The sequence below is a fragment of the Pedobacter sp. Leaf170 genome, from assembly GCF_920984665.1.
Classification (GTDB): Bacteria; Bacteroidota; Bacteroidia; order Sphingobacteriales; family Sphingobacteriaceae; genus Pedobacter.
The window spans coordinates 115,343-162,356 of record NZ_CAKLBP010000008.1 but is presented as its reverse complement, the minus strand read 5'-3'; the positions used below and the strand labels follow the sequence as shown (position 1 = coordinate 162,356).

Annotated in this window: 38 protein-coding genes; 20 read left to right on the top strand and 18 right to left on the bottom strand. The window is 35.5% G+C overall.

Annotation, left to right across the window (positions count from 1 at the left end; translation table 11 throughout):
- The first annotated feature begins 920 nt into the window (after window positions 1-920).
- The 11 genes from LUA90_RS17845 (at window position 921) to LUA90_RS17795 (ending at window position 13,420) form a co-directional block, all read left to right on the top strand.
- Window positions 921-1,868, top strand: a complete 948-nt coding sequence (locus LUA90_RS17845) for an outer membrane protein assembly factor BamD (RefSeq protein ID WP_231463126.1) — start codon at window positions 921-923, stop codon at window positions 1,866-1,868.
- 3 nt (window positions 1,869-1,871) lie between these two features.
- Window positions 1,872-2,198, top strand: coding sequence for a DNA-directed RNA polymerase subunit omega (locus tag LUA90_RS17840; RefSeq protein ID WP_231463127.1), 327 nt, complete (start codon window positions 1,872-1,874; stop codon window positions 2,196-2,198).
- Between the two features lie 76 nt (window positions 2,199-2,274).
- Complete coding sequence (gene coaBC, locus LUA90_RS17835) at window positions 2,275-3,471, top strand: bifunctional phosphopantothenoylcysteine decarboxylase/phosphopantothenate--cysteine ligase CoaBC (RefSeq protein WP_231491944.1); 1,197 nt, start codon at window positions 2,275-2,277, stop codon at window positions 3,469-3,471.
- Complete coding sequence (locus tag LUA90_RS17830) at window positions 3,468-4,361, top strand: DUF4835 family protein (protein WP_231491943.1); 894 nt, start codon at window positions 3,468-3,470, stop codon at window positions 4,359-4,361. Before coaBC ends, LUA90_RS17830 begins: the two co-directional genes overlap by 4 nt.
- Before the next feature lie 285 nt (window positions 4,362-4,646).
- Window positions 4,647-5,018 (top strand): BlaI/MecI/CopY family transcriptional regulator, encoded by a 372-nt coding sequence (locus tag LUA90_RS17825; protein ID WP_231491942.1) that lies wholly within the window; start codon window positions 4,647-4,649, stop codon window positions 5,016-5,018.
- Between the two features lie 99 nt (window positions 5,019-5,117).
- A complete protein-coding gene (locus LUA90_RS17820) occupies window positions 5,118-7,016 on the top strand; it encodes a M56 family metallopeptidase (protein ID WP_231491941.1) in 1,899 nt (632 codons plus the stop codon).
- Between the two features lie 99 nt (window positions 7,017-7,115).
- The gene (gene recN / locus LUA90_RS17815) at window positions 7,116-8,768 is read left to right on the top strand and encodes a DNA repair protein RecN (RefSeq protein WP_231491940.1); all 1,653 of its coding nucleotides are present in this window, start codon (window positions 7,116-7,118) and stop codon (window positions 8,766-8,768) included.
- Window positions 8,769-8,827: 59 nt separating this feature from the next.
- Window positions 8,828-10,063 (top strand): carboxypeptidase-like regulatory domain-containing protein, encoded by a 1,236-nt coding sequence (locus LUA90_RS17810; RefSeq protein ID WP_231491939.1) that lies wholly within the window; start codon window positions 8,828-8,830, stop codon window positions 10,061-10,063.
- 79 nt (window positions 10,064-10,142) lie between these two features.
- The gene (locus LUA90_RS17805; protein ID WP_231491937.1) at window positions 10,143-11,378 is read left to right on the top strand and encodes a carboxypeptidase-like regulatory domain-containing protein; all 1,236 of its coding nucleotides are present in this window, start codon (window positions 10,143-10,145) and stop codon (window positions 11,376-11,378) included.
- A 60-nt stretch (window positions 11,379-11,438) separates the two neighbouring features.
- Window positions 11,439-12,506 (top strand): PA0069 family radical SAM protein, encoded by a 1,068-nt coding sequence (locus LUA90_RS17800; protein WP_231491936.1) that lies wholly within the window; start codon window positions 11,439-11,441, stop codon window positions 12,504-12,506.
- Between the two features lie 41 nt (window positions 12,507-12,547).
- Entirely contained in the window at window positions 12,548-13,420 is an 873-nt protein-coding gene (locus LUA90_RS17795; RefSeq protein WP_231491935.1) for a RimK family alpha-L-glutamate ligase, read from the top strand.
- A gap of 44 nt (window positions 13,421-13,464) precedes the next feature.
- Here LUA90_RS17795 and LUA90_RS17790 read toward each other — a convergent pair whose 3' ends face one another.
- The 3 genes from LUA90_RS17790 to LUA90_RS17780 all read right to left on the bottom strand — a co-directional run bounded on the left by LUA90_RS17790 (window position 13,465) and on the right by LUA90_RS17780 (window position 18,141).
- Window positions 13,465-13,983: a CAP domain-containing protein gene (locus tag LUA90_RS17790; RefSeq protein WP_231491934.1), complete on the bottom strand. Its 519-nt coding sequence runs from the start codon at window positions 13,981-13,983 to the stop codon at window positions 13,465-13,467.
- Window positions 13,984-14,108: 125 nt separating this feature from the next.
- The gene (locus LUA90_RS17785; protein ID WP_231491933.1) at window positions 14,109-16,655 is read right to left on the bottom strand and encodes an ATP-dependent Clp protease ATP-binding subunit; all 2,547 of its coding nucleotides are present in this window, start codon (window positions 16,653-16,655) and stop codon (window positions 14,109-14,111) included.
- Window positions 16,656-17,265: 610 nt separating this feature from the next.
- A complete protein-coding gene (locus tag LUA90_RS17780; RefSeq protein ID WP_231491932.1) occupies window positions 17,266-18,141 on the bottom strand; it encodes a DMT family transporter in 876 nt (291 codons plus the stop codon).
- A 116-nt stretch (window positions 18,142-18,257) separates the two neighbouring features.
- On the opposite strand from LUA90_RS17780, the gene LUA90_RS17775 reads away from it, so the two are divergent.
- Window positions 18,258-18,419, top strand: coding sequence for a hypothetical protein (locus LUA90_RS17775; protein ID WP_231491931.1), 162 nt, complete (start codon window positions 18,258-18,260; stop codon window positions 18,417-18,419).
- A gap of 3 nt (window positions 18,420-18,422) precedes the next feature.
- Here LUA90_RS17775 and LUA90_RS17770 read toward each other — a convergent pair whose 3' ends face one another.
- Window positions 18,423-21,071, bottom strand: coding sequence for a glycoside hydrolase family 78 protein (locus LUA90_RS17770; protein WP_231491930.1), 2,649 nt, complete (start codon window positions 21,069-21,071; stop codon window positions 18,423-18,425).
- A 422-nt stretch (window positions 21,072-21,493) separates the two neighbouring features.
- Here LUA90_RS17770 and ettA point away from each other — a divergent pair, with 422 nt between their 5' ends.
- The gene (gene ettA, locus LUA90_RS17765; protein WP_231463161.1) at window positions 21,494-23,173 is read left to right on the top strand and encodes an energy-dependent translational throttle protein EttA; all 1,680 of its coding nucleotides are present in this window, start codon (window positions 21,494-21,496) and stop codon (window positions 23,171-23,173) included.
- Window positions 23,174-23,210: 37 nt separating this feature from the next.
- Here the strand turns inward: ettA and LUA90_RS17760 are convergent, their stop codons facing one another.
- The 4 genes from LUA90_RS17760 to LUA90_RS17745 form a co-directional block, all read right to left on the bottom strand.
- Window positions 23,211-23,915: a GDSL-type esterase/lipase family protein gene (locus LUA90_RS17760; protein WP_231491929.1), complete on the bottom strand. Its 705-nt coding sequence runs from the start codon at window positions 23,913-23,915 to the stop codon at window positions 23,211-23,213.
- Between the two features lie 24 nt (window positions 23,916-23,939).
- Window positions 23,940-24,170 carry a DUF1456 family protein gene (locus LUA90_RS17755; RefSeq protein WP_123205800.1) on the bottom strand — a complete coding sequence of 77 codons (231 nt, stop codon included), beginning with the start codon at window positions 24,168-24,170 and terminating at the stop codon, window positions 23,940-23,942.
- Between the two features lie 169 nt (window positions 24,171-24,339).
- The gene (locus LUA90_RS17750; RefSeq protein WP_231491927.1) at window positions 24,340-25,662 is read right to left on the bottom strand and encodes a DEAD/DEAH box helicase; all 1,323 of its coding nucleotides are present in this window, start codon (window positions 25,660-25,662) and stop codon (window positions 24,340-24,342) included.
- A gap of 30 nt (window positions 25,663-25,692) precedes the next feature.
- Window positions 25,693-25,902 carry a hypothetical protein gene (locus LUA90_RS17745; RefSeq protein WP_231491925.1) on the bottom strand — a complete coding sequence of 70 codons (210 nt, stop codon included), beginning with the start codon at window positions 25,900-25,902 and terminating at the stop codon, window positions 25,693-25,695.
- A gap of 239 nt (window positions 25,903-26,141) precedes the next feature.
- Between LUA90_RS17745 and LUA90_RS17740 the strand changes: the two genes are divergently transcribed.
- Together LUA90_RS17740 and LUA90_RS17735 are read left to right on the top strand one after the other, a co-directional pair.
- Entirely contained in the window at window positions 26,142-26,615 is a 474-nt protein-coding gene (locus tag LUA90_RS17740) for a ribonuclease H-like YkuK family protein (RefSeq protein ID WP_231463169.1), read from the top strand.
- 70 nt (window positions 26,616-26,685) lie between these two features.
- The gene (locus LUA90_RS17735) at window positions 26,686-27,153 is read left to right on the top strand and encodes an SRPBCC family protein (protein WP_231491923.1); all 468 of its coding nucleotides are present in this window, start codon (window positions 26,686-26,688) and stop codon (window positions 27,151-27,153) included.
- Between the two features lie 4 nt (window positions 27,154-27,157).
- On the opposite strand, the gene LUA90_RS17730 is transcribed toward LUA90_RS17735, so the two are convergent.
- The 5 genes from LUA90_RS17730 to LUA90_RS17710 all read right to left on the bottom strand — a co-directional run bounded on the left by LUA90_RS17730 (window position 27,158) and on the right by LUA90_RS17710 (window position 33,407).
- Entirely contained in the window at window positions 27,158-27,730 is a 573-nt protein-coding gene (locus LUA90_RS17730; RefSeq protein ID WP_231491921.1) for a DUF4468 domain-containing protein, read from the bottom strand.
- Window positions 27,731-27,801: 71 nt separating this feature from the next.
- Entirely contained in the window at window positions 27,802-28,818 is a 1,017-nt protein-coding gene (locus tag LUA90_RS17725) for a porin (RefSeq protein WP_231491920.1), read from the bottom strand.
- Window positions 28,819-28,858: 40 nt separating this feature from the next.
- Window positions 28,859-30,262 (bottom strand): ammonium transporter, encoded by a 1,404-nt coding sequence (locus LUA90_RS17720; protein WP_231463178.1) that lies wholly within the window; start codon window positions 30,260-30,262, stop codon window positions 28,859-28,861.
- Between the two features lie 337 nt (window positions 30,263-30,599).
- Window positions 30,600-31,553: a TIGR01212 family radical SAM protein gene (locus LUA90_RS17715; protein WP_231491919.1), complete on the bottom strand. Its 954-nt coding sequence runs from the start codon at window positions 31,551-31,553 to the stop codon at window positions 30,600-30,602.
- A gap of 417 nt (window positions 31,554-31,970) precedes the next feature.
- The gene (locus tag LUA90_RS17710; RefSeq protein WP_231491918.1) at window positions 31,971-33,407 is read right to left on the bottom strand and encodes an APC family permease; all 1,437 of its coding nucleotides are present in this window, start codon (window positions 33,405-33,407) and stop codon (window positions 31,971-31,973) included.
- Between the two features lie 256 nt (window positions 33,408-33,663).
- On the opposite strand from LUA90_RS17710, the gene LUA90_RS17705 reads away from it, so the two are divergent.
- From LUA90_RS17705 to LUA90_RS17690, 4 genes are all read left to right on the top strand, one after another.
- Window positions 33,664-35,922, top strand: coding sequence for a sodium-translocating pyrophosphatase (locus LUA90_RS17705; RefSeq protein ID WP_231491917.1), 2,259 nt, complete (start codon window positions 33,664-33,666; stop codon window positions 35,920-35,922).
- A 127-nt stretch (window positions 35,923-36,049) separates the two neighbouring features.
- Window positions 36,050-37,507 carry an amino acid permease gene (locus tag LUA90_RS17700; RefSeq protein ID WP_231491916.1) on the top strand — a complete coding sequence of 486 codons (1,458 nt, stop codon included), beginning with the start codon at window positions 36,050-36,052 and terminating at the stop codon, window positions 37,505-37,507.
- 98 nt (window positions 37,508-37,605) lie between these two features.
- Window positions 37,606-38,940, top strand: a complete 1,335-nt coding sequence (locus LUA90_RS17695; protein WP_231463189.1) for a porin — start codon at window positions 37,606-37,608, stop codon at window positions 38,938-38,940.
- A 69-nt stretch (window positions 38,941-39,009) separates the two neighbouring features.
- The gene (locus LUA90_RS17690; RefSeq protein WP_231463510.1) at window positions 39,010-39,576 is read left to right on the top strand and encodes a MarC family protein; all 567 of its coding nucleotides are present in this window, start codon (window positions 39,010-39,012) and stop codon (window positions 39,574-39,576) included.
- 193 nt (window positions 39,577-39,769) lie between these two features.
- Here the strand turns inward: LUA90_RS17690 and LUA90_RS17685 are convergent, their stop codons facing one another.
- The 5 genes from LUA90_RS17685 to LUA90_RS17665 form a co-directional block, all read right to left on the bottom strand.
- A complete protein-coding gene (locus tag LUA90_RS17685; protein ID WP_231463192.1) occupies window positions 39,770-40,939 on the bottom strand; it encodes an RsmB/NOP family class I SAM-dependent RNA methyltransferase in 1,170 nt (389 codons plus the stop codon).
- Window positions 40,940-40,958: 19 nt separating this feature from the next.
- Complete coding sequence (locus LUA90_RS17680) at window positions 40,959-42,179, bottom strand: amino acid ABC transporter substrate-binding protein (RefSeq protein WP_231463193.1); 1,221 nt, start codon at window positions 42,177-42,179, stop codon at window positions 40,959-40,961.
- 145 nt (window positions 42,180-42,324) lie between these two features.
- Window positions 42,325-43,857 carry a glutamine-hydrolyzing GMP synthase gene (gene guaA, locus LUA90_RS17675; RefSeq protein WP_231463196.1) on the bottom strand — a complete coding sequence of 511 codons (1,533 nt, stop codon included), beginning with the start codon at window positions 43,855-43,857 and terminating at the stop codon, window positions 42,325-42,327.
- Window positions 43,858-43,932: 75 nt separating this feature from the next.
- Window positions 43,933-44,391 (bottom strand): dCMP deaminase family protein, encoded by a 459-nt coding sequence (locus LUA90_RS17670; RefSeq protein ID WP_231463198.1) that lies wholly within the window; start codon window positions 44,389-44,391, stop codon window positions 43,933-43,935.
- A gap of 64 nt (window positions 44,392-44,455) precedes the next feature.
- Window positions 44,456-45,889 (bottom strand): MFS transporter, encoded by a 1,434-nt coding sequence (locus LUA90_RS17665; RefSeq protein WP_231463200.1) that lies wholly within the window; start codon window positions 45,887-45,889, stop codon window positions 44,456-44,458.
- Between the two features lie 144 nt (window positions 45,890-46,033).
- Here LUA90_RS17665 and LUA90_RS17660 point away from each other — a divergent pair, with 144 nt between their 5' ends.
- Entirely contained in the window at window positions 46,034-46,669 is a 636-nt protein-coding gene (locus LUA90_RS17660; protein WP_231463201.1) for a LysE family translocator, read from the top strand.
- Window positions 46,670-47,014 lie beyond the last annotated feature (345 nt).

The window sequence follows — 47,014 nt, the reverse complement described above, 5'->3', positions numbered from 1 at the left end:
TTTTTTCATCTTTTCAACCTTTTCCTCTTCCTCCGAAGCGGGATGCAAAAGTAGGAAAATTATCCGCTTGCGCAAAGCCAGGGCCGCTTTTATTTGGATGGACAGTGGTAACTGCATGGATTTCAGGAAGAAAAAAATGCTTCTGTAAGCAAACTTTTTCAGGATGTGGTTTGTTTAGGGTGGTTTTCTGCGGTAAATTGATTGTTCAGGGTTACCGGTGATTGCACAGGCGCCTATCGTTTCCCGCTGATGTTCGCAGATAAATAACGCAGATTGAAAAGGATTTTAAAGCTTAATGTAGAAGTTTTCACTACCTAAGGCAGCTAAGGTCACTTAAGTTATTTTAAAAATAGATTTTAAGGGAACAGTTTGTATATATGCCATATAAGTAATTAAAGTAAATTAAGTTATAAATCTGTTTAGCTTGAGGGTTGTGGGTGATTGCAAGGCGCCTATCTTTCCCGCTGATGTTCGCAGATAAAATAGCGCAGATTGAAAAGGATTTTTTTTGCAAGTTGACTATTATTAGTTCCGGGTTGCCAGTCTGAATGTGGATACCTTAAGAGTTATGGTTGAATCTCACCATATAAGGAATATAAGGTCATCCAAGTAGCGAGTGTAAGCTCCGTGTCTTGATACTCGATACTAAATACTAAATACTTTATACTAACTACTGATTGGAAAACGGACAGATGTAAAATAAACCCGGGCGGAATGGAAAACCCGCAGGGAAGCGCAGCGAACCGAGGATTTGAAATGCAGAACGGGACGAACGTTAATTGGAAAACAGGAACTTGCTTTACATATTATATAAGTATGTTAAAAATTGTTAACTATATATATGTACTGAATTGCAATAAGTAGCTTAGCGGCCAATTGTTTTATATTGATGTTATCGTATTATTAATTATCTTTGCAGAATGTTTAAAGTTAAACACTTATTTATTTTAGTATTTATTGCCGCTTTAGGTATGGCGGGTTGTAAGAGTCGTTTTGAAAAGCTACGTGCCAGTAACGATGTTGCAAAAAAATATCAAGAAGCTATTAGATTATATAACAAACGAGATTTTAGCAAAGCTTTGGTGCTTTTTGAAGATTTATCTCAAAAATACCGTGGACGTGAGCAAGCTGAAGGTTTGAATTTTTACTACGCTTATACATTATATAAATTGCAGGATTATACCACTGCAAGGTATCAATTTAAAAGTTTCGCAGATACTTATCCTGCCAGTAAAGATGCTGAAGAGGCTCGTTACATGGCCGCATATTGTTATTATCTAGAGTCTCCTGTTTTTTCTTTAGACCAGGAAAATACTTATAAAGCTATTGATGCATTACAGTTATTTATAAACTTATACCCTACCAGCGAACGTGCTGCTGCTGCTGCAAAGTATATTGGTGTATTAAGAACTAAATTGGAGGATAAAGTTTTTGAAAATGCAAAGCTTTACTTAACTACGGGCCCAAGCAATGTAGAAAATTATAGAGCAGCCGTTATTGCTTTAAAAAATGCGCAGCGAGACTACCCGGATATTAAATACGCTGAGGAAATGGATTTCTTGATGATTAGGGCACAGTATATGTATGCTAGAACAAGTATCCCAATTCGCCAGGAAGACAGATACAATGAGGCTACCTCATTATACGAAGAGTTTACTGAGAAATATCCTCAGAGTAAGTTTACCAACGATGCTAAGCAATTAAAATCGGATATTGAAACTGGAATAAAACAAAATAAAGCAGAATTAGCTATGTATGCTGCCGACCAGGCAAAGTACATGGAAATGATTAAGAAAACGAGTAAGGTGAAAGATACCGTTTCTCAAAAACCAACTAACGCAGATAATACGAATATTAAAAACAATTAATACATGAATACTAACAAACCTGCTATACCTAACACTACGGTTACCAGAAATGTACACGATTTAGACAGAACTACTGATAATCTTTATGAATCATTAGTTGTGATTGCTAAAAGAGCAAATCAGATTTCAAACAACATGAAAGAAGAATTGCACGGTAAATTAGCAGAATTTGCTTCGAGTAACGATAACCTTGAAGAGATTTTTGAAAACCGTGAGCAAATCGAAATCAGTAAGCATTATGAGCGTATGCCGAAACCAGTTTTAGTTGCTATGGATGAATTTTTGAACGAAAAAGTTTACCACAGAAACCCGGCAAAAGAACAAAAATAAAACGATTATAGCGCATAGAGTTTGGAGCTAAGCGTTTCGCTTGTGCGTTAATGCAACTGTTTTAACTCTTCGCTCGATGCTTAAAAATAAAAACATAATACTTGGCGTTTGCGGCAGTATTGCGGCTTACAAGTCGGCCATTTTGGTTAGACTTTTGGTAAAAGCTGGTGCAAACGTTAAGGTTATTTTAACTCCCGATGGTGCTAATTTCATTACACCGCTTACTTTAGCCACACTTTCTAAAAATCCAGTTTACACTCAATATTTTGAAGAAGAAACCGGCGTTTGGAGCAATCATGTTGAACTTGGTCTTTGGGCAGATTTAATTATCATTGCGCCTACCAGTGCAAATACGCTTGCCAAACTTGCTACCGGAATTTGTGATAACTTATTAACTGCAGTTTATTTATCGGCTAAATGCCCGGTGTACGTTGCGCCTGCAATGGACCTGGATATGTGGAAACACGAAACCACTCGAGGCAATATCTCGAAAATAAAAAGTTTTGGAAATACGATTATTGCACCACAAAGTGGAGAATTGGCCAGCGGATTATATGGTGAAGGAAGACTTGCCGAACCAGAAGAAATTGTTGCTTTTTTAGAAAGTTCGATTAAAAAAGGACTGCCTTTTTACGGGCAGAAAGTAATGGTAACTGCCGGACCAACTTATGAAGCAATAGATCCAGTTCGTTTTATTGGAAACCATTCATCTGGTAAAATGGGTTTTGCCATTGCTGATGAATTAAGCAGACTAGGAGCCGATGTAACTTTAATTGCCGGACCTACCGCTCAAAAAGCTACAGAACCATTAAAAAGAATAGACGTAGTAAGTGCAAAGGATATGTTTGAGGCATGTATATCTGTTTTCCAAGAAACCGACATTACCATTATGAGTGCGGCTGTTGCCGACTATAAGCCTAAAACAGTTTCAACTCAGAAAATTAAAAAAAACAATAGTGAATTTAATTTAGAACTGGAAAAAACTACCGATATTTTAGCATCGCTTGGCATGGTAAAAACCCAAAATCAAATTTTGGTTGGTTTTGCTTTAGAAACTAATGATGAAGAAAATTATGCCAAAGCAAAACTGGTGAAAAAAAATCTGGATTTGGTTATTCTAAATTCTCTAAACGATAAGGGCGCAGGATTTAAATCGGATACAAATAAAATTACTATTTTTAACAAAGCGCTTCAAAAGACAGCGTTTGATGTAAAGTCAAAAGCCGATGTTGCAAAAGATATCTGCAATGAAATTTTAAAACTTATTAAATGATAAAAAGACTTGTTTGTTTATTATTCATCCTTGGTTTTGGAAAATTATATGCGCAAGAGTTAAATGCTCGTGTGCAGTTATTAGCACCGCAGGTATCTAATATTAATAAACAACAGCTCGATGCACTCCAAAGAACTTTGAGAGATTTTTTAAACAATAACAAGTTTACCACCGAAACATATAAAGCGCAAGAAAGAATTGATTGCAATTTTGTAATCACCATAACATCATGGGATGGCGGTTCTGGTTACACAGCAGAAGCGCAAATACAAAGCAGCCGACCGGTTTTTAACTCAACATATAATAGCACTTTGCTAAATATGAGTGATAAGAATTTCGATTTTAGCTATAATGATGGTTCTACAATAGATTTTTCTGACCAGAATTACATATCAAACATCAGTGCGTTACTAACCTATTATGCATATACCATAATTGGTTTAGATAAAGACAGCTTCGGCAAAATGGGCGGCAGCTTTTATTTTAAAAAAGCGCAAAACATTATTAACCTTGCGCAGGTATCGGGCAATACGGGTTGGCGTGCCGCAGATGGTTTACGAAACCGTTTTTGGTTTAATGAAAATACATTAAATCCGGTTTTTAGCGAATTAAGAAACTTTATATACAATTACCATTTTAAGGGTTTAGACCAATTAACTAATGATGATAAAGGCTTAATGCCCGTTGTTTCGGCACTTACCGAACTGCAAAAAATGGATAAGCAAAAGTTGGGTTCTATATTTCCAAATGTTTACTTTGCTGCAAAAGCTGAAGAAATTACGAATGTGCTTTCTAAATTAAATACGCAAGAGCGTTTAAAGGCTTACAATTTACTATCGGAAATAGACCCCGCAAATATTGGTAAATACGAAGGATTAAAAACCAATTAGTTTTATAATTTCTTGTAAAGCAATTTCTTCAATTCATTTTGTTGTAAGTCCTGCTTTCCGCTTTATTCCGCTGCGCTCCATGTTCGCTACAATCAGGTTTAGATAGATAATTCAGCAAATAAAACATCCTTCCCTCCCACTCGAATTTTAAATAATGTGCAACGTTTTTGAATAAACTGCGTCAGTTAGTAAAATAGCTTATGTTAAAAATCTGTTAAATAATTTTGATAATACGAATATCTTCGTACATTTGATTACGAAATAATTCGTAGAACAGTAACATATATGAGTAATAGCAATATCAAACCAACTGAAGGTGAAATGGAAATTTTGCAGGTGCTCTGGCAAAAAGGTCTTTGCACGGTGAGAGCAGTACATGAAGCTTTAAATAAAAAAGATTCTGGCTACACCACAACTTTAAAGCTTATGCAAATAATGCATGAAAAAGGTATGGTTGAACGTGATACTAATCAGAAAACCCACATATATAAAGCCTTGGTAAGTCAAGATAAAACTGAAAAGCAATTGGTGAATAAAATGATAGATAACGTTTTTAATGGTTCGGCTGCAAGATTGGTTATGCAGGCTTTGGGTAATCATACTGCCAGTAGTGAAGAATTAGATGAGATTAAAAAATATTTAGATAGTCTTAAGTAGCTCGTTAGTCGTTAGTCGTTAGTCGTTAGTGAAAACAGATTAGCATTAAGAATAGTATCAGAAAAAAATAAAGTGATTTAAAAAATTAAAGCAATTAACATGGAGACTTTATTACCACAATTTATTAAAGCTTTTGGATGGAGTATTTTAAATTCGCTCTGGCAAAGTGCACTTATTTACGGTATCTTATTTATCGTTTTACTTAGCCTGCCAAAGCTAGCTGCTAAATATAGGCACAACCTGGCTTTTGGTTCTATCCTACTAATGTTCGGTTTTTTCATCTACAACCTAACCAGCATTTTACTCAAGAATATTGCTATCCAAAAAGCTAGTGGAAATGTAGAAAATCTTAATACACATCAATATTTAAATACCATACCCGAAAATCTAACTAGCAAAATTGAACAATATTTTCCCATTGTTGTGGTATTTTACATTATTGGCATTGCACTACAGCTTTTTGTAATAATTAAAGGCTATAATAAATTGGCACGGTTTAAAAAAGAGAAACTGAGTTTAGTACCTGATGCCTGGAATGCTATCTTTCAAAAAGTTACATCAAATCTAAAAATCAATAAAACTATAAAATTCCATTTATCATCCATTGTAAATGTGCCATTAGTTATTGGTTATCTAAAACCTATCGTTTTATTTCCAGTTGCATTGGTTAACGAATTAGATAGCGATCAGGTTGAAGCAATTTTAATACACGAACTTTCTCACATCAGAAGAAATGATTTTTTATTAAATCTGATAAAAACGGCAATAGAAACTTTCTTGTTCTTTAATCCATTTGTTTGGATGGCAGGCCGATTTATACATATAGAGCGTGAGCATGCTTGCGATGATTTGGTGCTAAAGCTAACCGGAAAACCACTGAATTATGCTCATGCTTTGTTAAAGCTAGAGTTGCTGAAAGATAAAGATAGTCCGGCTTATGCCTTAGCTGCCACCGGCAAAACTCAAAACTTATATCAAAGAATTAAAAGAATAACAAATATGAAGACCAATTATTTAAATGCAAAACAGCAAATGGCAGCCTTAACCTTAGGTATTGCATGTTTAGTTTCTATTGCCTGGATTAATCCGTCCAAAAAAGATATCAAAAAAACCACAAAAAAAACTGAATTACTATCGGTTGCAAACATTTCGAAAAATGCCATGGTTTTTATAGATACAACTAAGAAACATAAAATTAAAATTGTAACCATAGATGCTAGTGGCAAAAAAACCGAATACAATTCTTTAAAAGATGTGCCCGATAGTTTAAGGAGAGATTTATATGATGATGAACTTTTTGGAGGAAGAAAAACTTTTTTTATAGGAAGTGATTCGGCATTTAGATTTAAAGATTCTATATTTAGTGCAAAAATATACAGAGAATTTTCTTCACCGGCGGCACAATTAAAATGGAAAAAATACGGAGAAGATATCGAGAAAGAATTTAACACTCCAGAAGCCAAAGCTAAATGGAAAAAGATGGGTGAGCAGATGGCAAAAGAGTTTTCATCGCCAGAAGCGCAGGCTAAATGGAAAAAATTTGGTGAAGATGTTGCGAGAGAATATAACTCTCCAGAAGCCCAAGCTAAATGGAAAAAATTTGGCGAAGATATGGCTAAAGAATATAATTCTCCCGAAGCCCAAGCTAAATGGAAAAAAATGGCTGAAGATATGGCTGCAAAATTTAATAGCCAAGAATTTAAATCTCAAATTGATGCTGCAAGAGGTAACGTTATAGTATTAGATAGCAATCAACCATTATTTTCATCTAAGCTAAACAAAGATTCTTTATCTAAAATTTACTTTAATAAAACTCCAGGAGTAAATACTGGATACCTTTTCTTACGTGATAACAATTCTACTAAAAGAGTTTTAGAATCTGCTGAATACAAGAAACTAAAGCAAAAATTTGATGCAGAGGTTAAAGAACTGAGGGAGAAAATGGAAAAACAGGAAAAACCTGAAAAACCTGAACGTAGAGAAAAAGAAGAAAACTAAAAACCAAATAAATAATGTGCATTAGCAGCGAAGAAATATCTTCGCTGTTTTTATTTTAAGCCCTTTGTTGAGATAACTTTTTAGTATTTTCGCATAGCTATGCTACAAAAACTATCTATTCGTAATTACGCATTAATTGATAGCCTCGACATTGAATTTGATAAAGGCTTAAACATAATAACTGGTGAAACCGGAGCCGGAAAATCAATCATACTGGGTGCATTATCACTAATTTTAGGTCAGCGGGCCGAAAGCAAATACTTCTTTAATCAGGATAAAAAATGTGTTATAGAAGGTACATTTCTGCTAGCTGATGAACAGCTGAGGGATAGTTTTGAAGAAAACGACCTCGATTTTTTTTCAGAAAGTACACTTCGAAGAGAAATTTCAATTGATGGAAAATCGCGTTCCTTTATAAATGACACTCCTGTAAATTTATCTACCCTAAAACAAATTGGCGAAAAACTTATAGATATTCATTCTCAACATGCTACGCAGGAAATCAATAATGCTGACTTTCAACTTCTGATGGTTGATTCACTTGCAAACCATCAAGATTTGCTTACTCAATACAAAGGAGGTTTTAAGGAATTGAGAAAAGATTCTGCCTTATTAAAGAAATTAATTGATGAAGCCAACGAAGCAAGGAATAAGCAAGATTATGAGCAATTTCTATTTAATGAATTAGAACAGGCAAATTTATCAGAAACTGAACTGCCTGATTTAGAAGCGGAATTGGAGAAACTTACGCATGCTGAAACCATAAAACGAGCACTGCTAAATGCAAATGCATTGTTAAATGATGCAGAGCCTGCCGCCATTTTGCTTTTAAAAGAAGCTCAAACGCAGTTGCAATCTATTGAAAAATTTGATCCATCTGTAAACGTATTATATGAAAGGTTAAAATCGAGTATTATTGAAGTTAAAGATATTGCCGATGAGATTTCTATCATTGAGAACAGTACAATGCATAGTGCCGAAAGATTGGATACCATTAACCAACGTTTAGATTTATTATATTCTTTGCAACAGAAACACCGGGTTGATAGCAATACCGAACTAATTGCGATTCAAAATCAGCTAGAAAGAAATTTAAATCAGCTTTTATCTTCGGATGAGCAAATAGAAAAGCTAACAAAGAAAATCGACTTGCTAAAAAATAAACTCTTTGAGCAGGCCAATAAATTGAGTAAAAACAGAAAGGTTGCGATTAAATTGGTTGAAGAGCAAACTGCAGCCACCTTAAAACAAGTTGGTATGCCTAATGCAAAGCTTGTATTAGCTCAGAAAACTTTAGTAGATTTAACAAAAGATGGCTTAGATGAAATTACCCTGTTGTTTACCGCCAATGCTGGCCAGGCTCCTGCCCCGGTGAATAAAGTTGCGTCTGGCGGCGAACTTTCTAGATTAATGCTGTCTATCAAAGCATTATTGGCTAAGCATACATCCTTACCAACAATTATATTTGATGAGATTGATACCGGTATTTCGGGAGAAACAGCACTTAAGGTAGGTGAAGTTATAGCTGCACTTGGCAAAAATATGCAGGTAATTTCGATTACACATTTACCTCAAATTGCCGCAAAAGGTAAATCGCATTACTTTGTTTACAAAATTGACGATTCAGGAAAAACTACCACCGGAATTAAAAAATTGAAACAAGAAGAAAGAATTGAAGTAATTGCAGAAATGTTAAGCGGTAAAAATCCAGGCGCTTCTGCTATAGAAAATGCAAAGGAATTGTTAAACTAATAATTCATCGGCAGAGACAAATATTTTTTTAACTAAATAATTAGTTTATATTTGTTTTAATGAAACGATTATTTATTTTTTCTCTTTTCACTTTATCTTTTATAGCCACATTTGCTCAGAATGTAATGCTATCCGGTATAATAAAAGATAAGCGTGGTGAAGTTTTACCTGGTGCAGGCGTATACGTTAGTGGTTACAAAATAGCAACTGTTGCAAATAACAATGGTGTTTACAACCTTGGATTAAAACCCGGTAATTACGATTTACTATTTCAGGTGATTGGCTACAAAACTGTTACCAAAAATATCATTGTTGCAGATAAAGCCATAAAATTGGACGTGGTTTTGGAAGAAGATGCGATGCAATTGGATGAAGTAACCATCAAGCCTGACCCAAACCGTGCGGGTTACATCAGAATGTTTACTGATTATTTTATTGGTACAACGCCCAATGCCGCACAGTGTAAAATTATAAATCCTAACGTTTTAATAATTGATTACAGTAAAGATGATTCGAAGCTTACGGTAAAAACCACTCAGTTTCTCATCATAGAAAATAAAGCTTTAGGTTATCGGATAAAATACCAGATTAATCTTTTTGAATGGGATAATAAGACCAAAATCATTTATTATGAAGGTTACCCAACTTATGAAGATTTGAAAGGAAGCAAAGGACAAATTAAAAAGTGGGCTGCAAAACGCGATATTGCATACCGTGGTTCCAGCAATCATTTTTTAAGTAGTTTATATGCAGGAAAATCTAAAGAAGAAGGATTTATCATCAATAAATTAATTAGGCAGGCAGACAAAAACAGACCACCCGACAGCTTGATTAATGCTAAACTTAAGCAGTTTAGAACCGCAGCAATAAGTTCTTCAGGGAATTTAAAAATAACGCTTAATGGGAATGATTCTTTATCCTATTGGGCTAAACAAAAAAATAAGCCAAAGCAAATTGCCATTTTAAATCAACAAGAAGTTTTGCCCGATACCTTAGTCAAAACATTTAACGAAAGTATAAAAAGCTTAAATTTTACAAATGTTTTGTACGTAATCTATACGAAAGAAAAAGAAGACCCGGTTTATTTAAACCGAATCGGCTTGTCTATATCCCGACCATTAACAATGCCCGATTACCAAGTTTCACTTATAAATTTACTAGTATCTCCTGTATATTTTTATGCTAATGGCGGTGCTTATAATCCGCGTTCTATGTTATTTGAAGGATATTGGAGTTGGGAAAAAATTGCTGACAGCGTTCCGCTGGATTACGTACCACAAAAGCCAGGCAAATAATGTTTTTGTAAATGTTAAATTTGTTAAAAGAGAGCATTTAGTTTTATAAATACTCATCCATTTGGCTACATTAGCACTTATGTATAAAAGCGCCTGTACGTTATTTTTCATATTGATTTGCTCAATTCAAGCTTTTAGTCAGGGTACATTTTCTATTAGTGGAAAAGTAAAAGATAATCAAGGCGGATTGCCCGGCGCAGGCGTTTATTTAAGTGGTTATAAATTAGCTACCGTTGCCGATAATGATGGAAATTACCTTTTACCAAATTTAAAACCCGGTAGTTATAGCATTCTGGTTCAAATGGTAGGCTACCTACCCTATTCAAAATCTGTAATTATTGAAGATAAATCGGTTAAGGTAGACTTGATATTAAAAGAAAATACAGTTCTACTAAATGAAGTTACCATCCGGGCCGACCCGAACCGTGCTAAATATATTAAGCAATTTACAGAATATTTTATCGGCACAACACCAAATTCCAAGCAGTGCAAAATATTAAATCCGCAGGTCTTAAATGTAGATTTTGATGTTACTAAAAGTCTGCTTACGGTTAAAACAACCGAATTTCTTATCGTAGAAAATAAAGCTTTAGGATATCGCCTTAAATACATGCTCGATTACTTTGAATATAATAGCCGAACGCGGATTATTTACTTTTCAGGCCATCCGTTTTTTGAAGAGTTTAAAGCATCAGCAGCAAAAAAGAAGAAATATATTGATGCCAGAGAAACAGCCTATTACGGTTCTTCGCAACATTTTTTCCGCTCGCTATATCAAAACAAAAGCAAGGAAGAGGGTTTCATCATCAATAAAATTGTACAAACGCCAAACCCAAATCGCTACCCGGAAAATTATATCAACGAAAATTTAATAAAGATTAAAACTCTACCCGAAAAAACCGGGATTAGAAAAGAAGCAGGTAAAATTGACCCGGGGTTGCTGGAGTTTTGGACAAAACAAAAGGAAATGCCCCGCTTTATAGATAAATTTAGCAGAGCTGAAGTAAATCCAGATACTTTGGTTCATGATTTAAATGACAATTTAAAGTGGATAAATTATACTGATGCACTTTGTATTCAGTACACTCGTGAAAAAGAATCTTTAGCGTACTCAAATACTGGTTTTTGGGTTTACAGACCTTTAGATATACCTGAACATGAGCTTTCTATAGTAAAATTATCTCAAGGACCGGTTCGTTTTTATGCTAATGGAAGCATTTACGATTCCCGTTCTATGCTTTACGAAGGTTACTGGGCTTACGAGAAAATTGGTGATATGGTTCCTATGGATTATGTACCAATCTCTAAAAGATAATACTATTAACAACTTACTCACATCGATTTAAAATACTAATATTTTTAGTATTTTTATATTATGAATAATGAGGAAGAAGGACAGTATTTTAAAGGTAGAGGTGCGCAGTTTAATCCTCATAATAAATTCCTAAAAGATAGTTATGTAAAAGAGCATGATGAAGGAATTGATGATTGGGAAGAGAGCGACCGAAAAACATCTTTCATCTTTGAAAATTCAAAAACCATCGTTAACAAAGTTGATAGTCCGGATGTGGGCATGGCCTATTCCTTAAATCCCTATCAGGGTTGCGAGCATGGCTGTACGTATTGTTATGCGAGGAATGCGCATCAATATTGGGGCTACAGTGCGGGTTTGGATTTTGAACGAAAAATTATTGTAAAGAAGGATGCTCCTGCACTTTTCAAAAAATTTTTAGAGCGCAAAGGATGGGATGCCACCACAATTTCACTTTCTGGTAATACAGACTGTTATCAACCAGCTGAGCGAAAATTTCGACTAACCCGACAGCTTTTAGAAATTGCTTTGGCATATAAACAACCTATCGGGATGATTACCAAAAACGCTTTGATTTTGAGAGATATTGATATTCTTCAAGAAATGGCTAAGCTAAACCTTTGCATGGTTTATTCTTCTGTTAATAGTTTAAATGATAAACTTCGCCTTGCAATGGAACCAAGGACAGCAACGGCTAAACAGAGATTAAAGGTTGTAGAACAATTAAGTAATGCAGGCATTCCGGTTGGAGTTATGGTTGCACCGCTGGTTCCAGGTTTGAGTGACCATGAAATCCCCACAGTTTTAAAAGCCGTAGCAAATGCCGGTGCAATACGTGCGGGTTACACAATTGTTAGATTAAATGGCGCCATCGGGCAGATTTTTGAAGATTGGCTACGCAAAAATTTCCCTGATAGGTTTGATAAAGTTTGGCACATGATACAAAGTTGCCATGGCGGAAAAGTTAATGACAGCCGTTTTGGTGAGCGTATGAAAGGTGATGGAAATATTGCGCAGATGATTAGGGATAGTTTTAAATTACATTGCAGATTAAACGGACTTAATGTAAAAGAAGTTAAGTTAGACCATAGTATTTTCTGCGTTCCGGGTAGTCAAATATCATTATTCTAGTTTTTACTTGTCTGTTAGTTGATTTAAAGTTAGTTTTAAAAATGAATATTGCTTTAATAACATACGAAGATAAAGGTGCTTATGATAGTCCGACGGTTGAAAGTGAAGATGAAAAACTTCTACTATTCTTAAAAGGGAAAGGCTTAAATATTGAAATGGTAATTTGGAATGATAAAAATATTAACTGGGAGAATTATGAGCTTGCAATATTAAAATCGCCCTGGGATTATTTTGATTTATATGAAGAGTTTAAAACGTGGTTAAATCTTCTGGAAGAAAAAAACATCAGACTTCTAAATCCGATTGATGTTGTAAGATGGAATGCAGATAAGCATTATTTACGAGAAATTGAGTCGGCGGGATTAAATATTACACCGAGCATTTTTATTACCAAAGGTGAAGAAATAAACCTTAATATATTTTTTGAAAAATTTATAACAGATAAACTTATTGTAAAACCTTGTATTAGCGGTGGTGCTAAAAATACATTTAAGGTTACAATTGATAATGTTGAGGAGATTAATCAAAAGCTAAGGTTGCTTATTCAAAAAGAAGATTTTATTATCCAACCATTCCTGCCAGAAATTTTAGAAAACGGAGAATGGTCGTTTATTTTCTTTAATGGTGTTTATAGCCATACATTAGTTAAAAAAGCAAAACCCGGTGATTTTAGAGTGCAGCCAGCACATGGTGGCTCTGTACACTTACAAAATCCAGATAAAGGTTTAATAGAAATTGCAGCAGAATATGTTAAGCTTTTTGCTAAAAATTGTCTTTATGCCAGAGTTGATGGCACATTTGTAAATAATAAATTTTTATTAATGGAATTAGAACTTATCGAACCATTTTTATTTTTAAATACCTCTACTCAGAACTATGAGCATTATTATAATGCTTTAAAAGCAATGATTTAATCAATTAGCATTTTTATGGTAATTCCAGTAAATATCAAAGAAACCTATTGTTTACCAAATTCCTGCGTCCAATAGCGACCATCTTTTGCTACACCCATATCTCTAAAATTTGCATTCATAATATTTTTACAATGACCTTCGCTATTTATCCAAGCATCAAAAACAGCTTGTTCATTAGATTGTCCTGCGGCAATATTTTCTCCATAAGTTGTCCATTTGTAGCCAGCTGCCGTTATTCTATTCCCAGCACTACGACCATCTAATGAGGTATGGCTAAAATAATTATTGGTGTTCATATCCTTGCTATGGCCTAAAGCTGCAGAAGCAAGCAAATTATTCCAGTTTAAAACTATTACCGGAGGCATTGCAGTTGTACCGCAATTGCAACCTTTGCTGCGTACATCATTAATAAGTTTTAATAACAAATCATTATTTAATCCAGTAGAAACTGTTGCAATAGTATTTTTTGTAATAGTTTCTTCTTCAAAAATTACTTCGGTATTTTTTTTACATGACGTAAATAGAAGAATTATAGCGAAAACAGGGATGTAGACTTTTTTCATTTAGGGATGATTGTATCATTGCAATAATGACGATTTCTTACAATAATTAACGAAATCGTGATGTATTTATTTCACACAAGCATCTTAAACAAGAAAGCTCCCGAATTAATCGGGAGCTTTAGATATTAGTTTGAAGAGTCTTCTGCTTTAGGCTCTTCTTTTTTCTTTTCGCCTTTTTTGTGATTTACCGAAATGGTTTCTGTTTCTTTATCGTAATCGATTTCTAAAACATCACCTTCGGTTAATTCACCTTTCAAAATTTCTTCGGCAATTGGATCTTCCAGATATTTTTGAATGGCACGTTTTAATGGTCGAGCGCCGAAATTACTATCAAATCCTTTTTCTGCAATGTAATCTTTAGCATTTTCAGTTAAAGCAATTTCATAACCTAATGTATGAACGCGACCGAATAAAGCTTTAAGTTCAATGTCGATAATTCTGAAGATTTCATCTTTACCTAAATTATTAAATACAACTACATCATCAACACGGTTTAAAAACTCTGGCGCAAAAGCACGTTTTAATGCACTTTCAATTACACCGCGGCTATGTGATTCTGCCTGGTTGTTTTTTGCTGAAGTAGAGAAACCAACACCTTGACCAAAATCTTTTAGCTGACGGGCACCAATGTTCGAAGTCATGATAATGATTGTATTTCTAAAATCAACTTTACGACCTAAACTATCTGTTAATTGTCCTTCATCTAAAACTTGTAGCAAGATATTAAATACATCCGGATGCGCTTTTTCAATCTCATCTAACAAAATAACTGCATAAGGTTTTCTTCTTACCTTTTCAGTTAATTGCCCACCTTCTTCGTATCCCACGTATCCCGGAGGCGCTCCCACTAAACGCGACACCGCAAATTTCTCCATATATTCACTCATATCAATTTGAATTAGTGAATCATCACTATCAAACATGAAACGAGCCAATTCTTTTGCTAATTCTGTTTTACCTACACCAGTTGGACCTAAGAAAATAAATGAACCAATTGGTTTTTTAGGATCTTTTAATCCGGCTCTGGTACGTTGAATGGCTTTGGTCAATTTCTTAATTGCATCATCCTGACCAATAATTTTCTCTGCAACTTTATCGTACATATTCAATAGCTTTTGGCTATCTGTTTGCCCAACACGTTGCACCGGAATACCTGTCATCATTGCTACAACTTCAGCAACATTATCTTCAGAAACTTCGTAACGTTTAGTTTTAGTTTCTGCTTCCCACTCTGCTTTGGCTTTATCTAATTCTTCAATTAAATTTTTCTCTGTATCGCGAAGTTTAGCTGCTTCCTCATATTTCTGACTACGAACAACTTTGTTTTTCTCTAACTTGATATCTTCGATCTTAGCTTCAATATCAATTATGTTTTGAGGAACATGAATGTTCGTTAAATGCACTCTCGAACCTGCTTCATCCAAAGCATCAATTGCTTTATCTGGTAAAAAACGGTCAGAAATATAACGAGAAGTTAAAGTAACACAAGCCTGAATCGCCTCATCTGTGTAAGTTACACCGTGGTGTTCTTCGTATTTATCTTTTATTCTGGTTAAAATCTCAACAGTTTCATCAGGCGTAGCCGGCTCAACCATTACTTTCTGGAAACGACGATCTAAAGCACCGTCTTTTTCAATGTACTGACGGTATTCGTCTAAAGTAGTGGCACCAATACATTGAATTTCGCCCCTTGCTAATGCAGGTTTAAACATATTCGATGCATCAAGCGAGCCCGATGCGCCGCCAGCGCCAACAATTGTATGAATCTCATCAATAAATAAAATTACATCAGTAGATTTTTCAAGCTCGTTCATTACGGCTTTCATACGCTCTTCAAACTGGCCACGGTATTTTGTACCCGCAACAAGTGAAGCCAAATCTAAAGTAACTACACGCTTACCAAAAAGTACACGCGATACTTTACGTTGAACAATGCGTAAGGCTAAACCTTCTGCAATTGCAGATTTACCAACACCAGGCTCTCCAATTAGAATCGGGTTGTTCTTTTTTCTACGGGATAAAATTTGCGAAACACGCTCAATTTCCTTCTCGCGACCAACAATCGGGTCTAAACGACCTTCTTCTGCAGCCTTGGTTAAATCGCGACCGAAGTTATCTAATACCGGTGTTTTAGATTTAATATCCGAAACTTTTTTAGGTGTGCTAAAGCTTTCTTCTTCACGATAATCATCATCGCCACCCGTAGATGCGCTGTTTGAAATATCATCTCTAAAGCCATTCTTATTTACTTCAACCTCTTGTTTAAAAACATCATAAGTAACACCATATTGCAACAATATTTGCGAGGCGATGTTGTCATCATCTCTCAAAACTGAAAGCAATAAATGCTCAGTACCAATTAAATCGCTTTTAAATATTTTAGCTTCTAAATAAGTAATTTTTAAAACTTTTTCTGCCTGTTTAGTTAATGGAATATTGCCCAAATTAACGGTAACGCTCGAAGTACCGCGAACGGCATCTTCAATCGAGCGGCGCAATTTACCGGTATCAACTCCTAACGATCGTAAAATTTTTATAGCCATACCATCGCCTTCGCGGATGAGGCCTAATAATAAATGCTCGGTTCCAATGTAATCATGCCCTAAACGTAGCGCTTCCTCCCTACTAAAAGAGATTACATCTTTAACCTGTGGTGAAAATTTTGCTTCCATAATACCTTTCTTAACGGCTCGCCTCTAAACTATAAAATATATTATAAAAAGAGCACTTGCCATTTTGTTTATTTTATCAACAATTGCGCCATATAGGTTAATAAAACCCATGTATCGGCTTACATACCAAAAAATCGGGCAGTTTATTTAGCAGATTTCTCTTGTAGCAGCACAAATAAATCTGATTATAAACTGTTATTGCAGGCTTAGAAAAGAAAAAATGAATGTTACACAATCATTAAATCATTTTGTCGGTTTATTGTAAAGGATTTTTAGCACTCATTTTACTGACAAATTGTAGCTTTTAGCTAATGCAATTTACAAATTTTGACAGATAAATAAAAACAGCATGACATCATTAAACCTAAACAACCAACAAACTCGAAAGCAGCAACCAAATAAAGTTTGAGGTTATATAACTATTATACGAAAATAACCTGTAAAAAGTTGTTTTGTTTTTAGAAAAGCATTGCTATTGCTGCTATTTATGTTAGTCCCGCTAATGCTACAATCTTTTAGCGGGACATATCGTGCTCACAACATTTTAAAGTTACTGCAAGCAAAAAGGATTTTCGCTATATCGTGTTTATTAGGCAGAGCAATCTAAATATTAACATTCTACAGTAGCGTGCTGCTCTTGCTTTTTGCCAGTTAAAGTTGCACCAGCACTGGCAATAACCACTAAAGCAACTGCTAGCCATTCATAAAAGGTAAGGTATTCTTGCAAAAATACCAGACCTGAAAGTGCAGCCGCAGCAGGTTCTAAGCTCATTAAAATACTAAAAGTTTTTGCCGGCATTTTTTTAAGCGCTCCCATTTCTAAAGTAAATGGAATTGCACTTGATAGTAATGCTAATGCCAAACCCGACATCATAAATACGGGTGTTATTTTCTGAAAGAGGCCATCGAAAATTGCTACGGGCAAAACCACAGCCGATGCGAAAATCATCCCGATGCTTACTGCTTTTCCGCCGTCCATTATTTTAGATATTTTACCGCCTAATAAAATATAGCATGCCCAAAAACCGCCAGCCAATAATGCTAAAAAAACGCCCAACAGATCGATACCATTGCCACTCCATGGTGCAATTAGCGAAATGCCGACTGCGGCCAAAATCACCCATAAAAAATCTAAAATGCGTTTAGAACCTGCTATTGCTAAAACCAGCGGACCAATAAATTCTAGTGTTACACCCAAACCAAGCGGTATTCTGGATATGGCAATGTAAAATATCAAATTCATAGCACCTAAGGTTAATCCATACAATGCAACTGCTTTCCATTGCTCCTTATTCAGGTTTCTTAAATTCGGACGGTTATATATGCCTAAGATAATTGCCGATAAAACAATCCTTAAGGCAGAGGTTGAAGCTGAGCCTAGAACGGGGAAAATTCCTTTAGCAATTGCTGCACCACCTTGTACACTTAATATGGAAAAAATTACCGCCATAACAGGTGGTAAAGTAAAAGGTGCTTTAGCTTTCATTAAAAAGGATATTTCCGCAAAAGTAGTGTTTTTACTAACATTACTAAAAATATAGTTCACCAGTAAAGTCCAATAATCTTATATTGAAATGCTTATCTTTATTAAAACTAAAAACTATGTTACTATTCGCTGTTCCATTATATTTGGCTGCCTTTTTTGGCTGGTTAATTTATGCAGGTTTAATTAAGAAAAACATTAAACAGAACATGCAGTTGGTTTATATTGGTTCTTTTTTCTCTGTTATCTGGATTTTAATTGCAGCATTATCTTACAGCTAATTTTCAATAATTATATTTCGATTCGAAACTATAACTTCCTGAACCAATTTTTTCTTTTTTATCCGTTCCCGGTAAAGTTACTATTGCAGTAGCATTTACTGGCACCGTAACATTTAACTTAAATACACCATTGGCGATTGTCCATGATGATTTTATTTTACCATAAACGGTTTCCAATTCACCAGTAGCACTCGTTAGCTTCCCTCCTGGTTTTGGCGCAATTTCAAAAACTTTATAGCCAGGATTTTCTTCAATTGAACAAATACCCGCAATGTTTTTATACATCCAATCGCCTATTGCACCGTAAGCATAGTGGTTAAAAGAGTTCATATCCGCAGTTTGGAACGAACCATCTTGCTTAATTCCATCCCAACGTTCCCAAATTGTAGTAGCGCCCATTTTTACCGGATAAAGCCATGAGGGATAACTTTCTTGCAACAATAAATTATATGAAACATCCTGGTATCCAAATCTGCTGAGCACATGACATAAATAAGGTGTACCTAAAAGCCCGGTTGTAAGGTGGTTACCATAACTTTTAACATTATCAACCAAACGTTTTGCAGCCTGTTGGCGCAGATTTTCTGGAAGCATATCAAATTGTAAAGCTAAAACATAAGCGGTTTGCGTATTTGAAACAAGCTTTCCGCTAGGTGTCATATATTCTTGTACATAGGCTTTCTTAACATTATTTAAAAGCGCAGTATATTTTTTTACTTCTTCGGTTTTACCTAAAACTTTTGAGGTATTTATTAAAAGTTGAACAGAATTTGCATAAAAGGTTTGCGCAATCATGTATTTATCAGTAACCGCTGCCCTACCGTCATTATCATCATTAGGGCGATAAAAAAGCCAATCACCAAAATGGGAACCAGTATTCCACAAATTATCTTTAGCCTGACTTGCCATGTAGTCTACCCATTTTTGCATACTTTGATATTGGGTTTCTAATATATTTTTATCACCATAAGATTGGTACATAGACCATGGAATAATTGTTGCAGCATCGGCCCAACCTGCAGAGCCGGCATCACTCTGGTTAAGTACATTTGGGATAACATACGGAACGCTGCCATTAGGAAGCTGATCTGCGCTAACATCTTTCAGCCATTTCGTAAAAAATGAAGAAACATCCATATTATAAGCAGCAGTATTTGCAAATGCCTGGGCATCGCCTGTCCAGCCCAAACGCTCATCCCTTTGCGGGCAATCGGTAGGCACATCTACAAAATTTCCTTTTTGTCCCCACTGTATATTGTGTTGCAGTTGGTTTAGCAAAGAGTTTGATGTTGTAAAGTTTCCTGTTGGTGACATGCTTGAATAAACTGCTATTGCGGTAAAGTTTTCCAACTTTAATTCGCCCGGATAGCCATCCAATTTCACATATCTAAATCCCTGAAAACTAAAATGAGGTTCAAATATTTCTGTACCCTTTCCTTTTAAAATGTAGTTGTTTTGCTGCTTTGCAGAACGCAGATTTGTTGTGTAAAAATTACCATTTTTATCTAAAACTTCGGCATGGCTTAAAGTAATTTTTGTTCCTGAATTACCATTAGCGGTAACCTTTACCCAACCCACCATGTTTTGACCAAAATCTATAATAGTTTCGCCAAGTGGTGTTTTAAAAATTTTTAAGGCTTTAAATTCTTCATGTTTATTCACAGCCGGTCCGCTCATGCCAACTAATTTTTCTGGCCCATTCTCTAAAATGCGCACCTGTTTCCAATTGTCACTTTCTTTGTAACCAAGGTTATCCCAGCCATTTAATTCTTTTCGGGCATCATAGGTTTCGCCATCATATATATTGGATGCCAGAATTGGCCCGTTTGTACTTTTCCAACTATCATCACTTATCACAATTTCTTTGGTTCCATCGGTGTATTCTACATCAATTTGCAATAGCAAAGCTCTTGTATCACCATAAAATTTGCTTTGGTTAGAAAAACCAATTCTGCCTTTATACCAACCATCGCCTAATGAAACTGCGATAACGTTTTGCCCTTTTTTAAGGGTAGTTATTGGATAAGCCTGATACTGGATATGATTTTTATAACTGGTCCAGCCGGGTGTGAAATAATCACTGCTAATTCTTGCACCGTTTAAATTCGCTTCATATAATCCTTTTGCTGTAATGTAAGCTGTAGCAGATTTTACATCCTTTTTAAGTGCAAATTCCTTACGTAAAAACGGACTTATGGAAGAAGTGTCCTTTCCTTGAACAGTAATCCATTTTGCTTGCCAATCTTCGGGCTTTAAACCGGTTTGAAAATATTTTATTTCAGACCAGACCGAAGTATTTCCATGATTATCTTTTAAACGAACCTGCCAAAAATATTTTGTTTTGGATGCTAATTTTTCGCCATTATAACGAACAAATACCGATTGTTGGTTTGCGTCTGATTGCTGCCATATAATTTTTTTAAATGATGGGGTATTTGAAACACGGATATCATAATGGGTTTGATATGTATTCTTTTTGTTAGAATTGATTTTCCAACTGAAGCCGGGTTTTGCGTTATCAATATTAAGCGGATTATCCAACATATCGATGGTTAAATCGTAAGCAGATAATTTTTGTGCGAATGTTTGAATAGAAGATAAAATTAAGCTTAAGCAAAAAATAAAAGAGTAAAATTTTAGGGATTGGCTCATAACAAGTAATTGATTTACAATGCAAAGTATTAATAAAATTGCTAAATCACTACTTGTTATTTAGCGTATATTATCCGAAAGGAATATTAAACCAACTAGCCTAACACTATTATAGCTTTTTAAAATTGGCATAATTTGGGGCTTCGACTGCCACTAATTTGGTTATGCTTTAAGATAACGTTGTAATTATTGAAGTAAGCTATTTCGAATAACACAACTTATTAAAAAGCATGTTTTATAAGCTGAAACATGCTTTTTTTATGGATATCATTTAAATCAGATTGTTAGCTAAATAGATTTAGAAACTACTTTTTTATAGGCTCGTTGTTTCTATCTTTGCGGGTGTTGAAGCCATTCTGCACTTCAAATTAATAAAGATGGCATCAAAAGAAAATTTATTTTAAATACTTTAAAAAACAAGCATGTCTGACGAGAAGATAATATTTTCAATGGCTGGAGTAAATAAGATTTATCCACCACAAAAACAAGTTTTAAAAAATATCTATTTATCATTTTTTTACGGTGCCAAAATCGGTGTTATCGGTTTAAATGGCTCTGGTAAATCATCTTTACTAAAAATTATTGCTGGTTTAGATAAGGCTTATCAAGGAGAAGTTGTTTTCTCTCCGGGTTATTCTGTGGGTTATTTAGCTCAGGAACCAATCCTCGACCCAGAAAAAACTGTACGTGAAATTGTTGAAGAAGGTGTTGCTGAAGTAACCGCAATTTTAAAAGAATACGAAGAAATTAATGAGGCATTTGGTTTAGAGGAAAACTACTCTGACCCTGATGCGATGGATAAATTGATGACCAAACAAGGAGAGCTTCAAGATAAAATTGATGCTTTAGGTGCCTGGGAAATTGATTCCAAATTGGAAAGAGCAATGGATGCCTTACGTTGTCCTGATCCTGAAACCAAAATTGGCGTATTATCAGGTGGTGAGCGTCGTCGTGTTGCAATGTGCCGCTTGCTTTTACAACATCCGGATGTTTTATTATTGGATGAGCCTACCAACCACCTGGATGCTGAAAGTATTGATTGGTTAGAGCAGTTCTTACAAAATTATGAAGGCACAGTTATCGCAGTTACCCACGATAGGTATTTCCTTGACAATGTTGCTGGATGGATTTTAGAGTTAGATCGTGGTGAAGGTATTCCGTGGAAAGGAAATTACAGCAGCTGGTTAGAGCAAAAAGCAAAACGTTTATCTCAGGAAGAAAAAACGGAAAGCAAACGCCAGAAAACTTTGGAGCGTGAGCTGGAATGGGTACGTATGGCGCCAAAAGCCCGCCACGCAAAATCTAAAGCACGTATTGCCAATTACGATAAATTAGCTTCGGAAGATGGAAGGGAAAGAGAAGAAAAATTAGAGCTCTTCATACCTGCCGGACCACGATTAGGTAATGTTGTAATAGAGGCAACAAATGTTACAAAGGCATACGGAGATAAAGTTCTTTTTGATAATTTAAACTTTGCACTTCCGCCAGCAGGAATTGTAGGTATTATTGGCCCGAATGGCGCTGGTAAAACCACACTTTTCCGTTTAATTACTGGCCAGGAAGAAGCCGATAACGGAACGTTCCGTGTTGGTGAAACTGTTGAATTAGGCTATGTAGACCAGATGCACAACGATTTGGATGCGGATAAAACTGTTTATGAAAACATCACCGATGGTTTAGATAACATCCAATTAGGCAACAAAGCTGTTAACGGACGTGCTTATGTTTCAAAATTTAACTTTAACGGCGGCGACCAGCAGAAAAAAGTTGGTATACTTTCTGGCGGAGAACGTAACCGCGTACACTTAGCGATTACATTGAAAAAAGGCGCCAACGTACTTTTACTGGATGAGCCAACCAATGACATCGATGTTAATACATTACGTGCCTTGGAGGAAGCTTTAGAAAATTTTGGTGGTTGCGCTGTAGTAATTAGTCACGATAGATGGTTTTTAGATAGAATTTGTACCCACATTTTAGCTTTCGAAGGTAATTCTGAAGTTTACTTTTTCGAAGGAAATTATTCTGATTACGAAGAAAACAGAAAAAAACGTTTGGGTGATGTTACACCGAAACGCATTCGCTATAAAAAATTAGGTTAATAAAAAACTCCCGATGAAAATCGGGAGTTTTTTTATGCTACTTACCTATAGTTTTTCTAATGGCTTCGTCAGTTATTACTTCCATAACCTTATAACCTGCTAAACTTGGATGAACGCCATCGGTGGTATATTCTGCCTTTTGTCCGTTTCTTTCATCCGCCAAAGGCGAAAAATAATCTAAAATTGTTAAATTTTCTTTATCGGCGTAAGCAACAATTTCTTCATTCAAAGAGATAATTTGTTCAGCAACATTCTTTAAGCTTTTATTCCAAGGATATTCGTAAATAGGCAAATACTTGCAAAGAATAACTTTAATGCGATGCTTCTTTGCCAGTTCAGTCATGCTTTTTATATTATCCAAAATTATCTTGTTAGAAACATGACCTTTATTTCCTGCTAAATCATTACTACCAGCTAAAATAATTACTGCTTTAGGTTTTAAATCAATAACGTCTTGCCTAAACCTAATCAAAAGTTGTGGCGATAATTGTCCGCTAATTCCCCTATCTACGTAAGCATTTTTAATAAAATATTCAGGGTCTTTCTGTTTCCAAAACTCAAAAATAGAGCTGCCTAAAAAAATAACTCGCTTCTCTCCTTTTTTTGGCAAGCCAATTTCAGAATTTTCCTTTTTATATTTTGATAAGTTAGCCCAATCATCAGAAAAATCTTCTTTTGCGGTTTGAGCAAATGAGGAATTGATGGCGAGAACAAGAAAAAAGACCGCTAATTTTATTTTCATGATTTGGGATTGAATCGCTAAAAACTATTTCTTTTCTTCTCTCGGACCTCTTTTATAAATTACCAAACCATTTAAAAAGTTTCTTAAAATCTGATCGCCACAAGGCTTAAAATTTTCATGGTCATCATTGCGGAAAATATCACCTAACTCAGCTTTGGTTACTTTAAAACCTACCAAATCGCAAATGGTAATAATATCTTCAGTTTTTAATGAAAGTGCTACTCTCAGTTTTTTTAATATATCGTTATTGCTCATGTTTTAATTTTGAATGAATGAATTTTGAATGATTGAATCGCTAACTTGTTTGTCTTTTTTTCCAATGAACCAATGAACCAATGAACCAATGAACCAATGAACCAATGAACCAATGAACCAATGAACCAATGTACCAATGAACCAATGTACCAATGAACCAATGAACCAATTAACTCGCCACAGCTATCTTCATTTTTTTGCCTTTAATTTTTTCTCCGCTAAGTATATTTAAAAGATTTTCTACTTTATCTCGTTTTACGGCAATATAACTTGATGTATCCTTAACCTCAATCAGGCCTAAATCATCTTTCTGCAACTTGCCTTTTTGCAAAAATAAACCAACAATATCAATTTTATTTATTTTATCTTTTTTACCGTAAGATAGATAAAGCGTAATCCATTCACTTGATTTTGGCAATCTGTATGAATCAGTTAAATCTTCCTCATCAATGTTTTCTGGTAAATATTTATAATTCTCTTCTTCAGTTAACATGGCATAAGCCGTACCTTTTGCATTCATTCTTGCTGTTCGCCCGTTTCTATGGATGTAGGCATCCTCTGTGTATGGCAATTGGTAATGAACTATATGTTCAACTTCTGGAATATCCAATCCACGAGCGGCCAAATCAGTTGTTATCAAAATCCTTAAACTACCGTTTCTAAACTTAAGTAACGATTTTTCGCGTTCATCTTGCTCCATCCCACCATGAAAAACCTCATGTTCTAAACCCTGCTCAAAAAGCAGATCACTAATTCTATCTACGGTTTCACGGTGATTACAGAAAACCAAAGTGTTCTTATCACCAATTTTAGTTAAAAGTTTAAAAAGGAATTCGAGCTTGTCGGCAGCCGGCACCGTTACTTTTTTTAATTTTAAATCAGGCTTAACATCTTTATTCGCTGAAAAATCTATCTCAACTGGTGCATTTATCTTTACGAAAGAGGGAATTTCATCCATTTTAGTGGCTGAAGTAAGAATTCTTTCTTTGAGAGATAAAAGAGACTTAATGATGTAAGACATATCGGCCTCAAAGCCAAATTCCAGCGATTTATCGAATTCATCTAAAACCAAAGTTTCAATCATAAACTCGTCAAAATTTTGATATTCGAGGTGATAGGCAATTCGTCCGGGTGTTCCAATTAAAACAGAAGGCGCATGACTTAAATTATTTTTTTCTGTTCGAACAGAATGCCCTCCATAACAGCAATTTACCTTAAAAGCTGTGCCCATCTGCTTAAAAACCTGTTCAATTTGCAAAGCCAGTTCCCTTGATGGCACCAAAATAAGTGCCTGCACACCTTTCGCAGTAGGCTTGAGCTTAGAAATTAACGGTAACAAAAATGCAAGCGTTTTGCCTGAACCTGTTGGTGCAATCAAAACAATATCTTTAGCCAATTTTGAAGCCTCGAGAGCTGCCTTTTGCATCTCATTTAAAGCGGTAATGTTTAATCTTTTTAGCGCATGTTCTACCATTACGCCAAAGATAAGCATTTACAATTTTGCTAACTACAGATAAGAGTTTTAGAAAATTTTCTTTAACCTTCTGATAAATGAAACGCTGAGTTTCTTTTCTAACAACAGGAGCATTTGCCCTCTTTTAGACATTGAGCTTATAACTTTCTCATTAACAGCATCAACTGATGACCTAATTTTCTCAGCTAAATCACCGGTAAATTTATTAGCCCTACTGTGTTGTAACAATTGCAATTCTTGAATAAGTTCTGCTTTCATGGCAATAAGATTTTAAAATGTATTATATAATACAAACGCTTATTAAAATAAAATTGTTGCAAATATTTTAAAACGGCTTAAAAATTATAACTAACTTGTTGATAACTAATATTTTGTTAGCAAATAAACAACTTTTTATTAATGAATATTTAACGTTCATCTCTTAATTTTATAAAAACCAGATTACCATTTGCTTCCAAAAGATAAACTTTTGGAATTAAACTCAAAATACCACAACTATGACCTGGAAGAAATTTAGTGGCGAAGTAATCCAAACGAGCATCCTCGAAGAAGTAGAACAAGCAATTATCAGAGAAACAGAAAATGGCTACAAACTTAAAGTTTGTATTGGTACAGATTCTCAAGTTAAAGGAACAACAACCGATTTTGCAACTGTTATCGTTTTATTGAGAGAACATCACGGTGGTTTCATGTACATCCACCAGGAAAAATCTACTCAGCAAGTAAGTATTAAAGAACGCATGCTGATGGAAGTTCAAAAGTCGATAGAAACGGCTTATTCCATTTGCGATTTGCTTGATATTTATGATGTTGCTTTGGAAGTGCATGCAGATATTAATACCAATCCATCATTTAAGTCGAACAAAGCATTAAATGATGCAATGGGCTACATATTAAGTATGGGTTTTATTTTTAAGGCGAAACCAGAAGCATTTGCAAGCTCGACATGTGCAGATAAAATGGTGCACTAAATAAGTAGAACATAAATTTACAGAAACAACAACAAAATATACTTTTTGCTGTTTAGCTATAAATTTAAAATTGAAAACTTACCGCATAGAATTTACTCAAAAAATCCCAGTGGATATGGATACCGCATGGGATTTCTTTTCATCGCCCTTAAATTTGGCTGAAATTACGCCCGAAAGCATGACATTTGATGTTACTTCACCTATAAAGAAGGATGAAAAAATGTTTCCGGGTATGATTATCACTTATAAGGTTTCGCCATTATTAGGTATAAAACTAAACTGGATGACTGAAATAACGCATGTAAAAGATAAGGAATACTTCATCGACGAGCAGCGTTTTGGTCCTTTTGCATTTTGGCACCATCTTCATCGTTTCGAAGCCATTGATGGCGGCGTTTTAATGCATGATATTTTACACTACGCAATTGGTTATGGCTTTATCGGAACAATAGCCAATGAAATCATGGTTTCAAAAAAAATTAACGAGATATTCAGCTTCCGATATAAGAAAGTTGAAGAACTATTTGGCAAAATTTAAGATTTTACCATTTTTTAGTAGAAATACTTTGTGCCTTTTTGGGTTGATTTTCGACCTGAACTGTAGCCAAAGTCTTTTTAAAATTTTCGCCCAGGCTGGTCGCTTTTGAGTAAACACTTTCTAAAATATCTTTCCATGTTCCGGCAGATAGTTTTCCAGGTGCTTTCTCTAATGGTGTGGCAATATTTGTAGTGGCCACATAGTTTCCATACCTATTTCTATTATAAGGAATGTATTCCAAATCAGTAATCCAATAACGGTATTTTCCTTCTCTAGCCTCAAAATTAAAAACATAATTAACTTCTCCGCTTGGATGCGAAGCCACCAAAATGGTTTTATCAATTATCATTTTACCATTTGAAGTTACAGAACTATCAGTTTTGGTAGATTTTGTAAAAGATTTTTTATTCGATTTTATGAATCGCTCAGCTCTGCTTACCAAACTGTCCTTACCAACTTTCGTTTCAACAACTTCATAGTGCACATATTTTCCGCGTTCATCTACAGTAAATTGTTTTTGTTGTGCAAACGCACTTGATAGGAGGATTGAGAAAAGTAGAATCAGGCTGTATTTCATAATAAATAAAGATAATAAAAAGCCGCCGGCTTAAATTAACCGGCGGCATTATTTGGAGAGAAACTATTCTTTTAAAAAGCGTAAACCGCAGCTAAAGAAAACTGACCAGCATTTGGAGCAGCACCACCGGTTTTGTTTAAAAATGGTTTATCGCCATTATGATCTAACCTAACCTCAGGTATAAAGGTTAAACCGCCAGATTTTATATTTGCTGTTAAAGTTAAGCCTGTATAAGCAGTACCAGGAGTTGCGCCAACATCTTTATTTTTAAAATATTCACCTCTTAAACCTAAGGTTACCGCATCAGCAACTGCTACCTGCGGGTATAAAGCCACACCTGCATAACCGCCTGCATCATCAGCCATATCATAATTTGCTGCATTTAAACCTAATTTAAAAGCTTTTGTAATTTGGTATGAAGTGGTTAAATCTACAATGGTACCATAACCGTATGGGTCTGCACCTGTTAAAGCATTAATATAAGCGGTCCAACCCTCAACCGGCGAAATCATTAATTGGCCACCAACACTAGATACACCTCTTGTGGCACTATATAAATTCCAATCGTTAAACAATCCGGCCATTAAACTAACTTTATCAGAAAATTTATAGGTTGCTTTAATACCAGCATTTTGGAATGGACCATTAGTAAAAAGGTAAGAAGTTGAGTAGTTAAAATTTCCTACCGGAGAAATAACTTCATAACCTATAAATGTACCCATGTAACCTGCAGTCATGGCAAACTTATCCGAAAAATCGTAGTTAACGTATAAATTTTGGATATGGAATGACGAACCATTAGCGGCTGCATCTGGAATAGATTGAGATTGACCTCTGGGACCAAAAGAAATCTCACCAACGAAAGATGCTTTGCCAGTTTTTTTCTTCAACACTAAATCTAGCATCCCTAAAGAAACTGAATTGTGATCAGAAACAAAAGATGTTGGAATGTTTGGTCTTTTCGCAAAATCGTATTTATAGTAGGTATCTACCGATCCTGAAAATTCTAGTGGCGACGTGGGAGTTTCTTGAGCCAGGGCACACGTAGTGCATGCCATACCAAATATGGCTGATAATAATTTTTTCATGTTTGAGCTATGAATGTGTTTAGATAATATTTAATGCTTTTTAAAGGGCTTCCTGAGCAGGCGCATGATTTGAAATGTATGCTGCTCTTTCATCAACCAATAATGTACCTTGTGTATATTTCTCATCATGTTGAGATGCATCAAGACCCATTTCCTCTTCCTCATCTGACACTCTGATTGGATTGATAAGGTTAACTAATTTGAAGATTACAAATGATACAACGAAACTGAATGCGATTACAATTACGGCGCCTTTTAGCTGCGTAATAAAGAATGCTGGATTACCATATAATAAACCATCGGCTCCGGCTGCATTAACTGTTTTAGTTGCAAAAATACCAGTTAATAACATACCAACAATACCACCAACACCATGGCAAGGGAAAACGTCTAATGTATCATCTAAACTGGTTTTTTGTTTCCATGAAACAACAAGGTTAGAAATTACTGCAGCAATTACACCAATAAAAATGCTTGATGGAATACTAACAAAACCTGCTCCAGGTGTAATGGCAACCAAGCCTACAACAGCACCGATACAGAAACCTAAAACTGAAGGTTTTTTACCTCTTGCCACATCGAAAAACATCCAGGATAATCCTGCTGCACCTGCAGCTGTATTTGTAGTTAAGAAAGCTGAAACGGCTAAACTACCTGCACCTAGTGCAGAGCCTGCATTAAAACCGAACCAACCAAACCATAATAAACCTGTACCAATTAATACATAAGGAATATTTGCCGGCGGAACTTCTTTATGCTCTAAGTGAGATTTTCTACGTTTTAAAACTAATGCTCCGGCTAATGCAGCCATACCAGCAGAAATGTGTACTACTGTTCCGCCTGCAAAATCCAATACACCCATTTTTAACAAGAAACCTTGTGGATGCCAGGTCCAGTGCGCTAATGGCGAATAAACAAAAATTGCGAATAAAACGATGAATAAAATATACGATGTAAAACGGATACGTTCTGCAACGGCGCCAACAACTAAGCCTGGTGTAATAATGGCAAACATTAATTGAAAAACTGCAAATAAAGAAAGCGGAATAGTTAAATCGGCACCACCCTGAAGATGTGGAGCGCCAGAATTTACGCCTTTAAAGAAGAAGAAGGTTGATGGGTCACCTATAAAGCCACCGATAGTATCTCCAAAAGCTAAACTAAAACCTACAACTATCCATAATACTGTAATAACACCTGCTGCAACCACACTTTTAATCATGGTTGATAAAACATTTTTACGATGAACCATACCTCCGTAAAAGAATGCAAGGCCTGGTGTCATTAAAAATACTAAAGCAGCAGCAATTAAAATGAAAGCGATATCTGGTCCGCTATATTTTCCTTCATCAAAATTAGGAAGTAGAGGAACAAATAGCGACAAAACTGCGAAAACCATTAGAATAACGAATGGCGCATACTGTTTTACTAAAATTTTACCCATAGTTTTAAGTTTATTTTGTTTGGTTTAATAAATATTATATTATTTTCATAATTGTTTCCCTAAAAGTACGACATATTGTAATTTTTACACTATTAAATCAAATATTTTTAACAAAAACTGCAAATTTTTATAAAAACAATTAAATAATGTTGTTAAAAATGATATATATCTAAAAAAGAGTAAATTTTATTAAGGTATTTTACGAAAAATAAAAACGAGTTATTTTTATAAATTATAGAATTTTAACAGATTTATGTGAGAAATTATCATCAAAAACATCTTTAAAACAAAAAAACCCGCAAATTTTGCAGGTTTTATTAATTTTTAAGATAAAATTCTAAATATTCTCAAAATATTGAGAACCTTGAATAACGCCTCTTTTTTCAATCTCTTTATCCATATAGGTTTGAATTGCTGATTTATTTAAGCCCCAATTGGGCGCAATCAGCAAATCCCAGTCAGAAATTCCAAAAAGTCTTTGAATTACGATGTCAGGCCTTAATAATGGAATCAGTTCGCAAAGCAAATCTGTGTATTCCTCGAGTGTAAACAGTTTAAAAGGTTGCTTTTTATATTTAGCACCCATTATTGAGCCTTCTACAACATGTAAATGGTGAAACTTCACAAATTTTATCTGCGGAAAACGGTTTATTTCATAAATATAGCCTTTCATCATTTCCCGGGTTTCCCATGGGAAACCAAAAATGGTATGCACACATAAATCAAGTTTGCTGTTTTCTAACAATTTTACCGCTTCTACAAATTCGCCGTGACTACAGCCTCTATTTATTTGGTTTAAGGTTTCATCATAAATAGATTCCATGCCCATTTCTAAATCTACATCAAACCTATCGGTGTAACTTTCTAATAAAGCTACCTTTTCGGCGTCAATACAATCGGGGCGTGTGCCAACAGCAAAACCCACAATATCTTCGGTATTTATAGAAAGGGCTTCATCGTACATCATCTTTAAATAATGTACTGGCGCATAGGTATTTGTATTTGGCTGGAAATAAACAATAAACTTATCGGCCCGATAGTTTTTTTTAGCTCTATCCATACCAACAGCAAGCTGATCTTTTATACTTGGATTTTTACGGGAAGGTTCGGGTGTAAAGGAATCTACATTACAATAGGTACAACCACCGTAACCTTTGCTTCCATCTCTATTTGGGCAAGTAAAGCCACCATCAACAATTACTTTAAATACGCGTTGCCCATTATATTTTTCCCGCAAATGTATACCGTAATTCTTGTAACCTTTTATCCCTAAATCTACTTGTGTTCCCATTGCTGCAAAAATACAAATAAGAATCGGGCTTTATTTACTACTAGAATTATTTGAAGCTTAAATGATTTTATAAAAGTATTAATGTTACTCACTTGATTTACCTTTCGCATTTGCCAGGTTTTAAAACTGAGTTATTTGCAAAACAATAACCAATCTAAACCCGACCGGCAGCGGTATGCCGATTTTTCTTCGGCATTTAGCAAAGGGCGGGACTAGCGAAACCGATGGACACAGAACCTTGATTTTCTAAAAATTTTAAAATAAAAAAAAGCTGTCTCAAAAAGATTTGTTTTGCTTGATTAGGCCAATTGTCTATCGGACAGTCGTCATTCCCAATTTAATTGGGAATCTTAAAGCGAATTGTATAGTGCTTTAGGATTCCCGAATACTCGGGAATGACGAGAAAAGAAATAGGATTTACGTGTTTTTTCTATTTATAAATAAATAAACGGGTACGCCCAACAATACAATTATTAGTCCGGGCCAAGTATACTGTTGTTTATATATTAATAGCAGAATGCAAAATGCAGTTCCAATTAGTAAATAAATAATTGGTGTAACCGGGTACAGCCATGTTTTGTAAGGTCTTTCTAAATCTGGTTTTTTGAACCTTAAATAGATTACGCCAAATACGGTAATCATATAGAACAGTACAATAACGAAAGATATCATATCTAAAAGGTTACCGTATTGTCCGCTTAAACACAATACCGATGCCCAAATGCCTTGCATCCAAAGCGATTTTGCCGGAACTCCATTTTTATTATTGTTAATAGCGGCTTTAAAAAACATTCCATCTTTAGCCATAGTCTGGAAAACTCTTGAGCCTGCCAATACAATTCCATTAACGCAGCCAAATGTAGAAATCATAACCAAAACGGCGATGACAATTGTACCAACTCCGCTACCAAAAATCTGCTCAGAAACGACCACAGCAACCCTATCATTAACTGCAAAGGCAATTCCATCTCTATCTAAATTACTTAGGTAAACAAAGTTGATTAATAGATAAAGTATCATCACCGCAGATGTGCCCAGTACCATTGCCCTTACAACATTCTTTTTGGGATTATCGATTTCGCCAGAAACAAAAGTCACATTTTCCCAGGCTACGCTTGAAAATACAGAACCTACCATTGCAGCGGCTATACCTCCCATTACCGTCATTCCGGTGATTGATTCCCAGCCGGCTTTGGTAAAACTTCCGCCCATATCGGTTTTAAGGTTATTAAATGCATCCCAACCAAAAGCCATGTTGCCAGACCAAAAGTTGGTTTTAACTAACAAAAACCCTAAAATAATTAAGCCCAGTAAGGCTACAATTTTAGAGCCTGTAAAAATATTTTGCAGCCATTTGCCACTTTCCACACCTTTAGTATTTATGTAGGTAAGCAGTAAAATTACGCCGATGGCTAAAATTTGTATCCAGGTGATTTTGTAACTACCGCTTTGAAATAGAGGATCAGCATCATTTAAGGCTGGAATTAAATAGGCCGTAAATTTGCCGAAAGCAACAGCAACGGCAGCGATTGTTCCGGTTTGAATTACGGTGAACATGCCCCATCCGTAAAGAAATCCCATCATTTTGCCGAAAATTTCTTTTAAGTATGTGTACTGACCACCCGCTTTTGGAAAGATAGCAGAGAGCTCGCCATAAGAGATTGCAGCGGCAACGGTCATTACACCGGTTATTAACCAAACTACAATTAACCAATAACCAGAGCCTAAGTTTCTCATGATATCGGCGCTTACGATAAATATACCGCTTCCAATCATTGAACCCATAACAAGCATTATGGCATCAAAAAGGCCAAGCTTTTTCTTAGCAGGCTCATTGCCCTCAAATTTTTCCATCTTTAGTTTTTTCGGTTTTTGGTTTAGTTGTGGCTAAATTATTTAAAAAAAACAATTCTAAGGGCTTAAACATGTATTATTTTGCTTGATAAAATATTATACTATATGGTTGTGAAATTATTAATCATAAGAAAAAATATTTATTAACTTGCTAAATAATAACCAAATGAAACGATAAGGTTAGTGTTTTTATGAGGAAAGCAACGATCTGAAATTTGAGTATTATGCAACTAAATCAATAACCAAATATTAAACTATGAATTTTTTACAAGAGAACCTTATTTACACCATCCCGGTTCTTGGGCTTATCGGGATAATTGTTATGATGATTAAAAGTGCCTGGGTGAGCAAGCAAGATGCCGGCGACAAAAACATGCAGGAGCTTGCAGGTTACATAGCCGATGGTGCAATGGCATTTTTGAAAGCCGAATGGAGAGTATTAAGTATTTTTGCTGTATTTACCGCAGCCTTATTAGCCTACTCAGGAACGATAACAGAAATTAATGGGGTACCCATGCATTCGAGCTGGATTATTTCAATTTCATTTTTAATTGGTGCCTTTTTCTCGGCATTTGCCGGATACATAGGCATGAAAGCTGCAACCAAAGCAAATGTTAGAACCACACAAGCAGCCAGAACCAGCTTAAAACAAGCTTTAAAGGTAAGTTTTACAGGCGGAACGGTGATGGGTTTAGGCGTTGCCGGATTAGCTGTTTTGGGTTTGGGAGGCTTATTTATTGTATTTCTATCTTATTTTGATGTTATTGGCGCAGATGGTGCCGTTAGCGTAATCAATATGAAAACCGCCATTGAAGTTTTAACAGGCTTTTCTTTAGGCGCTGAATCTATTGCCTTATTTGCCCGTGTTGGTGGTGGTATATACACCAAAGCTGCCGATGTTGGCGCAGATTTAGTTGGGAAAGTTGAAGCGGGAATCCCAGAGGATGATGTGCGTAACCCTGCAACTATTGCCGATAACGTAGGCGATAACGTGGGTGATGTTGCCGGAATGGGCGCCGATTTATTTGGCTCCTACGTTGCTACAATTTTAGCTACAATGGTTTTAGGGCAGGAAATTTCTGTTACGGATAATTTTGGAGGTATGTCTCCTATCTTATTGCCAATGGTGATTTGTGGTTTAGGTATTATCTTTTCCATCATCGGTACCTGGTTTGTAACCATAAAAGACGAAAAATCGAATGTCCAAAATGCACTAAATTTAGGGAACTGGTCATCTATTTTGATAACGGCCGTTTCATCATTTTTTATTGTAAAATGGATGTTGCCAGAAACACTAAACCTGCGTGGTTATGAGTTTTCGAGCATGAATGTGTTTTATGCAATTATGGTGGGCTTAGTTGTAGGTACAATTATGAGTATTGTTACCGAATATTATACAGCAATGGGCAAAGGCCCGGTAAATTCAATTATTCAACAATCTTCTACCGGCCATGCTACAAATATAATTGCAGGTTTATCTGTTGGCATGAAATCTACAGTAATTCCTATTCTGGTTTTAGCTGGCGGTATCATGTCTTCTTATTATTTTGCTGGATTATATGGAGTTGCCATAGCGGCAGCGGGTATGATGGCCACAACAGCAATGCAATTAGCCATTGATGCTTTCGGGCCAATTGCAGATAATGCCGGCGGTATTGCCGAAATGAGCCAATTACCACCTGAAGTTCGTGAACGTACCGATAATTTAGATGCAGTAGGAAATACAACTGCGGCTACAGGTAAAGGATTTGCAATTGCATCAGCAGCATTAACTTCGTTAGCATTATTTGCTGCATTTGTTGGTATTGCAGGCATTACCGCAATTGATATTTATAAAGCCCCGGTTTTAGCAGGTTTATTTGTAGGCGGTATGATTCCTTTTATATTTTCTGCACTTTGTATTCAGGCTGTTGGTAAAGCAGCCATGGATATGGTACAAGAAGTTCGTCGCCAGTTCCGTGAAATTCCGGGAATTATGGAATACAAAGCCAAACCAGAATATGAAAAATGTGTTGCCATCTCTACAAAAGCATCTATTCGCGAAATGATGATGCCGGGTGCAATCGCTTTGATAACTCCTGTAATCATTGGTTTTACCTTCGGACCAGAAGTTTTAGGCGGATTGTTAGCCGGCGTTACCGTAACAGGCGTTTTAATGGGGATATTTCAGAGTAATGCAGGCGGTGCCTGGGATAATGCTAAAAAATCTTTTGAACAAGGCGTAATGATTAATGGAGAAATGCATTATAAAAAATCAGAACCGCACAAAGCTTCTGTAACAGGCGATACCGTTGGCGATCCATTTAAAGATACTTCCGGACCTTCGATGAACATTTTAATCAAATTAATGTCGATAGTTTCATTGGTAATTGCACCATACATTGCAGTTAAGGCCGTAAATACAACACAAAAGCTAGAAGTTAGGAAGGAAATGAGAATTGAGCAAAAAACTGATGCTTCTAGCAATACCATAACAGATACTTTGATTAATACAACCGACACTTTAGGCCGTTAGTTGTAAAATCGTAGATATAAATGGAATGTAAAGGGATTTTTTAAAAAAATCCCTTTTACTTTTTGGTAATTTTTATTTAGGTTTACCGCTTATTATCATAAATCAACAAACAAACACTAAACAAATTATGAATCTAAAAAAGCCTATTGATGTGCTTATAGCAGAATCTGCTGAAAGTGGTGAGGGCACACTCAAACGTACACTAAGCAGTACGAGCCTTGTTGCGTTGGGTATCGGTGCTATTATTGGGGCAGGTTTATTCTCTTTAACAGGTATCGCTGCAGCTGACCATGCTGGTCCTGCGGTAACATTATCATTTGTATTGGCAGCAGTTGGCTGTGCTTTCGCTGGCTTATGTTATGCAGAGTTTGCATCAATGATTCCTGTTGCGGGTAGTGCTTATACATATTCTTACGCAACCATGGGCGAATTTATGGCATGGGTTATCGGTTGGGATTTAGTATTGGAATATGCCCTTGGAGCTGCCACAGTAGGTGTTTCCTGGTCAGGATATTTCAATAAGTTACTTCACGAATTCGGAATGCAGATGCCCCTCTCTTTATCAAAATCTTTTGCTGAGGTAGATGGCGGTGGAATTAACCTTCCGGCTGTGGTAATCGTTTCCCTTTTATCATTAATGCTAATTAGAGGAACCAAAGAATCTGCAAGCCTTAATAACATTTTAGTTATTGTAAAAGTAGCTGTAGTAATTATTTTTATTACGCTTGGGTGGAAATTCATCAATCCTGCTAACCACACGCCATATATTCCAGAAAACACTGGTGTTAAAGGTGAATTTGGTATTTCAGGTATTGCAGCCGGTGCAGCATTAGTATTCTTTGCTTTTATCGGTTTTGATGCAGTATCAACTGCAGCTCAGGAAGCTAAAAATCCTCAAAAAGGTATGCCAATTGGTATTTTGGGTTCATTGGTGGTGTGTACAATCCTTTACGTTTTATTCGCACACGTAATGACAGGTTTAGTACCGTTCTCAGTATTTAAAGGTGATGCTTCTCCTGCCGCAACAGCATTTAAAGTTACAGGTTACGGCTGGTTACAAATGGGTTTAATCATTGCTATTCTTGCTGGTTATACTTCAGTAATTTTAGTAATGTTAATGGGCCAGTCACGTGTATTCTATACAATGTCTAAAGATGGTTTATTACCTAAATTCTTCAGCAGCATTCATTCAAAATTCAGAACTCCATTTAAAACAAACTTATTCTTCATGGTTTTTGTGAGTATTTTTGCAGGTTTTGTTCCGGTAACAGATTTAGGCCACATGGTATCTATAGGTACATTGTTCGCCTTTTCTTTAGTTTGCATCGGCGTAATGTTATTGCGTAAAACTGACCCGGATAGACCTCGCCCTTTCAGAACGCCATTAGTTCCATTTGTGCCAATTATGGGTATTGTTGTATGTGTTTATCTAATGTCTTCATTACCAATTGAAGCTTGGATTAGACTTGCAATTTGGATGGGATTAGGTGTTGCAATCTACTTCTTATATGGTAAGAAAAATTCGGTATTAGGAAATAAAGGTATTGTTGTTGAACCAACAGACCCACCTAAACCACAGTTATAAATTAAATAAATTTTTTGAGCCCCGAATTTATCGGGGCTTTTTTTATGCTAATAATTTCGTTAGGGATTTATTTGCTCTAACTTTGAAAAAAATTTTCGATGAATCATCATTTAACAATCAAAATGCGTTACCTGCTCATTTTACTTACTGTATTCCTGTTTTCTTCCAGGGTATTGGCGCAAAGAACAATAAATGATGTTATGGATTCTACCACGGTAAACCATTTGCTAATCATATCAAAAAAATACGGTTCACTTTCTTTCAGCGGATATTTACAACCTCAATTTCAGCTTGCACAATCCAATGGAACACAAGCCGAATACCAAGGTGGAAATTTTGGGGAAAACACAAGCAATCGTTTTAGATTAAGAAGAGGAAGGCTTAGAGCCGATTACATGCTTTTAACAGATGAGGGCGCACCATCAACTTATTTTGTACTTCAATTTGATGGAACAGAACAAGGTGTTGCAGTGAGAGATTTCTGGGGCAGATACTATGAAAACAAATGGAAGTTTTTATATGTCACCCTAGGCTTATCCGGCCGCCCGTTCGGTAACGAACTTCAATTATCTTCATCTGTGCGTGAAGCACCGGAACGAGGACGAATGTCGCAAATTTTAATGAAAACTGAACGTGATTTAGGCGTAACATTTACTTTAAACCCTAGATGGAAAGGTGCAAAGCTGAAAAACTTTGTATTTGATTTAGGCATTTACAACGGGCAAGGATTATCCGGACCAGCCGAATTTGATAACAGCAAAGATTTTATTTTCAGATTAAGTCACAAGCCTTACATAATAAAAAGCATTCCACTATCAATTGCCGGAGGGATAAGCACTTTGCAAGGCGGTTTAAATCATCGCCTTCCTGTAAGTTATAAAACGGAAAACATTAATAATTTATGGTCGATGGTTAAAGATTCCTCGGCAAAAACAATAAACACAATAGCACCAAGACGATATTATGGCACTGATATTCAATTTTCAACAACATCAGAAAGCTGGAAATCAGAACTAAGGGCAGAAGTAATTTCTGGTTTACAAACGGGAACTTCAACCACCTCAACTACGCCTGGTTCCTATCCCGTAGATAATAAATCGATAGCCTTACCTTATTATACAAGAAGTTTTAACGGGGCTTATGTTACTTTTGTGCAAACGCTTAACAGTACAGATAATCAAGTTATTTTAAAGTACGATTACTACGATCCTAATGCTAAGGTTAAAGGAATGGCCGTTAACTCGATACAAGGTTTATCAGCTGCGGATGTTAGATTTGACACTTTTGGATTTGGTTTTTTACATCATTTTAATCCGCACTTTAAAGCTGTGCTTTACTACGATATGATTAAAAATGAAGCAACCCAAATACCTGGTTATGAAAATGATAGGAGAGATAACGTACTTACCTTAAGAACTCAATTCTATTTCTAGATTAACTGTATTGAATAAATCAAAATGCCATACCTTTGTTAAAAATAACTCAATATGAAACTTGATTTTATGAAGTTCGATTTAAATCAGATTTTAACCACTACAATGGTGCTTTTCGCCATCATTGATATATTAGGATCGATACCGGTTATTATTCAGTTACGCCGCAAGGCTGGGCATATTGAATCAGAAAAAGCTTCATTAGTTGCAGCAGGTTTGATGATTTTGTTCCTTTTTTTAGGAGAATCTTTATTAAAAGTAATCGGACTTGATGTAGAATCTTTTGCAATTGCCGGCTCTTTTGTAATCTTTTTTATTGCGATGGAAATGGTTTTAGGTTTAACAATTTTTAAGGAAGAAGCGCCTGAAACCGTGTCTATTGTACCACTGGCATTTCCGCTAATAGCAGGTGCAGGAACTATGACAACCCTTTTATCGTTAAAAACAGAATATCAAACACAAAATATTTTAGTGGGCATATTGCTTAATATTTTATTTGTTTATTTCGTTTTAAAGAATACCAATCGATTAGAAAAGCTATTTGGCAAATCCGGACTTAATATTTTACGTAAAGCTTTTGGGGTGATTTTATTAGCTATTGCAATAAAATTATTTAGAAATAATACAGGCCTGTAATACAACTTGTAACAAAATATGAGTATATTTATCTAAATAGAAAGGCTAAATAATGAACGGCTTTGAAGAATATACTTTAATAATTGGTGTGCTTTCAATAATTATTGAACTCATAAAATACATCAAAAAGAATCTTAAATCTAAGGTAGAGCATTCTTAGTCAAAAATTCTATTGACTCCTTAGCGATTATTTTTAATCTTGTTCTTTTCTAATTAATCTTGCCACAAACATTGTATCTGCCTTGTTTTCGTAACCTTTAATCAATTCCATAGATTCTAGCGTTAAAGGCAAATTCTCGGTAATGTGTTTAATAACATCCTCATTTTCTGCAGCAAAAGCTGAACAAGTAATGTATATAAGTGGCTTACCTGGCTTTAGATATTTTATAACATTATTAACTATAGATTTCTGAATAGAAGCGAACTGATTAATCTTCTTTTCTTCAAAATACGTCAGCATTTCAGGAGTTCTGCCCCATGTACCCGAACCTGTGCAAGGTGCATCTAAAATAATTCCATCAAATGCGTAATGATGCAAAATCTGATCGTTATTTTTAAGCAAATCGAGTTCTTTTTTGTGGTATTTTCTTATTCCGGCCTGGGCAAAACGCTCATCTAAATTGGTTAGAATGCTTTCTCTTAAATCAGTTACCAATAATTCAACAACTGGCTCCAAACTGTGAAGCAATAAGGTTTTTCCTCCAGATGCTGCACAGCAATCCCACCATTTATCCCACTTTTGTGGCTTAAAAAACGAGCCTGTTTGTTGTGAGGATAAATCCTGAACCTGATATTTACCATTGGTTAATACCGTTTCTAATTTAGTACCGTTTGCTAGTGCGATAGCCGTTTCAGAAATCACCTTAAAACCTATACCTGCGCTATCTAATTGATTTTTAACTTCAATAGAAGCTTCCTCTTTTACCCTAATAAATAAATCGGGCTGTATAAAAAACGATGAATTGAACTCATCCTTTTTTACGCTTTCTGAAAGATTATTCTGAAATGGGTAAACATCAGCTATATTAAAATCAGGGTACGCTGCTCCAATTAGGGCTAATTTTTCTTCAAGTGGACTAAGGATATAATCAACTAGACCTGGCAAATTCTTTTCTACAATTAGGCTCAAAGTATCGTGACACAGAAAATCAGCTATGCTTAAACGCAATTCGCTACTTAAACTGGGCAGCGCTTTACCAAGCCTAAAAAAACTATACAAATGCCTGGTTGCCCATCTCCTATCCGATGAGCCCATTTGTTTATTTTGTTTGAAATAAGATGGTAAAAAACGATGAAGTGGAATTGAGCCGTCGTAACTCGATAAAATTTGTTCAAAAGCTTTAATTTGATGCTCTACTCTCATGAAACTATTAATTTAAAGGTTACTCAACAACGTCTAAGGCAAAATTTTTATAGCGAAGCAGCATCAAACTGGTATTGATATAACCATATTGCGCATCATGAATAAAGGAGAAATTGTTGTGTAAACCTTTGTACTTTTCTTTAGTTAGGTTTTCCAGATAATCTGTTCCGTAGGTTGATAACACTTTACCAAAGAAATAGGCAATATCAAAGCCTTTAAATGCATATTCGCCAGGTTCAAAGCCATATTTATGTCTGTACCTTTTGATAAAATTAATCACATTTGAGCTTTTATAATCAATTTTATAAGAAGAACTAATGATAGTATTTAGGTTTTGTAACTTATCGGCCGGGTAATTTTGCTTACTCCATAATGGATGTCCGAAAAGATTGATAGCATAACCTCCGGTAGGCAGATTTTTTAGCTTATATAACTTTTCGATTGTTGGCAGAACAAAAGCCCTATCAGAAGATGCAACAACAACCATATATTGCTTGCCTTTAATCATCTTTGTTTCGAAAGCAAACGCAGAATTGTATTCCTGAATAATAAGTTTATTGCCCTGCTGGTTTTTGAAGAAATCACGTATAGGTGCTGCAAAAGCCTCATCTTCTGTTTTCTTCGTGTTGATGATCACTAAAATCGCACTCGCCGGATTCGCAGCTTTGTTAATGTAAGTTGCAATCTTTTTTGCATGTAAATCGATATTATTTACAACAGATATTAGGTTAGGATTATTAAACTCTGATGGCTGAGAAGCTGCCAAAGGAGATACTACAGGCACATTATTTAGTTTTGAATAGTTGGAGATGTATTTTACACCAACCGGGAAAACCGGACCAACAACCAAATTGCTTTTCCTAAATTGTTCGAGTTTAAAGAGTGAACCAATCTGCGTATTATCATCCTGTGTATCAAAAACATTTAAGTTAAAATTTAAGCCCGAAGATGCGGTTGAATCCAAACCCATTTTAAAACCCTGGTAAAAATCAATCGGCATAGCATACTTTTCTGCGTCTGCCTTACTCATCGATTTTAGTTTAACATCATTAAGATTAAAGGGAAGTAATAAAGAAATATTGGCTGTAGATAATTTTTTTACAGTTTTCTTCTCAGGCGCCTTTTCTTGTTCTGTCTTTTTTTCGGTTTCAGGTTTTGGAGTTGGAACTATTTTAGGAGAACACGCTGCCAAAACAGCAATAACAAGAATTAAAGACCAATGCCTAAATTTTACAACCATAGTGATATATTAACAAAATATGCTAGCAAAGTTTATTCCACCTTGCTAGCATAAGTTAGATTTAATTCAGTTATACTTTAAACCGAACGGATTAATTGCTTTAACTCATACAGGCTACCTACAACAGACAACCCATAACAGGTTGCTATTCCCACTCGATAGTTGCCGGTGGTTTTGAGCTAATATCATAAACTACCCGGTTAATTCCTTTAACCTTATTTATAATTTCGTTTGAGATTTTTGCTAAAACCGGATAAGGTAAATGACACCAATCTGCTGTCATACCATCAACCGATTCAACTGCACGAAGTGCAATTACGTTCTCGTAAGTACGCTCATCGCCCATAACACCAACAGATTGAACCGGAAGGAAAATAGAACCCGCCTGCCAAATTTTATCATATAAGCCGGCAGCTTTCAATTCATGCATATAAATTGCATCAGCATCCTGCAAAATTGCTACTTTTTCTGCTGTAACTTCACCTAATATACGGATACCTAAACCCGGCCCTGGGAAAGGATGACGACCAAGAATTACATCATCAATACCTAAAGCTTTACCAACGCGGCGAACTTCATCTTTAAATAAAGTTTTTAATGGCTCAACAACTTTCAATTTCATAAAATCTGGTAAACCGCCTACATTATGGTGCGATTTTATGGTAGCAGAAGGACCATTAACAGATATTGATTCGATTACATCAGGATAGATTGTACCCTGCCCTAACCAGTTTACACCAGTAACCTCGTGTGCAGCATCATCAAAAACCTCAATAAAAACACGACCAATAGCTTTACGTTTCAACTCTGGATCAGTTAAACCGGCTAATTGACTTAAAAAACGGTCTTTGGCATCAATACCTTTAATATTTAAACCCATGTGCTTGTATTGCTCAAGCACTTGTGTATATTCATCTTTACGCAATAAACCATTATCAACAAAAATACAGTGCAGGTTTGCACCGATTGCTTTGTGCAATAATACTGCGGCAACACTACTATCTACACCACCAGATAAACCTAAAACAACCTTATCATTACCTAAAGTTTGCTTTAATTCTTCAATAGTTGTATCGATAAAAGCGGCAGAAGTCCAATCTTGGCTACATCCACAAATATCTACAAGGAAATTTTCTAAAAGGATTTTACCATCAATACTGTGTGTAACTTCCGGATGGAATTGAATGGCATAAGTATCAGAATCCTTAATGTGATAAGCTGCAACTTTTACGCTTTCAGTACTTGCAATTAATTCTGCATTTTCAGGCATTTGAGTAATCGTATCGCCATGACTCATCCATACTTGCGAATCGATGTTTATGCCTTTAAACAATTTATTCTCCTGATTTACAAAATTAAGGTTTGCACGGCCATATTCTCTGGTTGATGAAGCCTGAACCTGACCACCAGATTTATGAGCAATATATTGAGCGCCATAACAAACAGCCAGTAAAGGAAACTTAAAGTGGAAGTTGTTTAAATCAACCTGTGGAGCATCTTCCTGACGAACAGAATAAGGGCTACCAGAAAAGATAACACCTTTTACATCAGGCGTGTTAATATCAGGAAGGTTATTGAATGGATATATTTCACAGTAAATATTTAATTCGCGAACTCTACGGGCTATGAGTTGTGTAAATTGCGAACCAAAATCGACGATAATGATTTTTTCTTGCATGGGCAAAGATAGGATTTTAAGCCGAAAGGTAAAAGCCAAAAGTTCAAAGAAAAACCATTATTTCAAATGATTTTATTACGGCTCAATCAACTTCACCTCTACCCCAAATTTCCTTAAAAAATCTACACCTTCATCACTCGCTAAACCTTTGTAGGCTGCATAAGATTTAGAATAGTACACCAATTTTATTCCTGATGATAAAATTAAGCGGGCACAAGCAATACAGGGAGATAACGTAGTGTATAAAGTGCAGCCTTCTATCTTTGAACCATTTTTAGAAGCATAAAGAATTGCATTTTCTTCTGCATGTAAGGCTAAAGAACAACTACCTTTGCTATCCCTCGCACAACCATGTTCTGGCCATTCCTCATCACAATTGTGTGTACCTGCCGGCGGTCCATTGTAACCGATAGAAATAATTCGGGTATCTTTTGTTAATACAGCACCTACATGAGCACGTACGCAGTGCGAACGCGTTGCCAGTTCTGTGGCAAGATTCATGAATATTGAATCGAAACTTGGTTTTTCAGTCATGCTTAAAATTAAAAAAGCCACAAAAGCAAAAGCTTCTGTGGCTGTAAAAATAGTTTATTAAATGTTAATGACCGCCAGAAAGTTTTTTATCAAAACTAATTCCCTGCGACCTTAAAATTCCACTTACCTTCCAAGCATAGAAAGCTAAATAAGCGAAACAAATTATACCTACAACATAGCTGTATTGGATACCTGTAATTTCAGAAACTGCACCTTGAAGCCAGCTAATAATTCCACCACCCATAATCATCATAATTAAGAAACTGCTTCCCTGACTTGTGTGCTTACCTAAACCGCTAACTGCTAAAGTAAAAATACATGGCCATAGTGTACTGCAGAATAAACCAACACTTGTTATTGCGTAAACACTTACCATTCCGGTTGTAAACATTCCGATTAGTAAAGCTAAGATCCCGATTGCAGAGAAGATCAACAACATTCTTGCAGGGTTTCCTTTACTTGCCATGTCAGCAATAATTAATACTAAGATAATTAAGCCATAAACATAAAACGGCGCCAAATCATGGTCGGCAATTGCGTTAACGGCTAAGAAAATTCCAAAAGCTAAATATGGCGCAACAAATCTTAAAATCTTTTGTGTGCTTACATTATCTGTAAAAGCTTCAACAGCGCCGGTCCATCTACCAATCATCATACTCGCCCAATAAAGAGAAATATATGGTGCAATATCATGTAAAGCGAAGCCTAAATCTTTTTCCATATAGGCGGGCAAATTACTTGCTGTAGAAACCTCAACACCAACATATACAAAAATTGCAATCATACCCAATACTAATTGTGGATATTTTAAAGCAGAACCTTTAGCACCAACTTCTTCAGTAGTGGCTTCTACCAAAGCTGGTCTATCAGGTAGTGAAGATAATTTTAAGAAAATAGCAACCGCAATAAAAGCAACACCTAAAATTAGATAAGGAACTTTTACGCTTTCTATGCTAATATCAGAGCTTGCAGTTGCAGCAGAACCAAAAATTGCAAAACTTACAATCAATGGACCGATGGTTGTACCAAAGTTATTAATACCACCAGCTAAAGTTAAACGCTGCGAGCCAGTATTAATTGGGCCTAATGCAATTGCTAAAGGATTAGCAACCGTTTGTTGCAATGAAAAACCTAAGGCAACAATAAATAAGCCTGAAAGCATTAATGGAAATGAACCTGTATTTGCTGCCGGATAAAATAACAACGTACCAACAGCAGAAATAACCAGACCCAAAGCCAGTGAATTTTTATAGCCTAATTTATTAACGATATCCTGTTTCATTAACACAGAAATACCATTATAAATCAATGCCCCCACAGTATAAGCAATATAAAATGCTAATGAAACCAACTGACTTTCTGCTTGAGATAAATCGAAAGCTTTTTTGAAAACAGGTATTAAAATATCGTTACTGGCGGCTACAAAGCCCCAAAAAAAGAAAACGGTAACCAAGGGTATAAACTGCCCCCACTTCGTTTGTACTTGTTCTTTGCTCATTTTTAAAATTTAGTTTTAGTGGGGCTAAACTTAAATAAAAAAAAATTAAAAAACGGCTATTTTAAGTAAGCACCTGTAACAAAATTAAAGTTGATTTGTTAATCTATAAATTGCATATTCGCATATTCATAAACAACAGAATACATGTTTGAAGCCATATTGTTAGGTATAGGGGCAGGGATTATTTCATCGTTTTTAACAGGGCCGGTATTTTTTGCAATGATTAAAACCAGTATAGAGAGAGGCTTCAAAGCTGGCTTTTCTTTAGCATCGGGAGTGATTATTAGCGATATAATTTTAATAGGTATTGTGTTATATGGTAGCCAGTTTTTTAATTACCAGGCCAATATAGATAAGTTTGATAAGTACGTGGGTATAATTGGCGGCGTGTTTTTACTTGCTGTTGGCATTTATTACCTGGTGGCTAAAACCAGGGTTCAATATCATGATAATGCTATCCAAAAAATCAGCAAACGGGGTTACGTACTAAAAGGTTTCTTAATGTGCATCTTAACGCCATCAACACTTATGTTTTGGATAGTTGTAAGTGGCATAATTTCTATAAAACTTAATAATAAACTCAACGAGATGTTGGTTTGTTGTATCATCGCTATGATTACACAACTTACTGTAGATGGATTTAAATGCTTTTATTCGAGTAAGTTAAGATACCGGATAAATGAAAATTCGCTTACAAAATTAAATAAAGTTGCGGGTGTAATTATTATTATTTTTGCCTCCTGGCTTATTATAAAAACATATTTCCATTACTACGTTTAAAAATTTGCACGGTCTACACTAGTCACTATAACACATAACCTAAGTACGGCCCTCATTGCAAGGCTCAGTTTATCCCGACTCTTTGGAAAGCAATCTTAAAACTATGGGTTTTGATACCAAATCTTAGCGATGAGGTGAATTCTAAAAAACATTGTTATTTTCTTTTGAAGCGCAAAATCTGTGCTAATCGGTTCCGATAATCCCGCCATCGCTTCAAGTCCTCATTTCGCTGCGCTACATTCCGGGCTTTACGCTTTGTCGGGGCTATTTAACTTAAGCTTGTTTAAGAAAGCTTAAAATGAGCGCAAAAATCCAATGTTTAATAATTTGTAGAACTAATTTCGC

Excerpts from the sequence above, each read along its gene's own strand:
- LUA90_RS17845 (WP_231463126.1), top strand. The coding sequence starts at position 921 with ATGTTTAAAGTTAAACACTTATTTATTTTAGTATTTATTGCCGCTTTA.
- LUA90_RS17840 (WP_231463127.1), top strand. The coding sequence starts at position 1,872 with ATGAATACTAACAAACCTGCTATACCTAACACTACGGTTACCAGAAAT.
- coaBC (WP_231491944.1), top strand. The coding sequence starts at position 2,275 with ATGCTTAAAAATAAAAACATAATACTTGGCGTTTGCGGCAGTATTGCG.
- LUA90_RS17830 (WP_231491943.1), top strand. The coding sequence starts at position 3,468 with ATGATAAAAAGACTTGTTTGTTTATTATTCATCCTTGGTTTTGGAAAA.
- LUA90_RS17825 (WP_231491942.1), top strand. The coding sequence starts at position 4,647 with ATGAGTAATAGCAATATCAAACCAACTGAAGGTGAAATGGAAATTTTG.
- LUA90_RS17820 (WP_231491941.1), top strand. The coding sequence starts at position 5,118 with ATGGAGACTTTATTACCACAATTTATTAAAGCTTTTGGATGGAGTATT.
- recN (WP_231491940.1), top strand. The coding sequence starts at position 7,116 with ATGCTACAAAAACTATCTATTCGTAATTACGCATTAATTGATAGCCTC.
- LUA90_RS17810 (WP_231491939.1), top strand. The coding sequence starts at position 8,828 with ATGAAACGATTATTTATTTTTTCTCTTTTCACTTTATCTTTTATAGCC.
- LUA90_RS17805 (WP_231491937.1), top strand. The coding sequence starts at position 10,143 with ATGTATAAAAGCGCCTGTACGTTATTTTTCATATTGATTTGCTCAATT.
- LUA90_RS17800 (WP_231491936.1), top strand. The coding sequence starts at position 11,439 with ATGAATAATGAGGAAGAAGGACAGTATTTTAAAGGTAGAGGTGCGCAG.
- LUA90_RS17795 (WP_231491935.1), top strand. The coding sequence starts at position 12,548 with ATGAATATTGCTTTAATAACATACGAAGATAAAGGTGCTTATGATAGT.
- LUA90_RS17790 (WP_231491934.1), bottom strand. The coding sequence starts at position 13,983 with ATGAAAAAAGTCTACATCCCTGTTTTCGCTATAATTCTTCTATTTACG.
- LUA90_RS17785 (WP_231491933.1), bottom strand. The coding sequence starts at position 16,655 with ATGGAAGCAAAATTTTCACCACAGGTTAAAGATGTAATCTCTTTTAGT.
- LUA90_RS17780 (WP_231491932.1), bottom strand. The coding sequence starts at position 18,141 with ATGAAAGCTAAAGCACCTTTTACTTTACCACCTGTTATGGCGGTAATT.
- LUA90_RS17775 (WP_231491931.1), top strand. The coding sequence starts at position 18,258 with ATGTTACTATTCGCTGTTCCATTATATTTGGCTGCCTTTTTTGGCTGG.
- LUA90_RS17770 (WP_231491930.1), bottom strand. The coding sequence starts at position 21,071 with ATGAGCCAATCCCTAAAATTTTACTCTTTTATTTTTTGCTTAAGCTTA.
- ettA (WP_231463161.1), top strand. The coding sequence starts at position 21,494 with ATGTCTGACGAGAAGATAATATTTTCAATGGCTGGAGTAAATAAGATT.
- LUA90_RS17760 (WP_231491929.1), bottom strand. The coding sequence starts at position 23,915 with ATGAAAATAAAATTAGCGGTCTTTTTTCTTGTTCTCGCCATCAATTCC.
- LUA90_RS17755 (WP_123205800.1), bottom strand. The coding sequence starts at position 24,170 with ATGAGCAATAACGATATATTAAAAAAACTGAGAGTAGCACTTTCATTA.
- LUA90_RS17750 (WP_231491927.1), bottom strand. The coding sequence starts at position 25,662 with ATGCTTATCTTTGGCGTAATGGTAGAACATGCGCTAAAAAGATTAAAC.
- LUA90_RS17745 (WP_231491925.1), bottom strand. The coding sequence starts at position 25,902 with ATGAAAGCAGAACTTATTCAAGAATTGCAATTGTTACAACACAGTAGG.
- LUA90_RS17740 (WP_231463169.1), top strand. The coding sequence starts at position 26,142 with ATGACCTGGAAGAAATTTAGTGGCGAAGTAATCCAAACGAGCATCCTC.
- LUA90_RS17730 (WP_231491921.1), bottom strand. The coding sequence starts at position 27,730 with ATGAAATACAGCCTGATTCTACTTTTCTCAATCCTCCTATCAAGTGCG.
- LUA90_RS17725 (WP_231491920.1), bottom strand. The coding sequence starts at position 28,818 with ATGAAAAAATTATTATCAGCCATATTTGGTATGGCATGCACTACGTGT.
- LUA90_RS17720 (WP_231463178.1), bottom strand. The coding sequence starts at position 30,262 with ATGGGTAAAATTTTAGTAAAACAGTATGCGCCATTCGTTATTCTAATG.
- LUA90_RS17715 (WP_231491919.1), bottom strand. The coding sequence starts at position 31,553 with ATGGGAACACAAGTAGATTTAGGGATAAAAGGTTACAAGAATTACGGT.
- LUA90_RS17710 (WP_231491918.1), bottom strand. The coding sequence starts at position 33,407 with ATGGAAAAATTTGAGGGCAATGAGCCTGCTAAGAAAAAGCTTGGCCTT.
- LUA90_RS17705 (WP_231491917.1), top strand. The coding sequence starts at position 33,664 with ATGAATTTTTTACAAGAGAACCTTATTTACACCATCCCGGTTCTTGGG.
- LUA90_RS17700 (WP_231491916.1), top strand. The coding sequence starts at position 36,050 with ATGAATCTAAAAAAGCCTATTGATGTGCTTATAGCAGAATCTGCTGAA.
- LUA90_RS17695 (WP_231463189.1), top strand. The coding sequence starts at position 37,606 with ATGAATCATCATTTAACAATCAAAATGCGTTACCTGCTCATTTTACTT.
- LUA90_RS17690 (WP_231463510.1), top strand. The coding sequence starts at position 39,010 with ATGAAGTTCGATTTAAATCAGATTTTAACCACTACAATGGTGCTTTTC.
- LUA90_RS17685 (WP_231463192.1), bottom strand. The coding sequence starts at position 40,939 with ATGAGAGTAGAGCATCAAATTAAAGCTTTTGAACAAATTTTATCGAGT.
- LUA90_RS17680 (WP_231463193.1), bottom strand. The coding sequence starts at position 42,179 with ATGGTTGTAAAATTTAGGCATTGGTCTTTAATTCTTGTTATTGCTGTT.
- guaA (WP_231463196.1), bottom strand. The coding sequence starts at position 43,857 with ATGCAAGAAAAAATCATTATCGTCGATTTTGGTTCGCAATTTACACAA.
- LUA90_RS17670 (WP_231463198.1), bottom strand. The coding sequence starts at position 44,391 with ATGACTGAAAAACCAAGTTTCGATTCAATATTCATGAATCTTGCCACA.
- LUA90_RS17665 (WP_231463200.1), bottom strand. The coding sequence starts at position 45,889 with ATGAGCAAAGAACAAGTACAAACGAAGTGGGGGCAGTTTATACCCTTG.
- LUA90_RS17660 (WP_231463201.1), top strand. The coding sequence starts at position 46,034 with ATGTTTGAAGCCATATTGTTAGGTATAGGGGCAGGGATTATTTCATCG.